Source organism: Bradyrhizobium sp. (assembly GCF_004799445.1).
Lineage (GTDB): Bacteria > Pseudomonadota > Alphaproteobacteria > Rhizobiales > Xanthobacteraceae > Bradyrhizobium.
Window position 1 is genome coordinate 1 of sequence record NZ_SSNA01000058.1, and the last position, 47,078, is coordinate 47,078.

The 47,078-nt window shown below is 62.5% G+C and carries 47 protein-coding genes and 1 pseudogene; 26 read left to right on the top strand and 22 right to left on the bottom strand.

Going from position 1 to position 47,078, the window contains the following annotated elements:
* The 4 genes and pseudogenes from glyA to E8A46_RS07095 form a co-directional block, all read right to left on the bottom strand.
* Positions 1 to 226 (bottom strand): annotated as a pseudogene (glyA, locus tag E8A46_RS07080) (serine hydroxymethyltransferase); the annotation flags it as partial.
* 333 nt (positions 227 to 559) lie between these two features.
* A complete protein-coding gene (locus tag E8A46_RS07085; protein WP_291559080.1) occupies positions 560 to 1,816 on the bottom strand; it encodes a L,D-transpeptidase family protein in 1,257 nt (418 codons plus the stop codon).
* A 216-nt stretch (positions 1,817 to 2,032) separates the two neighbouring features.
* The gene (locus E8A46_RS07090; RefSeq protein WP_291559081.1) at positions 2,033 to 2,593 is read right to left on the bottom strand and encodes a hypothetical protein; all 561 of its coding nucleotides are present in this window, start codon (positions 2,591 to 2,593) and stop codon (positions 2,033 to 2,035) included.
* A 29-nt stretch (positions 2,594 to 2,622) separates the two neighbouring features.
* Positions 2,623 to 3,261 carry a glutathione S-transferase gene (locus E8A46_RS07095; RefSeq protein ID WP_291559082.1) on the bottom strand — a complete coding sequence of 213 codons (639 nt, stop codon included), beginning with the start codon at positions 3,259 to 3,261 and terminating at the stop codon, positions 2,623 to 2,625.
* A gap of 842 nt (positions 3,262 to 4,103) precedes the next feature.
* On the opposite strand from E8A46_RS07095, the gene E8A46_RS07100 reads away from it, so the two are divergent.
* The 9 genes from E8A46_RS07100 to E8A46_RS07140 all read left to right on the top strand — a co-directional run bounded on the left by E8A46_RS07100 (position 4,104) and on the right by E8A46_RS07140 (position 16,124).
* Entirely contained in the window at positions 4,104 to 4,943 is an 840-nt protein-coding gene (locus E8A46_RS07100; protein ID WP_291559083.1) for a universal stress protein, read from the top strand.
* Positions 4,944 to 5,280: 337 nt separating this feature from the next.
* The gene (locus tag E8A46_RS07105; protein ID WP_291559084.1) at positions 5,281 to 7,563 is read left to right on the top strand and encodes a hypothetical protein; all 2,283 of its coding nucleotides are present in this window, start codon (positions 5,281 to 5,283) and stop codon (positions 7,561 to 7,563) included.
* Between the two features lie 456 nt (positions 7,564 to 8,019).
* On the top strand, positions 8,020 to 8,712 hold the full coding sequence (minC, locus tag E8A46_RS07110; RefSeq protein ID WP_291559085.1) for a septum site-determining protein MinC: 693 nt from the start codon (positions 8,020 to 8,022) through the stop codon (positions 8,710 to 8,712).
* Between the two features lie 18 nt (positions 8,713 to 8,730).
* Entirely contained in the window at positions 8,731 to 9,546 is an 816-nt protein-coding gene (gene minD / locus E8A46_RS07115) for a septum site-determining protein MinD (RefSeq protein WP_291559086.1), read from the top strand.
* Positions 9,546 to 9,824 carry a cell division topological specificity factor MinE gene (minE, locus tag E8A46_RS07120; RefSeq protein ID WP_291559124.1) on the top strand — a complete coding sequence of 93 codons (279 nt, stop codon included), beginning with the start codon at positions 9,546 to 9,548 and terminating at the stop codon, positions 9,822 to 9,824. The genes minD and minE overlap by 1 nt, the downstream gene beginning before the upstream one ends.
* A complete protein-coding gene (locus E8A46_RS07125) occupies positions 9,821 to 10,108 on the top strand; it encodes a hypothetical protein (protein WP_291559087.1) in 288 nt (95 codons plus the stop codon). The genes minE and E8A46_RS07125 overlap by 4 nt, the downstream gene beginning before the upstream one ends.
* A gap of 250 nt (positions 10,109 to 10,358) precedes the next feature.
* Positions 10,359 to 10,988 carry a hypothetical protein gene (locus E8A46_RS07130; protein ID WP_291559088.1) on the top strand — a complete coding sequence of 210 codons (630 nt, stop codon included), beginning with the start codon at positions 10,359 to 10,361 and terminating at the stop codon, positions 10,986 to 10,988.
* Positions 10,989 to 11,198: 210 nt separating this feature from the next.
* Positions 11,199 to 12,623 (top strand): L,D-transpeptidase family protein, encoded by a 1,425-nt coding sequence (locus E8A46_RS07135; RefSeq protein WP_291559089.1) that lies wholly within the window; start codon positions 11,199 to 11,201, stop codon positions 12,621 to 12,623.
* Between the two features lie 234 nt (positions 12,624 to 12,857).
* Positions 12,858 to 16,124 carry an efflux RND transporter permease subunit gene (locus E8A46_RS07140; RefSeq protein ID WP_291559090.1) on the top strand — a complete coding sequence of 1,089 codons (3,267 nt, stop codon included), beginning with the start codon at positions 12,858 to 12,860 and terminating at the stop codon, positions 16,122 to 16,124.
* Between the two features lie 82 nt (positions 16,125 to 16,206).
* On the opposite strand, the gene E8A46_RS07145 is transcribed toward E8A46_RS07140, so the two are convergent.
* Positions 16,207 to 17,001, bottom strand: a complete 795-nt coding sequence (locus tag E8A46_RS07145) for an outer membrane beta-barrel protein (RefSeq protein ID WP_291559091.1) — start codon at positions 16,999 to 17,001, stop codon at positions 16,207 to 16,209.
* A gap of 1,232 nt (positions 17,002 to 18,233) precedes the next feature.
* Here E8A46_RS07145 and E8A46_RS07150 point away from each other — a divergent pair.
* Entirely contained in the window at positions 18,234 to 19,775 is a 1,542-nt protein-coding gene (locus E8A46_RS07150; protein ID WP_291559092.1) for a sensor domain-containing diguanylate cyclase, read from the top strand.
* 43 nt (positions 19,776 to 19,818) lie between these two features.
* Here the strand turns inward: E8A46_RS07150 and E8A46_RS07155 are convergent, their stop codons facing one another.
* Positions 19,819 to 19,953: a hypothetical protein gene (locus E8A46_RS07155; protein ID WP_291559093.1), complete on the bottom strand. Its 135-nt coding sequence runs from the start codon at positions 19,951 to 19,953 to the stop codon at positions 19,819 to 19,821.
* Here E8A46_RS07155 and E8A46_RS07160 point away from each other — a divergent pair.
* The 3 genes from E8A46_RS07160 to E8A46_RS07170 all read left to right on the top strand — a co-directional run bounded on the left by E8A46_RS07160 (position 19,952) and on the right by E8A46_RS07170 (position 21,417).
* Positions 19,952 to 20,368, top strand: coding sequence for a hypothetical protein (locus E8A46_RS07160; RefSeq protein WP_291559094.1), 417 nt, complete (start codon positions 19,952 to 19,954; stop codon positions 20,366 to 20,368). The two genes, E8A46_RS07155 and E8A46_RS07160, sit on opposite strands and share 2 nt — an antisense overlap.
* A gap of 29 nt (positions 20,369 to 20,397) precedes the next feature.
* Entirely contained in the window at positions 20,398 to 20,967 is a 570-nt protein-coding gene (locus tag E8A46_RS07165) for an OmpA family protein (RefSeq protein WP_291559095.1), read from the top strand.
* A 228-nt stretch (positions 20,968 to 21,195) separates the two neighbouring features.
* Positions 21,196 to 21,417, top strand: a complete 222-nt coding sequence (locus tag E8A46_RS07170) for a hypothetical protein (protein WP_291559096.1) — start codon at positions 21,196 to 21,198, stop codon at positions 21,415 to 21,417.
* A gap of 22 nt (positions 21,418 to 21,439) precedes the next feature.
* Here E8A46_RS07170 and E8A46_RS07175 read toward each other — a convergent pair whose 3' ends face one another.
* From E8A46_RS07175 to E8A46_RS07190, 4 genes are all read right to left on the bottom strand, one after another.
* Entirely contained in the window at positions 21,440 to 21,661 is a 222-nt protein-coding gene (locus E8A46_RS07175) for a hypothetical protein (RefSeq protein WP_291559097.1), read from the bottom strand.
* A gap of 14 nt (positions 21,662 to 21,675) precedes the next feature.
* Positions 21,676 to 21,900 (bottom strand): hypothetical protein, encoded by a 225-nt coding sequence (locus E8A46_RS07180; protein WP_291559098.1) that lies wholly within the window; start codon positions 21,898 to 21,900, stop codon positions 21,676 to 21,678.
* Positions 21,901 to 22,096: 196 nt separating this feature from the next.
* On the bottom strand, positions 22,097 to 22,612 hold the full coding sequence (locus E8A46_RS07185; RefSeq protein ID WP_291559099.1) for a MarR family winged helix-turn-helix transcriptional regulator: 516 nt from the start codon (positions 22,610 to 22,612) through the stop codon (positions 22,097 to 22,099).
* A gap of 436 nt (positions 22,613 to 23,048) precedes the next feature.
* The gene (locus E8A46_RS07190) at positions 23,049 to 23,510 is read right to left on the bottom strand and encodes a DUF6163 family protein (RefSeq protein ID WP_291559125.1); all 462 of its coding nucleotides are present in this window, start codon (positions 23,508 to 23,510) and stop codon (positions 23,049 to 23,051) included.
* A gap of 192 nt (positions 23,511 to 23,702) precedes the next feature.
* Here E8A46_RS07190 and hemB point away from each other — a divergent pair, with 192 nt between their 5' ends.
* Positions 23,703 to 24,764, top strand: a complete 1,062-nt coding sequence (hemB, locus tag E8A46_RS07195) for a porphobilinogen synthase (RefSeq protein ID WP_291559100.1) — start codon at positions 23,703 to 23,705, stop codon at positions 24,762 to 24,764.
* Positions 24,765 to 24,784: 20 nt separating this feature from the next.
* On the opposite strand, the gene E8A46_RS07200 is transcribed toward hemB, so the two are convergent.
* Entirely contained in the window at positions 24,785 to 25,120 is a 336-nt protein-coding gene (locus tag E8A46_RS07200; RefSeq protein ID WP_291559101.1) for a hypothetical protein, read from the bottom strand.
* 218 nt (positions 25,121 to 25,338) lie between these two features.
* Here E8A46_RS07200 and E8A46_RS07205 point away from each other — a divergent pair, with 218 nt between their 5' ends.
* Both E8A46_RS07205 and E8A46_RS07210 read left to right on the top strand, forming a co-directional pair.
* Positions 25,339 to 25,890, top strand: coding sequence for an RDD family protein (locus E8A46_RS07205; protein ID WP_291559102.1), 552 nt, complete (start codon positions 25,339 to 25,341; stop codon positions 25,888 to 25,890).
* A gap of 102 nt (positions 25,891 to 25,992) precedes the next feature.
* Positions 25,993 to 26,769, top strand: a complete 777-nt coding sequence (locus E8A46_RS07210; protein WP_291559103.1) for an arginyltransferase — start codon at positions 25,993 to 25,995, stop codon at positions 26,767 to 26,769.
* Between the two features lie 138 nt (positions 26,770 to 26,907).
* Here the strand turns inward: E8A46_RS07210 and E8A46_RS07215 are convergent, their stop codons facing one another.
* Positions 26,908 to 28,293 (bottom strand): Nramp family divalent metal transporter, encoded by a 1,386-nt coding sequence (locus tag E8A46_RS07215; RefSeq protein WP_291559104.1) that lies wholly within the window; start codon positions 28,291 to 28,293, stop codon positions 26,908 to 26,910.
* Positions 28,294 to 28,517: 224 nt separating this feature from the next.
* On the opposite strand from E8A46_RS07215, the gene E8A46_RS07220 reads away from it, so the two are divergent.
* Together E8A46_RS07220 and E8A46_RS07225 are read left to right on the top strand one after the other, a co-directional pair.
* Complete coding sequence (locus E8A46_RS07220) at positions 28,518 to 29,294, top strand: class I SAM-dependent methyltransferase (protein ID WP_291559105.1); 777 nt, start codon at positions 28,518 to 28,520, stop codon at positions 29,292 to 29,294.
* 226 nt (positions 29,295 to 29,520) lie between these two features.
* Positions 29,521 to 30,777, top strand: coding sequence for an MFS transporter (locus E8A46_RS07225; RefSeq protein WP_291559106.1), 1,257 nt, complete (start codon positions 29,521 to 29,523; stop codon positions 30,775 to 30,777).
* A 147-nt stretch (positions 30,778 to 30,924) separates the two neighbouring features.
* Here the strand turns inward: E8A46_RS07225 and E8A46_RS07230 are convergent, their stop codons facing one another.
* From E8A46_RS07230 to E8A46_RS07260, 7 genes are all read right to left on the bottom strand, one after another.
* A complete protein-coding gene (locus E8A46_RS07230; protein ID WP_291559107.1) occupies positions 30,925 to 31,290 on the bottom strand; it encodes a cupin domain-containing protein in 366 nt (121 codons plus the stop codon).
* A 72-nt stretch (positions 31,291 to 31,362) separates the two neighbouring features.
* Positions 31,363 to 32,622, bottom strand: coding sequence for an adenylate/guanylate cyclase domain-containing protein (locus tag E8A46_RS07235; RefSeq protein ID WP_291559108.1), 1,260 nt, complete (start codon positions 32,620 to 32,622; stop codon positions 31,363 to 31,365).
* 143 nt (positions 32,623 to 32,765) lie between these two features.
* Positions 32,766 to 34,220 carry a tetratricopeptide repeat protein gene (locus tag E8A46_RS07240; protein ID WP_291559109.1) on the bottom strand — a complete coding sequence of 485 codons (1,455 nt, stop codon included), beginning with the start codon at positions 34,218 to 34,220 and terminating at the stop codon, positions 32,766 to 32,768.
* A gap of 207 nt (positions 34,221 to 34,427) precedes the next feature.
* A complete protein-coding gene (arsC, locus tag E8A46_RS07245) occupies positions 34,428 to 34,835 on the bottom strand; it encodes an arsenate reductase (glutaredoxin) (protein ID WP_291559110.1) in 408 nt (135 codons plus the stop codon).
* Positions 34,832 to 35,890, bottom strand: coding sequence for an ACR3 family arsenite efflux transporter (gene arsB / locus E8A46_RS07250; RefSeq protein WP_291559111.1), 1,059 nt, complete (start codon positions 35,888 to 35,890; stop codon positions 34,832 to 34,834). Before arsB ends, arsC begins: the two co-directional genes overlap by 4 nt.
* A 5-nt stretch (positions 35,891 to 35,895) precedes the next feature.
* The gene (locus E8A46_RS07255; protein WP_291559112.1) at positions 35,896 to 36,435 is read right to left on the bottom strand and encodes an arsenate reductase ArsC; all 540 of its coding nucleotides are present in this window, start codon (positions 36,433 to 36,435) and stop codon (positions 35,896 to 35,898) included.
* Positions 36,428 to 36,796: a metalloregulator ArsR/SmtB family transcription factor gene (locus E8A46_RS07260; RefSeq protein WP_291559113.1), complete on the bottom strand. Its 369-nt coding sequence runs from the start codon at positions 36,794 to 36,796 to the stop codon at positions 36,428 to 36,430. The genes E8A46_RS07255 and E8A46_RS07260 overlap by 8 nt, the downstream gene beginning before the upstream one ends.
* 90 nt (positions 36,797 to 36,886) lie before the next feature.
* Between E8A46_RS07260 and E8A46_RS07265 the strand changes: the two genes are divergently transcribed.
* From E8A46_RS07265 to E8A46_RS07295, 7 genes are all read left to right on the top strand, one after another.
* A complete protein-coding gene (locus tag E8A46_RS07265; protein WP_291559114.1) occupies positions 36,887 to 37,198 on the top strand; it encodes a hypothetical protein in 312 nt (103 codons plus the stop codon).
* A gap of 68 nt (positions 37,199 to 37,266) precedes the next feature.
* On the top strand, positions 37,267 to 37,854 hold the full coding sequence (locus tag E8A46_RS07270) for a hypothetical protein (RefSeq protein ID WP_291559115.1): 588 nt from the start codon (positions 37,267 to 37,269) through the stop codon (positions 37,852 to 37,854).
* A 13-nt stretch (positions 37,855 to 37,867) separates the two neighbouring features.
* Entirely contained in the window at positions 37,868 to 38,182 is a 315-nt protein-coding gene (locus E8A46_RS07275) for a metalloregulator ArsR/SmtB family transcription factor (RefSeq protein WP_291559116.1), read from the top strand.
* Positions 38,183 to 38,231: 49 nt separating this feature from the next.
* The gene (locus E8A46_RS07280; protein ID WP_291559117.1) at positions 38,232 to 39,593 is read left to right on the top strand and encodes an NAD(P)-binding domain-containing protein; all 1,362 of its coding nucleotides are present in this window, start codon (positions 38,232 to 38,234) and stop codon (positions 39,591 to 39,593) included.
* A gap of 18 nt (positions 39,594 to 39,611) precedes the next feature.
* A complete protein-coding gene (locus E8A46_RS07285) occupies positions 39,612 to 40,781 on the top strand; it encodes an MFS transporter (protein WP_291559118.1) in 1,170 nt (389 codons plus the stop codon).
* A 59-nt stretch (positions 40,782 to 40,840) separates the two neighbouring features.
* Positions 40,841 to 41,074, top strand: a complete 234-nt coding sequence (locus E8A46_RS07290) for a hypothetical protein (protein WP_363251271.1) — start codon at positions 40,841 to 40,843, stop codon at positions 41,072 to 41,074.
* Between the two features lie 137 nt (positions 41,075 to 41,211).
* Positions 41,212 to 41,694 carry a hypothetical protein gene (locus tag E8A46_RS07295; protein ID WP_291559119.1) on the top strand — a complete coding sequence of 161 codons (483 nt, stop codon included), beginning with the start codon at positions 41,212 to 41,214 and terminating at the stop codon, positions 41,692 to 41,694.
* 30 nt (positions 41,695 to 41,724) lie between these two features.
* On the opposite strand, the gene E8A46_RS07300 is transcribed toward E8A46_RS07295, so the two are convergent.
* The 3 genes from E8A46_RS07300 to E8A46_RS07310 all read right to left on the bottom strand — a co-directional run bounded on the left by E8A46_RS07300 (position 41,725) and on the right by E8A46_RS07310 (position 45,444).
* Complete coding sequence (locus E8A46_RS07300) at positions 41,725 to 42,552, bottom strand: N-acyl homoserine lactonase family protein (RefSeq protein ID WP_291559120.1); 828 nt, start codon at positions 42,550 to 42,552, stop codon at positions 41,725 to 41,727.
* A gap of 220 nt (positions 42,553 to 42,772) precedes the next feature.
* Positions 42,773 to 45,025 carry a DNA topoisomerase IV subunit A gene (gene parC, locus E8A46_RS07305; protein ID WP_291559121.1) on the bottom strand — a complete coding sequence of 751 codons (2,253 nt, stop codon included), beginning with the start codon at positions 45,023 to 45,025 and terminating at the stop codon, positions 42,773 to 42,775.
* Positions 45,026 to 45,219: 194 nt separating this feature from the next.
* Complete coding sequence (locus E8A46_RS07310) at positions 45,220 to 45,444, bottom strand: hypothetical protein (RefSeq protein WP_291559122.1); 225 nt, start codon at positions 45,442 to 45,444, stop codon at positions 45,220 to 45,222.
* Between the two features lie 534 nt (positions 45,445 to 45,978).
* Here E8A46_RS07310 and E8A46_RS07315 point away from each other — a divergent pair.
* Positions 45,979 to 47,078: YbfB/YjiJ family MFS transporter (locus E8A46_RS07315; RefSeq protein WP_291559123.1), on the top strand; the 1,100-nt coding region annotated here is incomplete at its 3' end.

Genomic DNA, 47,078 nt, shown 5'->3' on the forward strand with positions numbered 1-47,078 from the left:
TGCCTGGATAGCCTTCGGCATATTTGTTGGTCAGGACCGAGCCCTGCGCTTCCAATACCGCGCGGCTGACGATGTTTTCCGACGCGATCAGCTCGATCTCGTGACGTTGGCGGCCGAGTTCGCCGCGAATGGCGGCGGCGATGTCGGGATCGGCCTCGGTCAACCCTGCGGTAAAGAACGAGTCGGGGGCGGAGGTGGTCTTGGCGCTGCTGGAAGAAGAGCTCATGGGCGAAATATCTCCACCGCCGCAACCAGATAGAGGCATTGCGGTCGGTCACTTATGGCGGTCGAAAGAGTATTGCGGGATACCACATCGCCCCGGAATGGCCAAGCGGTTGCGGTAGGAGCCTGATATTTATGCAAGATATGGTGTGGGATACCATCCCGCCTCGTGTTCCGGACCCGGTGCAGCGTTCACGCTGCTCCGCAGAGCCGGGACCCAATAACGTCGCAAAAAGTGTGGGTCCCGGGTCAGCAGCGCACCATTTCGCTTTGCGCTCATGCTGCGCTGCGCCCGGGACACCAGAACCAGCCTCCCACGCCATCTCCGCCCCGGGGCTCAGCCAGCGACCCCGTCGCGGTTGTAGATATCGTCGCGGAACTGGACCACGCCGTCGGGCGTCGCCCAGGCCGTCACATAGACCCAGTATAGCGGCAACGGCTTGGCGACCTTGGCGTCCTTGCGCTCGCCGGATTTGATCACCTCGTCGATCTCCGCCTTCGACCAGCCCGGGGTCTCGGCCAGGATCCAGTACACCAGTTCGCGGACGTTCTGCACGCGCATGCAGCCGGAGGAGGCAAAGCGGAAATCCTCGCCGAACAGGTTCTTCGACGGCGTGTCATGCATGTAGACGCCGTCGGGGCTCGGGAAATTGATCCGGATCGACCCCAGCGAATTGAAATCGCCGGCATCCTGCTTGAACTTGTAATTGACGGCCTCCGCCGAATACCAGTCGATCTGCGACGGCGCCTGCTCGTTGTTCTTGGCGTCGAAGATGCGGATGTGGTTCTTGGTGAGATAATCCGGCTCGGCCTGCATCTTCGGAATCAGATCCTTGCGGATGATCGACACCGGCACGGTCCAGAACGGGTTGAAGTTGATCTGCACGATCTTGCTGCGGATGTCCGGCGAGGGCCGGTCCGGCTTGCCGGCGACCGCGGTGTGGCGGGTCACCGCGACGCCGTTTTCGATCGCCTCGATCTGGGCGGCCGGAATGTTGGCGACGACGATCCGGTTGCCGAGATTGCCGGAAAGGCCTTTCAGCCTGACCGCATTGGTCCGCAGTTGCGCCAGCCGCTTGTCGGCCGGAACATTCAGCGCGCGCAGCGTCGCCTCGTGTACCACGCCGTCGCCGTGCAGCCCGTGGCGCACCTGAAAGCGGCGCAGCGCGGCATCGACATAAGAATCGAAGACCTGGCGGTCGCCGGAATTGAGCTCGAGATCGCCCGCGATCGCCAGCCGCTCGCGCAAGGCGGGCACCACCGGGCTCTTGACGCCGACCCGCAACCCCTCGGCCGGAGCCACTTCCGGCCAGCCGCCCTTGGCGACGATGGCCTCGTATTGCGCGATCGAGGTTTGCGTGGTCTCGGCCGTCGAGGGCGACAGCGTCGGCAGCGATTTCTTCGGCAGTTTGACGTTGCGCGAGGCGTTGTCGAAGCCGCTGCCGACGCCGCTTTCCTGATTTTCCCTGATCAGTTCGTCGAGCGTCTGATCGGGCGTCTGGTCCCCGGCCGCGCGCGCGCGGCGTACCAACGCGGCGGCGGCGAGCCCGGCGCTGGCGGTGGCGAGGAAGGATCGGCGGGTGAGCGAGTTCATAGGATGGCGATCGGGTCCTTGTTCGTCATTCCGGGATGGTCCGAAGGACCAGACCCCCAATCTCGAGATTCCGGGTTCGCGCTTCGCGCGCCCCGGAATGACCTCGTCATAGCAAACCCAGTCGGTGCGGATAACCCGGCAAATTCCAGCTTCGCAAACACGTGAAGGCCCTTTTGCAAAGCGGCAGGCCCCGGCCGTTCATTCGACGTTCGCAGCTCAGGCGCCGCTGCAGCTCTTGATGTCGTTGGGCAGGCTCCAGCTCTCTCCCGTCCGCAAATTCGTGGTCTTGTAGAGGCGCCCGCGATTGTCCCCGGCCGGGCAGCCCTTGGGAATTTCGACCAGGCACATGTTGACCTTGTCAAAGACCTGGGAGCGAACGATCGAGCGCTCCTTCACCAGCGAAACCTGGACGCCGGAGTTGCTGAATCGGATGAAGGTGCCCTTTTCGGATCCCTTTTTGGCGGGCGTCAAATCCGCGCCGAACCGGTCGGTGATCGAAGTGATGGTCGTGTCGGCGCACTCACCGACCTTGCTCGGCAGAATAGAAGAAGGCGCCACGGATTCATCGACGAATACGGGATCAGGCGGCGGCTGCCACTGGTCGGCCGAGGTGGTGGCAATCGGCTGCCTGGCGGTTGCGCGCTCGGCCGGCGAATTCAAACCGCCCGGCGGTGTGCCGGTGGGCGAATTCAAAACGCCTGAACTCAAAAAACTGGGCTGCGTGCAGGCCGCCAGCAAAAGCAGCGGCAGCAAACCGAACCCGGACACACGTTTCATCTTTTCCCGCCTGAACATCAACGCAAAACCTATTTCGCAAAGCGGTAGGCGCCGCCCTTCTCGATCGCGCGCTGGAACGCCGGGCGCGCATGCATGCGGGCGAGCCAGGCGGCGAGCGCCGGATACGGCCCAAGCTTGTTGAACGCCTTGGCCATGTCGCCGACGAAGCTCATCTGGATATCGGCGCCGGTCAGCGCGTTGCCGATAAAGAACTCCCTGCCCGTCAGCGCGCCATCGACATAGCCGAGATGGTTGGCGATCTCGCTGTCGATCCGCGGATGCAACGGCGCGCCGGCTTCCTTCAGCCTGGAGACATAGAGATTGAGCATCAGCGGCAGCATCGCCGAGCCCTCGGCATAATGCAGCCACTCATTGTAGGTCTCGTAATCCGGCGTACCGATGGCGGGCATCATCGCCGGCTTGCCGTTTCCCTGGCCGTAGGTGCGGGTCAGGTAATCGACGATCGCGCCGGATTCGGCGATCCGCACGCTGCCGTCGACGATCACGGGCGCCTTGCCGAGCGGGTGCACCGTGATCAGTTCCGGCGGCGCCAGCCGCGTCGCGGCGTCACGCTGATAGCGCTGCATCTCATAAGGCGTCCCGAGTTCCTCCAGCAGCCACAAGATCCGCTGCGAGCGGGAGTCATTGAGATGATGCAAGGTGAGCATGGAGTTCCCCGGGCGTCGTGATCCGCCGACGTTTACCAGAGGCCCCTGAAAAAGGGCAGCAGCAAGATGGACAGCCATACTCGGTCCCGCGGCGCAAGTACGCCCGGGTTGTGCCTTAAATCCTTCGCCCCCCAAAAGAGGGCGTGGGGAATGCCGGGTGCCAGCGCACCCGCAGCCGCGCGTGTAGTGTAGTAAACACGCGCGTTAGTCACCACGAGTACGCCGAAACACCCGGCATTCCCGCACGCGAGTGGTTTTAACGGTTTCCTTCGCGCTCTCCCCGGTGACCGGGCTTTTTTGCCACCGTCGCCGGCGGAATCGCTTCCGCCAACTTGACGCCAGCGTCGGGGCGTCAGGACCACACGACTTCGCCGTCCGCGGAAGCCTTCCGCAAAAGCCGCTCGACGGTCCTGGTACCGGTCCCGCCGAAGCTTTGGGGAAGGCCGATCAGCGCCGCTCGTCTTGCGCCGCCGCCGCGTCCACCGCATCCCGCCCCACGTCCGTGACGATCGCGAAACGCCCCTCATGTTGGGCGGGATGGCGGAAATATATGACTGATTTGGGTCAGGTGAAAAGCGATTTTTCGGAAATTCCGAAATAAATTTGCCGAAAGCGAGCGGCCAGGCTTGGGCTTTTGGACGCAGACTTCGGCTTTTTGGGCTCGAACCGGCCCTCAGGCGGATTTCTTCGGCACCAAGACCGGGGTGTCCGCTTCGCCCTCAACGTCGCGCCTCTTGAGCCTGATCAAAGTGCGGACCGGCCGGGAGGCTATGATGTAACATCGCGACGCCGATCGGTGCGAGACCACGGCAGGCGCCAGTGGATCGTGAGGGATTTTTTCAATGCCATTTAAAAGCATCGCCGTGTTTGTCGATCCCACGCCGGCCAGCGAAATACGCACTACTTATGCGGCCGCGATGGCGGCGCGTCATGAAGCCCATTTGATCGGGATTTTCGCGGTGCCTTCGAGCTGTGCTGGCAGTACCGCGGAGTCCTTTGTGCAGGGGCGGCAGGCTGTCCGGCAGGTCATCGCCAGCCACCGTTCAAAGGAAGCCGCCGCGATCGACGCTGCGAAACAAAGCTTCTCGGCGATCTGCGCCCGGGAAGACATCCGTTCCGAATTCCGCTTCCTCCATGAGGACGACTTCAATGACGGCGCCGCGCTGAATTCCCTGCATGCCGATCTCGTGATCGTCGGAGGCCTGCGACCTGGAGGACTGCCGCGCGACCGGTCGGCCGAATCGCTGCTTCTCGCCACCGGCGTGCCATTCCTGCTATTGCCGGAGCCCTGGACGGCCGGCGCTGCCGAACATGTCATGGTCGCCTGGAATGCCAGCCGCGAGGCGCGACGCGCGATCACCGATGCGCTGCCGTTTCTGATCGGCGCACGGTCTGTCACCATCCTCGTGGTCGACCCCCAGAAGAATCCCCGTCACGGCGAGGAGCCTGGCGCGGACGTTGCCCAATATCTCATTCGTCACGGCGCCAGGGTGGTGGTCGAACAGGTGCAGTCGCATGGCGAGCCGATCGCAAAGATCATCCTGGCCCATGCGCAACACCACCATTCCGATCTCATCGTGGTCGGCGCTTATAGCCATGCCCGGACCACCGAAATGATCTTCGGCGGCGTGACCCGATCGCTGCTGCGAGACGCCACCGTTCCGCTGCTGATTGCGCACTGAGATGGCCATTGTCCCGCGGACGGGAGCAATCGGCTGCTAAGGCCGTTTGCCGCCGGCGCGGTCATGCCGACGAACACCAAATAGACCTGCCTGAGCCGGAAAGAGCCGAAGCTTTTGGTGCACGGTCCAAATGACGCGAATGACCCAAACCGCAAGTCGGGGACCGGACGCCAGGGGCCGCTCGGGAAAGTCGTTTCGAATTGTTGCTGTTTAGGCAAATTTCCAAAGCTTCGCGACGGTTCGGCGGTTTTGGGACAATTTACGCTGGCGATTCGGCGTTAGGCGTGGTGTCGTGAGAGATATTGATTTTCTTTTTTGAAAAAAATGGGTGGCCCGTATGTCCGTTGCAATGCAGGCTGGATCGGGCATAGGCGCGACGCCGTTGGGCAGGTTGTTTCTCGCCGGCACCTCGCTGATAGTGCTGGCTGGCCCGGCGCTCGCCGCCGACCTTCCGGTGGCAAAAGCGCCACCCCCCGCGGTCGCCTCGTGGGCTGGTTTCTATCTCGGCGTTCATGGCGGCTATGGCTGGAAGCAGGACAATTTTTCCACGCCTGCGAATTTCGAATTTACGACCGATGCTCAGATCAATGGCGTCCGGTCGAAGGGCGCGGTTTATGGGGCCCAAGCCGGCTACAACTGGCAGTTCGGCCGCGTTGTCACCGGGCTTGAGATCGACTTCAGCGCCGCGGATATCAACGGCACCAACGGTGTTAGCGGGACTTTTGTTGTGCCGGGCGCCGCAACGATCTTGTCCAGCGACACGCTCGGCGAAAACGTCCGATACCTCAGCAGTGCCCGAGCCCGCCTCGGCTGGCTGCCCACCGACAACGTCCTGCTCTATGGCACCGCCGGCCTCGCGTGGGAGCGGCTCGATCGAACCGAAGGCGAAACCATAAGCATCACGCAAGCTGGCGGAACGAGTTCAGAGGTCTTCTTCAGCCGGACTCCGACTGACAAATTCGGCTGGGTCGCGGGCGTCGGCGCGGAAGTGATGCTCGGCAGCCCGAACTGGATCGGGCGTCTCGAGTATCTGCACTACGATCTCGGACAGGTCGCGACCGCATCGAGCCCTATCGCAACCGGAAGCCCAACCGTCATCACGACCGCCGGCTCGCAGACCATCGACGTGGTACGCGCCGGGCTCTCCTACAAGTTCGGCGAGCCTGTAGCGATGGCAAGCGTGGCCTATGCCAAGGCGCCGGTTGCGCCGTCGTCGTCGCCCTGGGCGGGCTTCTATCTTGGCGGCCATGGCGGCTATGGCTGGGCAAACGATCCGACCTCGCTTCCGCTATCGGTGGTGCTGTTCGGTTCGGCCACTACGCCAGGCTCGGTCGATGGGACAAAATCGCAAGGCTGGGCCATCGGCGGGCAGTTCGGTCACAACTGGCAGTATAATCGCGTCGTGACGGGCCTCGAAATCGACCTCAGCGCGGCTGACATCAAGGGCAATACCAACACCGGAGTTGTCGCCGGCACTCCAGGCAGCACATTCACGGTAAGCCTCGATGAAAAGGTGAAATATCTCGGAACCATGCGAGGGCGCCTCGGCTGGCTGCCGACGGACAACGTGCTGCTGTACGGAACCGCGGGTCTTGCCTGGGAACGCCTGGAGCGCGGCGAGAATGATTTAACCGTACAACCGGCCGGGACGACGAACAGCAGGTTTGTCGAACCGTTCGACCGGTTTGGCTGGGTCGCGGGTGTCGGCGGCGAAATGAAGCTTGGCAGTTCGAACTGGATCGGCCGCCTCGAATATCTGCATTACGATTTTGGCCGCATCAATACCGACGCCAGCCTAACCGTCGTTCAGCCCGGCACACCAACCTTCACCGCGGCGTTTACAGCGGGTCGCCAGACCATCGACCTGGTGCGCGCCGGCGTTTCCTACAAGTTCGGTCCGGAATTTGCCGCAGCGGCCGCGCCCGTGATGGTTACCAAAGCGCCTCGCATGGCGCCTCCGCTGCAGAGCTGGGCCGGATTCTATATCGGCGCCCACGGCGGCTACGGCTGGAAAGACAACGATTTCTCGACGAACTTCACCTCCTTCGGTCCGGTGGCGGCTTTCGATGGCGGCATCAAATCCGAAGGCTGGCTTGTCGGCGGCCACGCCGGTTACAATTGGCAGTACACCAGCGTCGTCGCGGGTCTCGAAATCGATAGCAGCGCCACCGGCATCAAAGGCAGTTCCGTCCCGGCCACCAGCCAAAACAGCCTGACCGAAACACTTTCGGACAATGTGAAATATCTGGGCACCGCCCGCGGCCGTCTCGGCTGGACGCCGGCCGGCAACTGGCTGCTCTATGGCACCGGCGGCCTCGGATGGGAGCGCGTGCACCGATCCTCTGCTGACGTCACAGCTTTGCCAGGGAATACGACCATAGCTACCAGCGAAACGCCGCTTGATCATTTCGGCTGGGTAGCCGGCTTCGGTGTCGAAAGCTTTATCGGCAGCTCGAACTGGATCGCACGGCTTGAATACCTGCACTATGATTTCGGCACCGTTGAGTCCACAACGACCCAAGCATCGAACGTGGTGGGGACCGCGTCATTCAGTGACAAGGGCGGCCGCCAGACCATCGATACCGTCCGCGCCGGCGTGTCTTACAAATTCACGCCGTAGCGTTTACGCCAGCGATCATGGCGCCCCAAACATGCGGAACGTGTGCGGGGAATAGCGGAAGTGGGCGCCGTGCGGTCAAAGTGAAGCGATTGGGCGCGCACTCGGTTTAAGCCTGAACTCACGCCGGCTTCTTCGGTGTGCCAGTCGCTGCGAGACGCCACCGTTCCGCTGCTGATTGCGCACTGAGATAGCAAACATCCGGCCGATGCGGTGATCGGCGGCGAGCGCTGGTTGCCGCTGGCACGGCCATGCCGACGAACACTCAAAACTCTGCGTTAGCCGGAAGAGCGGAAGTTTTTCGCGCACGATAAAAATGCCGCGACTAACCGGAAAACCGACGTTGCGCCATCCAAAACGCGTGACACCGGCTCTTAGCCGAAAGTCGGCACCATTAACCAGTCGTTAACCATGACCGCGCATCGTTAACCATTCGAAAAGAAAGCTGAGTCGACCACCATGGACGCAATTCCGCAGCCATCACGCCAACTGGTTCGCATGCGAGGCCGGTCTTACGTTGCGTTTGTGTTTTGCCCGGTCGTGCCGATCGTAAGTTGGCTCGAGGAAATAGACGCAACGCTCGCCCGCTCGCCCGGGTTCTTTGTCGGGAAGCCAGTGGTGCTTGACCTGTCCGCCGTGGACCTTAGCCGAACCGGTATCGCGCACCTCGTCACAAGCCTCGAACAACGGAATATTCGTGTCCTTGGCATTGAGGGTGTGGACGCCGCTCACCTCAGTACGAGCATGCCGCCTTTACTCACAGGGGGACGCCAATGTGTGCTTATGCAGAACGAACCGAAAAAGCCTGAGCCCAAACCGAAACCCATGTCCCTATTGCTCGAAAGCCCGGTGCGATCCGGTCAGTCGGTTGTTTTTACCGAAGGCGACGTGACAGTGCTGGGCTCGGTCGGCTCCGGCGCGGAAATTGTCGCCGGGGGCTCTATCCATATCTACGGAGCGCTTCGCGGCCGTGCGATGGCGGGTGTCAACGGCAATTCAGCCGCCCGGATTTATTGTCAGAAGATCGAGGCAGAGCTGCTGGCCATCGACGGTTACTATCAGACTGCTGAAGAAATAGACGCTGCTTTGCGCAATCGACCGGCTCAGGCGTGGCTCGAAGGCGACATCATGAAAGTTACACCGCTGAATTAATCGGCTAGGGAGGTAAGAATGGCCAAAGTCTTGGTCGTGACGTCTGGCAAAGGCGGCGTCGGTAAGACAACTTCTACAGCCGCGCTCGGCGCGGCGCTCGCGCAAATGGGAGAAAAAGTTGTAGTCGTCGACTTCGACGTCGGTCTGCGCAACCTCGATCTTGTTTTGGGGGCGGAACGACGGGTTGTGTTCGACCTCATCAATGTGGTGCAAGGCGTTGCAAAACTCTCGCAAGCCCTCATTCGCGATAAACGCCTCGATAATTTGTGGTTGCTTCCCGCTTCCCAAACCAGGGACAAGGACGCCCTGACGGACGAAGGCGTTAGAAGCGTTATCGCGGACCTGCGAACGAAATTTGACTGGATCCTCTGCGATAGTCCGGCGGGCATAGAGCGCGGCGCGACGCTTGCAATGCGCTATGCGGACGAGGCAGTCATCGTCACCAACCCTGAAGTCTCGTCGGTGCGCGACTCCGACCGCATCATTGGAATGCTCGATTCAAAGACGGTGAAGGCCGAGAGGGGTGAGAGGGTAGAGAAGCACGTGCTGATAACCCGATATGACTCGGCGCGCGCGGCACGGGGAGAAATGCTCAGCATCGAGGATATTCTCGAAATCCTCGCGACGCCGCTGCTGGGAATCATTCCCGAGAGCCAGGACGTCTTGCGTGCGTCGAACGTCGGATCGCCGGTTACTCTGAACAACGCCGCCAGCGCGCCGGCCCGGGCCTACGTCGACGCCGCGCGTCGTCTGTTGGGCGAAGCTGTCACCATGACGGTGCCGGTAGAACGAAAAGGCCTGATGAACCGATTGCTGGGACGGAGGGCGGCATGATGAATCTGCTGCGGCTCCTCGGTGGCCGTACTGCTTCCGCGCCTGTTGCACGGGAACGGTTGCAGATTCTCCTGGCGCACGAACGCGGTTTGCGCGGCCAGCCTGACTTGTTGGGACTGTTGCGGGCCGAGATCCTTGCCGTGGTCTCGCGGCACGTCGTGCTTGATCCGGAAAAGGTCATCGTCAGGATGGATAGGGGCAAACATGTATCGACGCTTGAAGTCGATATTGAAGTGCCCAACGGCTTCGAAAGATCGATCGCGGCGGCTGCGACATGATTGCTGACAGCAATAGCGACATTGCCTGGCACAGGGTTCAGCTCAAGAAGAACCGTGACGCCGTGAAGGCCCTGGAAACGGCTCGGTTCAGGACTGGCGATATCGCCAGTTCGAGCGGCCGAACGCAAAAAGCCATAGCCAGCCTGAAGCGGAAGATCGAGGAATCCGAGCGATGCATCGCGGCCCATGAGAGGCGGACCAAGCGGCCTGTCGCAACGGACCTTCAAAGTCTGGCCAGCGTGAGCTGGTGCAGTTGGAACGCTCGCAGCATTGGCCGGCGCTGACCGGCCCGCAAGGTGGGCTGCGGTTGAGTGGAGCAACCCAGCTCAATTGCTGTTGGAGTCCACTTTGAAACGGGCAAGATCGCCCCACCCTGCCCGCTGGATTGTTCCGGCGCCGGCCCGAGCGCGCCCACGGCATGATGTCGGGGCTTCTGGTGACGCGGCGGCCGGCGACGACGCACTGGCGTTCCCGATCCCTGCGGCGTATATTTTCACGATACTTGCAGTTTGAGGAGACATGGCGGTAGCGCGGATGTCCGGTTTCGCAGGCAGGTTGGGTCTTGCATTGGTGGTGGCCGCGCTCTGTCTCGGCAGCCCAACGGCCCATGCCCAAACCGGCCCTGTGACCTACTGGATTCCGGGCTGGCCCGCCGGCTTCGCCGGCAATCCGTCCGACGGCCAGAGCCCGAACACTTACGGCAACTTTCCGAGCTTTGACGGCGGTGACGTCCGCGGCGACCGCTTTTCCACCATGCGCTACAATTTTTCCAACGGCTGGTTTGTCGGCCGCGAAGGCGGCGGCATCGGGTTGGGCATGAACGGCATCAACCGCGACGGAGCGTTCGGCAATATCCCTTCACTTTATTACGAAGGCCTGCAGTTCGGCTATACCTTCCAGAACGCGGGCATGCCGCTGAAGATCTATGCCGGCTTCGACACCTTGAAATATAATGTCGGCAGCGGTGGCCCTCTGGCCCCGCTCGACGCCATGTCCGGCACCCTGCCCGGCTACGGCGCGCATGCCGGCGTCGAATTCCAGCCGGCGCCGAATCTCAGCCTGTCACTCGGAGTAGGCTTCACCCAGCAGTCGGGGCGCCTCGACAGCGACATCAATTCGCCCTTGCTGCCCGGTGCTTCTCCGTTTGCCTTCGGTCGCCGCTAACGCACGCGCTTGCTTTCCGCTCGTGCGGCGCTTGCTCTCGTCGCTGTCTCCTGCAGCGTGACGATGAGCCCGAACCTATCCCTCAAGCAAAACCAGCCCATTCTGGCCGCCACGACATTCGGCAAGTTCGGTCTTGGCAGGTTCGACCGAATGGCCCTATGAATCTTCCAACGTGCAAGCTGGCGTAGCCCCATTGTGAGGTCCCTTTTTGTGAACTCGACATGCGAGCAGTCAAGGCTACGCTCGGTTCATCTAGCCATTGCGGTTCTGGCCGCGCTGACCGCGGCCGGAAGTCATGCCAGCGCCACGGAGCGCCGCGGCGAACGCGCCGTCGAGTCGATCGAATCGCGGACCGCCGGCGAACCGGTCATGGCGATCGTTTCGCTGCAGAGCCAGCGGGTCACCGTCTATGACGCGAATGGCTGGATCCTCCGGGCACCGGTGTCGAGCGGCCAGCGGGGACGCGAGACGCCCGCCGGAATCTTCAGCGTCATCCAGAAGGATGCCGATCACCACTCCAACCTGTACGACGATGCCTTCATGCCCCACATGCAGCGCCTCACCTGGTCGGGCATTGCGCTCCACGGCGGCCCGCTGCCGGGATATCCGGCGTCTCATGGCTGCGTCCGGATGCCGTTCGACTTCGCCGAACGCCTGTTTGACGTGACCCAAATGGGCTTGCGGGTGATCGTGGCACCGACCGATGTAGCGCCCGTCGAGATCGCCCATCCGGTTCTGTTTCAGCCGAAGCCGGGTGCCGGCGCCCTCGCCGCCGCCCGTATGGCGGAGGCGGATGAGGCGGCCAAGAAGGCCGAACAAGCCAGACGCGCCGTCGGGGCCGCTGTCCGGGAATCGACGCAGCTCATGGTGCCGGTGCGAATGGCGGAAAACCAGAAGCGGAGGGCCGAGGCGCTGCTGGCGACCGCCGAGACGGCGCTTGGCTCCGCCATCCCGGGCGAGGCCAAGGAACGGGCTGAAAGCGACAAGGCACAGGCGTTGGCCAGGGTTGCCGAGTTGCAAACGCCATTGGACGCCGCAAAGGCGTTGCTGCAGCCGAAGCTCGACGCCGTCGCGGCCGCGGAGACCGCGCGGTCGGCCGCGGCCGAGGCGGCGCGTCAGGTGATGCGCGAGCTCGAGCCGGTATCGGTGCTGATCAGCCGCAAGACCCAGCGGCTCTATGTCCGGCAGGGCTTTGAGCCCGTGCTGGATGTTCCCGTGACGATCCTGGATCCCGATCGTCCGATCGGCACGCATATCTTTACCGCCATGGAACGGACCGGCGGCGAGGCAGGCTTGCGATGGAGCGTGGTCTCCCTGCAAGCCGGGCGTTCGCATGGCAGCGTGTCCGAGCAGCAAGGCCCGGGGCCAGCCAGCGCCAGGAGCGCGCTCGACCGGATTGTCATTCCACAGGACGCATTGGATCGTATCGCCGCGATAACGCCGCGATCTTCCCTGATCGTCACCGACGAGGCATTGAGCTCCGAGACCGGCAAAGGCACGGATTTCGTGGTGCTGCTGAGCGGAGAGCCGCAAGGCGGCATCAAGAGCCGGCGCCGCGAGCCCGCGGCCGAATTCAGCTTCGCGCGCCCACGCGATGGGCGATCGCCATTCGGGGGCTCCTTTTCCACCTGGTGAGCCCGTTGTTTTCCGCCATTGACGCGCCTGAGAAACGGATCGTTGAACGCATGAGCCTGTTGCTGTGGCCGGAATGACTCGAATCTGAGAACCGGCAAAATCAGCGGCAGGATACGATCCGCCGCCTTGATGCAACAATCGCATATCCAGCGAAGCACGGTCCGGATGCGGCAATCCTGATCGTTGAACGGATCACGTTACGGCGTATATGGTGAACGAGGATCAAGTTCACGCATGAGTCTTTCAGCACCGTTCATCCGTCGGCCTGTCGCCACAACGCTGCTGACGTTCGGGTTGGTTGCCGCCGGCACTATCGCCTTTTTCAAGCTCCCGGTCTCGCCGCTGCCGGATGTCGATATCCCGACCATTTCCGTGCAGGCGACACTGCCGGGCGCCAGTCCCGCGGACGTGGCGACCACGGTAGCAAGCCCGCTGGAGCGCCATCTCGGCCAGATCGCGGATGTCAACGAAATGACGTCGGCGAGTGCGCTCGGCTCGGCGCGCGTCAATCTGCAATTTGGCATCCATCGCGACATCAACGGCGCGGCGCGCGACGTCGAGGCCGCGATCAATGCCTCGCGCGCCGATCTGCCGACCGCGCTGCGGAGCAACCCCGGCTATCGCAAGTTCAACCCGGCCTCCGCGCCGATTCTGATCTACACGTTGACGTCAGATACGCTGGTGCCCGCTGAACTGTACGACGCGGCCTCGACCGTGCTGGCGCAGAAGCTGTCGCAGGTCGAGGGCGTCGGCGAGGTCAGCGTCAGCGGCGGCTCGTTGCCCGCCGTGCGCGTCGAACTCGCGCCACAGGCGCTCTACAAGTTCGGCATCGGCCTGGAAGACGTCCGCGCCGCGCTCGCCAGCGCCAACGCCCACAGTCCGAAGGGAGGCATCGACGTCGAAGGCCAGCGCTTTCAGATCTATTCCAATGATCAAGCCATCCGGGCGGCGGACTACAAATCGCTGGTGGTCGCCTATCGCAACGGCGCGGCGGTGCGTCTGGCCGATGTGGGCGAGGTGCTTGATTCGGTAGAGAACCTGCGCAACCTCGGCCTTGCCAATGGCAAGCGGGCGGTCATGATGATCGTCTACCGGCAGCCCGGCGCCAACATCATCGGGATGGTCAACCGGGTGAAGGCGGTGATGCCGCAATTGCGCGCATCGGTCTCACCCGCGATCGACGTTAATCTCGCAGTCGACCGCTCGATCACGATCCGGACCTCGTTGTGGGACGTGGAAATCACCCTCATCATTGCGGTGGTTCTAGTCATCCTCGTAGTGTTCGCGTTCCTGCGCAGCGCGCGCGCGACGCTGGTGCCGGTGGTGGCGGTGTCGGTCTCCGTGGTCGCGACGTTTGCCGTGATGTACCTGCTCGGCTACAGCCTCAATTTGTTCTCGCTGATGGCGCTCACGGTCGCGACCGGCTTCGTGGTCGACGACGCCATTGTCGTGCTGGAAAATATTTCCCGTCATCTGGATGCCGGAACGCCGCCGCTGCAGGCTGCGGTGCAGGGATCGAGAGAGGTCGGCTTCACGGTGCTGTCGATGAGCATATCGCTGATCGCGGTGTTCGTCCCGATCCTGCTGATGGGTGGCCTGGTGGGCCGGCTGTTTCGCGAATTCGCCATGACGATCACCGTTGCCATCGTGATCTCGCTGGTGGTTTCGCTGACGACGACGCCGATGATGTGCGCGGTGCTGCTGCGCAGCGAGCGCGACCGGCCGCACGGACGGATTTATCGGGCGAGCGAACGCCTGTTCGACGCGCTGCTGGGCGGATATCGGCGGACGCTCAACATTGCGCTGCGTCATCCGCGCTCGGTCATGCTGGTTCTGGCTGCGGTCCTCGGCCTGAATTTCTATCTCTACGGGGCCGTGCCAAAGGGTTTCGTGCCGCAGCAGGATACCGGGCTGCTGGTCGGATCGATCCAGGCCGATCAAAGCATCTCGTTTCAGTTGATGCAGCAGAAGCTGACGCAGTTCGTCAACATCGTCAAAGACGATCCCTCGGTCGATACGGCTGTCGGCTTCACCGGTGGCGGCCTCGGTCCGGGCGCGGGCTCGACCAATTCCGGCACCGTTTTCGCGTCACTCAAGCCGCTTCGCGACCGCAAATTGTCGGCCGAGCAGGTGATCGGCCAATTGCGGAACGAGCTAGCCGCCGTGTCCGGTGCCACGCTGTTCCTGCAGGCGGTAGGCGATCTCGGCACCGGCGGCCGCTCCGGCAACGCGCAGTATCAGTACACGCTGCAGGGATCGACTTCCGAGGAACTGAATGAATGGACACCGAAGATCGTCGCCGCGCTTCAGCCCATACCCACTCTCACTGACGTCAGCAGCGACCAGCAAAACAAGGGCCTTCAGGCCGGTGTGGTCATCGACCGCGATACCGCCTCACGCCTCGGGATCACGGTCAGCCAGATCGACAACACGCTGTACGATGCCTTCGGTCAGCGGCAGGTCTCCACCATCTACGTGGCGCGCAACCAGTACCACGTGATCATGGAGGTGGCGCCCGAATACTGGCAAAATCCGGAGACGCTGAAGGATGTCTATGTCTCTACCCTCGGCGGACCGGCCAGCGGATCGCAAACGACCAATGCCGTGGCCGGGACGGTCGTTTCGCCGACCCAGGCGGCCTCGGTCAATTCCGTCGCGGCGAGCGCGGCCCGGAATCTTGCAACCAACTCCATCGGCGCCACCGGCAAAGGCGTATCGTCGACCGGCACCGCGGTCTCAACCAGCCAGGAGACGATGATTCCGCTCTCCAGCGTCGCCCGGTTCGGACAGGGCGAGACGGCGCTTGTCGTCAACCATCAGGGGCTTCTGGTCGCCAACACGATCTCGTTCAACCTCCCGCCAGGCGTCTCGCTGAGCGGAGCCGTGGCGACGATCGAGGCGACCATGCGCCAGGTCGGAGTTCCGGCGACGATCCACGGCTCGTTCCAGGGCGCCGCCAAGATTTTCCAGGAGTCACTCGCCAGCGAACCCTATCTCGTGCTTGCGGCCCTTGCGACGATCTACATCTCGCTTGGGATGCTCTATGAGAGCTTCGTCCATCCGCTGACGATCCTGTCTACGCTGCCGTCGGCCGGCGTCGGGGCGGTATTGGCGCTGATGTTGTTTCACACCCAGTTCGACATCATCGGGATGATCGGCGTGATCCTGCTGATCGGCATCGTGAAGAAGAACGCCATCATGATGATCGATTTCGCGGTCGATGCCGAGCGCGTGCGTGGCCTGCCGGCGGCCGACGCGATCTACGAAGCCTGCCTGCTGCGCTTCCGGCCGATCATGATGACCACCATGGCGTCCCTGCTCGGCGCCGTGCCGCTGATCGTGGGCCTCGGTGAAGGCAGCGAGTTCCGCCAGCCGCTCGGCATCACGATCATCGGCGGACTGGTCCTAAGTCAGATCCTTACCCTCTACACCACACCTGTCGTCTATCTGTATCTCGATCGCTTCCGGCATTGGAGCAGGCTGATGTGGCGGGGCAACTGATCGCTCGGGCACCCGTCCGTCGAAGCGGGTACAGAAAAGCCCCGGACAATGCCGGGGCTTAATTTGCTGGAGATAGATCAGATCAGTACTTCGCGACCACCGGACCACCAAAGCGGTAGTTGACTCGCACGGTCGCCAAGTCGACGTCCTGATGGACGTCAGCACTTCCCGTAAAACCGCCCAGCGGCGCCGTCGCGAAGTTTCCGAGTCCATGGCCCCGTTGGTTGTGCGTGCCCATGAACAAGTGGTCGTACTCGAAAGCAACCGACCAATTTGGAGCAAAACCGTATTCGAGACCAACGCCGACGGCACCGCCCCAGCGGGTTTCACTGCTTTGGTCGAAAGGCAGGCCGGTGGGAGTATTGAACGTCATGTACTTGTCATCAGCCACCGCAGCGCCACCCTTCAAATAGAGCAGCACATTGTTCCAAGCATAGCCAACCTGAGCCGTGAACAGACCAAACGCATCCACTTTTGATTGGTCGGTGAGCGGGAATGCCGGAAAAACCACGTTGTTGTTGGAGCCCTTGAAGCCGGCCCAGTTGCCCTGTGCTTCCACGCCGAATACCCAACTGGTCATCTGCCAACGATAGCCGACCTGACCGCCTACAGTGCCTCCGGTAGCATCATGGCAACCCATGGAAACGGGCGGAGCAAAGACAATAGTACCTTGAGAGCCCTCGGTTATGTCCCAGCACTTGTGGGCGGAGCCCCAGCCGCCGTTGATACCGGCATAGAATCCACTCCAGTCATAAACGGGAACAGCCACCGGGGACGGCGCCTTGGTGTATGGCCGGGCCGCCAAATCGGCGGCGCTCGCCGGAGCCGAGAGGCCCAACATGACCAGACCGACCGCACCCAATAAAGCTTTCTTCATCGTATTTCTCCAGCCCAGTTGCCGTGTTCGACTGAGCGCCATGAGCCCGGCGACCCCAGCGGCGAGAGATTCCTGAAATCAGTCTACGCGCTTCAAGGGGAAACACCGTCAACCCCTCCGCCACACCTGCCTTAAAGTAGCGGGTTCCCTGAAACTACCGGTATCCGGATAGCTGCGACGTCGCCTTTTTTGGTACCTTCGGCATGAAAATACGAATGCCATGTGAGACGTAAAATTCCAGACTAACTGAGTCGGCCGAATGCGCCGGCTTTGAAATCATGCTGCTAAATCGGATGAGTGACCGCGTTCCCTCGACTGGCTTGGATGGCACGTTGAAGCCACACGACCGCTTGGTCGATCCAATAGTCGTGATGCGCCGGATCGGCTCTGGCCTTCTCACGACAGATCGAAGCTTGGACCAGACACTCTTCGCGCCGATACATCACTTCACCGATCGCCTCGGCTTTAGCCAAATCTCAGTCACGGCGCTCTCGATGATGTGGCGCTGAACTCTTTTGCATTCTGGACAAGTAAACGTTCTCAAATCCTGGCCAGTGCAGCTCGGTTCAATCGCGGAGAGCTTCATGGGTGAACCGCAAGCCGTGCACTGTGGGCCCTGATTTTGTTTGTCGAGCATGGCATTTGCCTCAGTTCGGCGCTCTGAGTTCTCCGGAAAGCCATCCGATCGCCTTCGATTTGAAGGGATCCGATGCAACGACGATTATCTCAACGTGATCGCATTTGGGGCATTCGAACAATTGCTGTTCGAAACCAATTGGTCCTGGTGAAATGCGCTCCAGCATCATCCGCGTTTGGCAACGAGAACAGCGAGGACGCTCAATAGCGGTCAATGATTGTTGTAATCGGGGCATACTCCCCACCTTGGATCAGGCGGGAGCACAAAGCTCTCAGTCACCGGTAGATGCCGATGAGAGTCGGTGATCGAGCCATCATGCTCTCCCGAGTTCCGGCGCGGCTGGTCAATATCGCTCACTATCGAAGATTTAATGAATTGAAGAACCCGGGAATTCACGGCCGAAACAAGAAGCGGCCCAGCCTGGGGAAGCTGAGGCCGCCAATTAGATCGCGCGGATTAAAATGCCTTCGATCAAGCATGAGCTTTATTGGTTGAACAGCAGGTACCGCGAACGTTAAAATAAGAGACATTATGGATTCAGCTTGTTAGCAATAGGCCGAATTTTATCCGGTCGCGTTAGTGCTGCTTGAGCATATTGCCCGTAGCGTCCGCGCGTTATGACAAGACAGATCACCCCCCGCCCGTTTCGCCCAAAATCACACCAGCGTTCCTGCGTTCGTCCTGGCTGAGCTGGACCATTGCTTTTGCCCTCTGCCTGTCCGCGGCCCTGGTCGGGATCGAGGCCTGGCAGATGTGGCATGTGCGCGAAGCCAGCCTGCGCAGCGCCGGGATCGTGACGGCGAGTCTGGCCGAATCGCTCTCCCAGCAGATCGAGAGCACGCTCAAGACAGCCGACACCGTCGTCGCCACGCTGGCGCAACGGGTCGAGGTCGAAGGCGCCAACCCCGAAACCCTGCAACGCCTCTACGGCCTGATGACGTCGCTCGCCTCGGCTCTGCCGGCGATCCATGAGATGGGCCTGACCGACAAGGACGGCAACGCCATCGTCAAATCGCTGGTTCTGCATCCGGTCGGCCTGAATTACCGGGAACGCGACTATTTCCGCTTTCTCAGCAGCCATGACACCCGCGACGCCTTCGTCGGGCAGCCGGTCAGGAGCAAGGTCGACGGCTCGATCAACATCACGGTATCGCGCCGGATCAATGCCATAGATGGCAGCTTCGCCGGGATCGTGGTGACGAGCGTGTCGATGAACTCCTTCCGCAAGCTGTTCGAAACGGTCCAGCTCAAATCCGGCGGTTTCATCAGCCTGGTCGCGGACAACGGCATGCTGCTCGCCAGCAGTCCGGATTCCTTCGGCGACGGCGAACTCGCAGCACTGGCCGCAGCCCCCGCCGGCGCGCTCGAATATCTGTCGCCCAAGGACGGCGTCAACCGGGTCGGAGCGTCCAGCCATCTGCCGCATTATCCCATGACCGCCATGGTCGCCGAGAACAGCTCGACGGTGTTGAGCGAATGGTACGGCCAGTTGCGGGTGCATGGCGCGATCGTGCTGAGCATCCTGATGGTGATCGGCGTGCTGGGCTATCGGGTCGATCAGGCCAATCGGGCCACGCGGCTGCAGGCCCTGAGCGACGGGCTGACGGGGCTGGCCAACCGCCGCTGCTTCGACGAGACCATCGCGCGCGAGTTCCAGCGCGCGGCGCGCAACGGGCAGCCGCTGTCGCTGATCATGGTGGATATCGACCTCTTCAAGACCTTCAACGACGAATATGGTCACCCGGCCGGCGACGCCTGCCTGTGCGCCATCAGCGCCGCGGTGCAGGGCGTGCTGCGCCGGCCGGGCGACATGGCCGCGCGCTACGGCGGCGAGGAATTTGCGATCCTGCTCCCGGAAACCGACCTTGCCGGCGCCGTCCAGATCGCCGGCGACATGCAGGCCGCCATCCGTGCGCTGGCGATCCGGCACGAGGCCGGCCCGCTCGGCGTCGTGACGCTGAGCGCGGGTGTGGCGTCCTGTAATCCGGGACGTTTGGCCGCAACGCCGGCGTGGCTGGTCGAGGCGGCCGATGCGGCCCTCTACCAGGCCAAGGCGCTGGGCCGCAACACCGTCACGGTCCGTGCGAACGTCGAGATCGCCGCGCCCGCCGCCATCGCGCGCAAAAACGCCGCGTAAGCCCGTCGCGAGCCGGCCAATTGCGCGGTACCAGCCGGTCGGTTCATCCGGCAATACCCTGAATACCCACTATTGGCTTGCCAGGACCCATTTGCACGGCATCGGCTCCATCATAACCCGGCTTGCGCCTATTTCGGGCCTTGACGGTGGAGGGCTTCGCCAGTTCAGTTGAAGCCATGATCCAGCTCCGACCCATCGCGCTTGTTCTCCTGATGGCCACGACGTCGCCGGCGTTCGCCGAGACGATGAGCTTTGAAAGCGCCGCGGCGATGCTGGGCGAAAGCTGTGGCAAGGATATCGACGCCAATTGCTTCGGCGTTAACTTCGATGCGCCTCGCCTGAAGGAGTGCCTCACCCGCAACCAGGATACGGTTTCGCCGCAGTGCAGGGCCGACTACGGCAGAGCCTTCGATGCGATCCAGAAGCGCGTGGCGGCGCGCGCGGCGTTCGCCAAGATGTGCGAGCGCGATCAAAAAAAATACTGCGCTGACGCGCAGAACGTCTTCGTCGACGTTCTCGCATGCCTGTTGAAAGGTCCGCGCGGGATGACCTTGAACTGCAACAAGGCGATCAGCGAGGCGGGGTATCGCTGATGCAACCAGGCAAGAAAGCCCGGCGCGACATGGCTCTGTTGACGGTCTGCCTGATGGTCGCGATGCCGGTGGCTGCAGCGTTGGCGCAGGCGGTTGTCACGACGGAAAACATGGTCAGTCAACTCGCCGATCTGGAAACCACGGCAGAGTTGGATGCCGCGGTGCTGCGCCAGCAGGCTTCCGATCGCGTCAAGTCGAAGGTCGATGCCGTCGCATTGAAGCGGCCGCCGGTCGCCGCTCAACTGCGCAAGCTGCCGCATCTCAATCTGGATATCCAGTTCAACCCCGATTCTCCGGTCATCAGGCCTGATTCCTACCGAATGCTCGGGCGCATTGCCGACGCCTTCGCCGATCCCAGGATGCTGCCCTATGGCTTCCTGATCGTCGGCCATACCGAGTCGACGGGTAAGCGTGAATACAATCTGACCTTGAGCCAAAGACGCGCCGATTCGATCCGTGACGTATTGGTGACGACCTTCAAAATCTCGCCAAAACGCATTCAGGCGGTCGGTCTGGGCGAAGAGCAATTGCTGGATCCCGAGCATCCGAAAGCGCCGGTCAACCAGCAGATCCAGATTGTGACCGCCAGGAAGCTGTAGCGGCGGGCGCGGGAAGCGGCACGCGCCCACAGCGATGGCTCCCTGTCGCTCGCAAAGCCGCCCCGCAAGCAACCCGAACTCTGCTCCATGGGACCGCATTTTTGTCAGGCGATGTGAGCTGGTTCACAGCCCCCAAGCACGGGGTGGGCTACCAATGCCAGACGGCCCGATTCTAAAGGGTTGTGATCGGGAGCCCGCCATGGCGGCCCTCACCTCAACGCAAACCCGGTGGCGGCGATGCATCGCGACTTCAGCAAATATATCTCGACAAATGACGACAGGCTGACCTTTCGCAAATGGAGAAACAGCTATGGGCTTTTCTACGGGTTGGCTTTGCTGCTTCTGGTCAGCTTCGTAGCCGTTCAAAGCCGATCAACGGGTATGCCGCACCAGGCGACGGCGTCTGCCGCAAATACGACGGCCGCCATCGACAAGGGCCGTTTCCACTAATGTCCCGTGCGCCTTGCCGCGCTCAAAGCCCGGTGAACCCGGCCTTCACTGGATCGCTTGAACCGTCAAGTTCGCGCAAATATGTCAGCCCGCACACCGTGAGCCGATGCATGTCCCTCTCGCCGGCCTCGAACAGCGTGGTGACGTAATCCGTCACCTTGGCGCGCGCGTCGGCGCTGGCCGCAGCGGAGCGGTTCAACAACAGATCGTAGGTCATCATGATACGGTCGATGGCGGCTTCCATGAAATCCTCTTTGGCTAAACCAGTTCTGCGGCTTCAAACTTCGCGATCGCCTTGTTGGCGAGCCTGATCTTGTTGTATTCACCGCGATCGAACATCCACACGATGCTTTCGAGAAGCGCCTCGTTGGTGGCGAGGCTGTCGGGGATGACGCCGGTGCGGCGCAGATAATTCGCGGCGATGGCATAGGCATCGCCCACCACTTCGACGCTCATTACCCGCAATCCGCGCTCGATCAGCATGGCCTGTCCTCCAACTTGGGAAGATAAGCCTGCCGCAGCGCAAAAGTTCCATTTCGGGAAACCGGTTTTTGCAGCGCCGAAAAGACAAAACGCACCGGCCCGGGAAAGCCGGACCAATGCGCTGGGGGAAGTCTCTGTTGTTGTTATTGATTGGCTGCCGGTCTTTTTCAGATCGCCGGCTTGGCCGAAAGAAATCTCAGAGCCGGTAGAGGATCTGGTCGGTCCAGAACCGCTCGAGCCGGTGCAGCGACTTGTTGAGGGTCGCGAACTCCTCGTTGGAGATGCCGCCGACCTGTTCGACGGTCTTGACGTGCTTCTGGTAGAGCGCATCCACGATGCGGCGGATTTCCTGGCCCTGCGCGGTAAGGCGAATGCGGACCGAGCGGCGATCGACGCGCGAACGCTGATGGTCGAGGAAGCCGAGTTCAACCAGCTTCTTCAGATTGTAGGAAACGTTGGAGCCGAGATAATAGCCGCGGGTGCGCAGCTCGCCGGCTGTCAGTTCCTTGTCGCCGATGTTATAGAGCAGCAGCGCCTGCACCGAATTGATGTCGGCGCGGCCGCGGCGATCGAATTCGTCCTTGATGACGTCGAGCAAACGGCGATGCAGCCGTTCCACCAAAGTCAACGCTTCGAGATAGAGCGGCTGTACCGGAGTCTGACCCGGAGCGCGCTCGGCGGTTTCCACCGCCGTTGCAACGGCTTTCATCATGACACTTCCCCTGTTGTCGTTTTTATCGACTTATTCGACGAAACTTTGGTCCCGCCTGATAGCTTCAACTTAAGGGGCGCGTTTGAAGATCAGCTTAAATAAGACAATAAAGAGATCATGAATTTAAGACAGTGAATCGCGGATTAAGCCCACCGGACAAGGACTTTTCGCAACCTTTCATTGACGGTGCGCCCTCCCTGTTCACGCTTCGTTGGCGGTCGCTGTCGCATATGGGAACAGCTTCGTTCAAATTTGAAACGCCTGCGTAACAGGTGTGGCGGGACGTTAGGGTGACCGAAAAGTTACCGCGAAAATTCCAGAAATAATTTGTATAGGCTACCCCCGGCTTTTCGGAGATCGCATACATCTTTTTCCAATCGGCGGCGTGCTACCGGTCGACAGGTTGCTGGCGAACGAGAGCACCCTGGCGCGATCGCTATGGCGGTCGTTCCCGCGCCGCCATCCAGGCCAGAGCCAGATAGGCCGCCAGCATCACGGCTTCAAATCCAACCACCACCAGGCTGCCGCCGTAGATGCCCGGAAACATCAGCTCGATCACCGCCATCGACACCACGGTCGTCAGCCACACCACCGCCCCCCACGGCGTCGCCAGCCAAAGTCCGACGGCGGCGACCAGTTCGATCACGGCGAAATACACGGTGGCGGTCTGCCAGGCCATCGGCTGGTTTTCGAAGGCTTCCTCTTCGCCGCCGATGAAGCCCGTCACCTGGGCCCAGTGGTAGAGCCCCTTGGCGACGGAGACGACCGCCATGATGCGCAGGAACAGCACGAGCCTGCGGGTCCACACATTATCGTCGGATTCGATGCGTTCGGACGAAATCGCCGCCACCGACATGGCATGGTCCCGTGACGGGTCGCGCGTTGGGGTTTCGGACATCAGGGGAGTGCTGCTCATGACCTCAAGGATTAAGCCGTTGGGGACACTCATGGCCCCTCGGCGCGGCAAAATCAATCGGGCTTGCGGCAAGTTCAATTGAACTTGCGACAGGTCAAGGCCGCGGTGACGAAAGCCCCGCAAAGTGCTAGGAACGGATCGAAATCAGCCTGCCGCGCGAGGAGAGAACATCAAATGGCAATCAAATTCGGGCGTCCGATCGAAATGCGCGACGCGCCGCGCGGCAAGACCGCCCTCTCCGCCCCCAGCCTCGACCTGGTGGTCCGGCCGCGCCGCAACCGCAAGGCGGAGTGGGCGCGCCGCCTGGTGCGCGAAAACGTTCTCACCACCGACGACCTGATCTGGCCGCTGTTCGTGGCCGATGGCCACAACAAGCGCAGCGCCGTCGCCTCGATGCCCGGCGTGGAACGGCTTTCGGTCGACCAGGCGGTGCGCGATGCCGAGCGCGCGGTGAAACTCAACATCCCCTGCATCGCGCTGTTTCCCTATACCGAGCCGGGCTTGCGCGACGAGCTCGGCTCCGAGGCGGTCAACCCCAACAATCTCGTGTGCAAATCGGTGCGCGCCATCAAGCAGGAATTTCCCGGCCTGGGCGTGCTCTGCGATGTGGCGCTCGATCCCTTCACCAGCCACGGCCATGACGGGCTGATCGAGGACGGCAGGATCCTCAACGACGAGACGGTGGCGGTACTGGTGCGGCAGGCCCTGGTGCAGGCGGAAGCCGGCTGCGACATCATCGCGCCGTCGGACATGATGGACGGCCGCGTCGGCGCGATCCGCGAAGGGCTGGACGCCGCCGGATTTCTCGACGTCCAGATCATGGCCTATGCCGCGAAATATGCCTCCGCCTTCTACGGCCCGTTCCGTGACGCCGTCGGCTCGGCCAAGACGCTGAGCGGCGACAAGCGCACCTACCAGATGGACAGCGCCAATTCCGACGAGGCGCTGCGCGAGGTCGAACTCGACATCGCCGAGGGCGCCGACATGGTGATGGTGAAGCCGGGCATGCCCTATCTCGACATCGTGCGGCGGGTCAAAGACACCTTTGGGATGCCGACCTTCGCCTATCAGGTGTCCGGCGAGTACGCGATGATCATGGCCGCCAGCGGCAATGGCTGGATCGACGGCGAGCGGGCGATGATGGAAAGCCTGCTGGCGTTCAAGCGCGCCGGCGCCGACGGGGTTCTTACCTATTTTGCGCCGCAGGCGGCGGAGAAGCTGAAGGCGGAATCCTAGCTGGACTGCTTGCGTTCGGGCTAGCCGGCGAGTGCGCTCACATAGGCGCGCGCTTCTTCCGCAAGCGCCAGCCATTCGCGCGCGCTGTTCGGCCCGACCGTCACCCACTCCTTCTTGGCGCGACCGGCGCCGGTTGAAAACCGCGTGCCCTTTTTCGACTTCACCAGGACATCGACGCGGGCTTCAGGCAATTTCAGAAGCAGCCGGCCCTTGGTCAGGGAGGCAAAGATCTTGCCGTTGACCTTCAGCGCGTTCGAACCAAAGCCCTTCGACCGGCCGGCGTCGGATTTGCCGGCGTAGCGGGCGGCGACCGCGCGGTAAAAGTCCTCAGCGGAGGCGTTGGCTTGTTTCGGCATGCACCGGGCCCCTGAGGTTTGCCGGGATCTCGATTGTTCTCGAACAATACCGCCAAGCCCGATGACGGCAACGCGCATCCTTTCGGCCAAACCATGCGGCCCAGGCGCCCCGGCCGCGGAATCGCCGGAATATTGCTGCCTGTTAATGATCCCGGGACTTGCGGCATGGCGGCGGGTTCCCATGTCCTGCGCAGGGCACCCTTCTTGGAGGACGGACCATGTCAGACAGCGGTTCTGGAAATACCGGCGGCGGCTACTACGGCGGCGGGACAAATTTTCAGGCGCATGCCTTCGATCCGCTGTCGCAGCCCGAACTGTTTCGCGGCGTGCTGACGCGGCGGGTGTTCGCGTTCCTGATCGACCTCGTGGTGCTGTCGGTCCCCGTGATCGTGGGCTACCTGTTTATCGCCGTGTTCGGGCTGATCACGCTGGGGCTCGGCTGGGCCCTGTTCTGGCTGGCATGGCCGGCCTCGATCATCTGGGCCATCCTTTACTACGGCGCCTCGATTGGCGGGCCCTATTCGGCGACGCTCGGCATGCGCGTGATGGATCTGGAACTGCGTACCTGGTACGGGGCGCCCGGTTATTTTGTTCTGGGCGCCACGCATGCGGTGCTGTTCTGGATTTCGATATCGTTTCTGTCGCCGCTGGTGCTGCTGGTCGGGCTGTTTAACGGCCGGCGGCGCCTGCTGCACGACATCGTGCTGGGAACCGTTGTCATCAACAGCTCGGTCCGCAACCCGGTGGCGCAGCCGGCGCGAACATTTTGACCCCACGGCCATGCCAGCAAACGGTTTGCAAACCAATTGACCGTTAGCCTCCATGGCGCGATGCTGGCTTGGCTTTGCCCTTTCGGAGACTGACGACATCCCGTGACCCAGCACTCGCGTGACACCCCGCAATTCTACCTGACGGCGCCCTCGCCCTGCCCGTATTTGCCGGGCCGCCACGAGCGCAAGGTGTTCACGCATCTGGTGGGCGAAAAGGCCGGCGACCTCAACGACCTCCTGACCCATGGCGGCTTCCGGCGAAGCCAGTCGATTGCCTATCGGCCGGCCTGCGACCAGTGCCGTGCCTGTGTCTCCATTCGCGTGATCGCCAACGAGTTCCGGCCGTCGCGCGGCTTTCGGAAGGTGCTGGCCCGCAATGCCGACATCATCGGCGAGCAGCGCAGCGCGGTGCCGACCTCGGAGCAATATTCGGTATTTCGTGCCTATCTCGACCAGCGGCACCGCCACGGCGGCATGGCCGACATGACCGTGCTCGATTACGCGATGATGGTGGAGGACAGCCACGTCGAAACCCGCATCATCGAATACCGCCGCCGCGGCACCGACAGCGGCATCACCGGGCGCGGCAATGGTCTGGTGGCGGTTGCGCTGACCGACGTGCTCAGCGACGGCCTGTCGATGGTGTATTCGTTCTTCGAACCGTCGGAGGAAGGCCGTTCGCTCGGCACCTTCATGATCCTCGACCACATCACCCGCGCCCGCAGGCTGGGACTGCCCTATGTCTATCTCGGCTACTGGATCGAAGGCTCGAAGAAGATGGACTACAAGGGCCGCTTCCTGCCGCAGCAGCGCCTCGCGCCTTCCGGCTGGCTGCGGATCGACGCGTCAGGCGAAGTGACGAGCGAGCCGCAGGATTGACTCAGGCCGTCATACCCCGCGCATGCGGGTATCCAGTACGCTGCGGCTTCTCGATTTATCACCACCGTCTCTGGAATACTGGGTCGCCCGGTCAAGCCGGGCGATGATACCGGTTTGTATTGCTGCATCCCGCAACCCTCACCCCCTCACATAATCCCACACCAGTTTCGCGTTCAGCGCGATGATCACAACCGCCGTCACCGTCGCCAGCACGGTCAGCCAGCGCGGCGCCACGAACGCTCCCATCTTGCGGCGGCTTGCGGTGAACGCCACCAGCGGCACCACCGCGAACGGCAGTTGCAGGCTGAGTACCACCTGGCTCAGGATCAAGAGCTGACCCGTCGCCTTCTCGCCGGCCCAGATCGTCACCACCGCCGCCGGCACGATCGCGATGCCCCGCGTCACCAGCCGCCGCAGCCATGGCGCGATGCGCAAATTGAGAAACCCCTCCATCACGATCTGACCCGATAGCGTCGCGGTGATGGTCGAGTTCAGCCCGCAGCATAGCAGCGCGATCGCAAACAGCGTCGGCGCCAGGGTCGAGCCGAGCAATGGCGCCAGGAACGCATGGGCCTGGTCGAGCTCGGCGACATCGATCCTGCCGACCCGATGAAACGTCGCCGCCGCCAGGATCAGGATCGAAGCGTTGATGGTCAAGGCCAGGCAGAGCGCGATGGCGGAATCGATGTTCGCCAGATTGATCGCCTCGCGCTTGTCCTCGATCGTATCGCCATAGCCGCGGGTCTGCACCAGCCCGGAATGCAGATAGAGATTATGCGGCATCACGGTGGCGCCGAGAATCCCGAGCGCCAGATACAGCATCTCGCGGTTGGCCAGAATGTCCGACGTCGGCGCAAACCCCCGGAGCACCGCGCCCCAGTCCGGATCGGCCATCGCAATCTGCACGGCAAAACACGCCGCGATCACGCCCAGCATCGCCACGACGAACGCCTCGATCCAGCGAAAGCCGAACGCCTGCAGTGCGAGGATCAGGAATACGTCGGCCGCGGTGATGATGACGCCGATCTCGAGCGGAATATGAAACAGCAGGTTGAGGCCGATCGCGGTGCCGATCACCTCGGCCAGATCGGTCGCGGTGATGGCGACCTCCGCCGACAGCCACAGAGGCAACGACACCCAGCGCGGAAAGGCATCCCGGCAGGCCTGGGCGAGGTCGCGTCCGGCGCCGACGCCGAGCCGCGTGCACAGCGACTGCAGCACGATCGCCATCACATTGGACAACAGCGCGATGAACAACAGCGCGTAGCCGAATTTGGACCCGCCGGCGAGGGAGGTCGCCCAGTTGCCGGGATCCATATAGCCAACGGCGACCAGATAGCCCGGGCCGAGAAACGCCAGCAGCTTGCGCCAGAACGGCCCCTGCTTCGCTGTCCTGACCGACGCGAACATGCCCGCCAGGGACGGCACCCCCCGTTCCCCGCGCCAGCCGGAGGCTTCCACGGGGGCACCAGTAGCCCCCTTGGGAAGGGAATCGGGGCCCAAATCAGAGGATCGTGCGTCCATTTCGTCAGGATGGCCGATATTTTCTTTTATTGCAACTCATTTGCAACTGCATCTAGGAAGCCTGCCCCGGAACCCGAGCATACCGCCAATTAACGAAAAATTAGCCATGGCTAATCCTTGATGGGGCGCGGTGCGCCACTGACTCGCCGTCGCGATCCGTGTGCAACGGAGACCGCGTCCAGGTGCCTGAAGGCGCGTGGCGATGCGGGCTTGGAGGTGTCGCCATGAATTCTCACCAGCTCGGCCTCAGGCCGGCATCGGCGACGGTATCATCGTGCAAGATTTGTCAGGGCCCCGCAGAACTTTACGGCGTCGTCGATCTGCATCGCCCCTGTGAAATTCCCGGCGGCATCCGCCCTCCCCTGTCAGGGGTGCCGGTCTATTACCGCCGCTGCTCGGCGTGCGGCTTTCTCTTCACCGATGCGTTCGATGACTGGAGCGAGGATCAGTTCAAGACCCACATCTACAACGATGACTACCACCTGTTCGATCCGGAATACAAAACCGTGCGGCCGAACTCCAATGCAGGCATGGTCGCCAACCTCTGGGCCGGCCACAAGGCCCAAATGCGGGTGCTGGATTACGGCGGCGGCAACGACGTGTTCTGTTCAGCGCTTCGCGCCAGCGGTTTTATGGAGGCCGTGACCTACGATCCGATGGTGCCGGAACATGCCTGCCCGCCAAACGGGAAATTCGATCTGGTGACGTGCTTCGAGACGATGGAACACCTGCCCGACCCTCTCGCCGGCATTGCCCGGATCGCCGATTATGTCGCCGAGCCCGGCGCGGTGTTTTATTCGACGCTCACGCAGCCCGCGGACTTCGACAATCACGGCCTGTCGTGGTGGTATGTCGGGCCGCGCAACGGCCATGTCTCGATCTTCACCAAGTACGCGCTGAACCTGGCCTGGGCCCGCCACGGGTTCAAGACCGCCGCGCTTAGCGACGGCATGCATCTGGCGTTTCGTACGTTGCCGGAGGCTTGGGGCCTGGCGCTATAGCAGGGGAACCTCGGCGTCTCCAGATCATGATCCGATCAGGTTGAATCGGATCACGATCTTATCTCTTTGTTTGAGCACGATCTCCGCGCAAACGCTTTCGCGTTTGTCGCGAGGGAAAACCGGTTCCCACTTTTCCGGATCATGCTCCAGCTGATCGGAAAGCGGGTGGCTTCCGTGCTCGCGCGGCGCGAGTGTAACGGTCAAATCGACAATTCAGGAATTTGTCATGACCGCCACCGAAACTCTGCATTTGCCGCCGACCTTCAACCGGCTCGCCTGGTCCAATCTCGCCGCCCAATCGGCCGAACAGGTCGCGCTCGCCGCAGCTCCGATCGTCGCGGTGCTGATGCTTGGCGTCGGCGAAGGCCAGACCGGCCTGTTGCAGACCGCGCTGACGCTGCCGTTCATCCTGTTCGCCATTCCCGCCGGCCTGCTCGCCGACCGCATCTCGCGGCGCTGGTTGATGGCGGGCGCCGAAGCCCTGCGCGCCATCGCGCTGCTCGCAATCCTGCTGCTGATTGGTCTCGACCGGCTGACGCTTCCGCTGCTCGCTTTCGCAGGCTTCGTCGCTGTGTGCGGAACGGTGGTCTACAGCGTGGCGGCGCCGGCGCTGGTGCCCTCGCTGGTGACGCCGCAGCTCTTGCCCACCGCCAACGCGCGGATCGAACTGGCGCGCACCGTCGCGTTTGCCTCCGGACCGGCGCTCGGCGGCGTTCTGGTGGGATGGCTGGGCGCGGCACCAGCGTTTGGATTTGCCGCGGCACTCTCGGTGATGGCCGTGGTGCTGTTATCCGGGATTTACGAGCCGGCCCGCGCCCCCGTGCCACGGCGCCATCCGCTGCAGGAAATCCGGGAAGGCGCGGTCTTCGTCCTGCATCATTCGTTGCTGCGGCCGGTGTTCGTCACGCAGTTCATCTTCAACACCGGGTCGTTCCTGTTGCTGGCCGTGTTCGTGCCCTATGCGGTGCGCCGTCTCGGACTGACGGCGACAGGCGTCGGCACGACCCTTGCGATGTACGGCGTCGGCATGGTGGTCGGCGCGCTGCTGGCGACGCGGATCATGCGGCGGTTCGCCTTCGGCACCGTGATCGGGCTTGGACCGGTCACCGGCTTCGTCGCGGCCGGCGTGATGGCGCTGACGACACTCATTCCTTCGCCTGCGCTGGCGGGCCTGAGCTTCTTCCTGCTCGGGGTCGGCCCGATCCTGTGGGTGATCTCCACCACGACGCTGCGGCAATCGGTGACGCCGCCGCGGCTGTTGGGCCGGGTGTCCGCGATCAACATCATGAGCTACGGCGCGCGGCCGGTCGGCGCCGCCCTCGGCGCGGTTGTCGGCGGCTTGTACGGCGCGGAAGCATGCCTCTATCTCGCCGTCGCGATCTTCGCGGCACAGGCCCTGGTGATCCTGATGTCGCCGGCGGTCTCGCTGCCACGGCAGCCGGACATGGTGGGCGACGCGGCGACGGCGTCGCGGGCCTGCTGAGGAACACACAGGTTTCCGTTCATCATGGCCAGGCACAGCCGTCCGAAGGACGGCGTCGCTTCCGCTTGCCTATGCCCGACCATCGACGTCTTTTGGACTCGACGCCATGCGCAAAAGCGATTTAGCCGCTCGATGAATCAAATCCACTCAAATCCAGACATCGTTCGCGGCCGTGCGATCTCCGCCCTGATGGCCGGTATTGAGCACACCCCGCGGTTCGATCAGCAATAATTTGACCTCGTGTTCGGCATAGGGCTTGTGTTCGACACCTTTCGGGACGACGAACATTTCGCCGGCCGACAGCTGCACCGCGCCGTCGCGAAAATCGATCCTAAGAACTCCCTCCAGCACGATGAATGCCTCGTCGGTATCCTCATGATCGTGCCAAATGAAGTCGCCCCGCAGCTTCACGATCTTGAACTGGTAGTCGTTCATCTCGGCAATGACCTTCGGCTGCCACTGCTCGTCGAACAATCCGAACTTTTTGCCGAAGTTGATCGCCTGGTAGTTCATGCCGCTTCTCCACCGAATGATGGTGTGATTATGCCGCCCGCAACGACCGCCGTAGAGTCAACTTTCGGCGATTCATGTCGCCAGATAATTTGCGTAGCCACCGGCCGTGGCCTCATCGGCGGCGATGTCGGGATCGAGGGTGTAAAGATCCTGCGCGCGGCCGATGCCGCGCAGCGCAAACCGGCCGGTGGAGACCAGATAACCGCGCCCGGCTGCGTCGAGGCCAGTGCAAAAGGCTGATGAGACCAGGAGTTCGCGATCGACCGAGCGGCACATCGAGGCGATGCGGCTGACCTCATTGACCGCCGGCCCCACCACCGTGAAATCGAGCCGGTCCTCGCTGCCGATATTGCCGTAAAACACCTCGCCGACATGCAGCCCGACATAGGCCGACGTCGTTTGTCGGTCCTCCTCGGCGCGGCGGGCGTTGAGCGAGGTCACGTTGTGCCGGAAACGATGCTCGGCCCGCAGCGCCGCGCGTCTGGCGGCCGCGAGGTCCTCGCCAGTGAACATCGCCAGCACGCCGTCGCCGATCAGCTTGAGCACGTCGCCGCCGGCTTCATGGATGGCATCGATCGCGGCTTGCGCGTAATCGTTGAGAAATGGGATGATTTCGTCGGGCGTGACGCTTTCGCTGATCGCGGTTGACCCCCGCAGGTCGGAAAACCACAGCACGGAATTGATCCGCTCGGTGACGCCGCGCGATATCCGCCCGCGCAAGACCTGCTCGGAGGCGTCGCGCCCGAGATAGACCCGGCCCAGCGTTCGCGCGATATCCACCTGGGCCGCCGACTTGATCGCCAGCCCCAGCACCGGCACCAGATCGCGCAGCGCCGACAGGCCCTGCGCGCCAAAACCGTCAGCGCGCCGGGTCACCCAATAGGAATAGACGCAGTCCATCTGGCCGATGGTGCCGGCTTCGCCGAACCGATGCACAAAGGCCACGAAATGCCGGTGGCCCTTTTCCGCCAGCTCGGAAACCATCGAGAAGTCGAGCGAGGCACAGTCGGCGAGATCGATCCGCAGCTCGTCATGGCCGTGTTCGAGCATGTGGAAGAAGGTGGAGCGTCGCCAGTTTTTCGCCGCATCGCCCTCGCCGGTCGGACCGTATTCGAACGTGTCGCTCTCGTTGGTTTCGGTATCGTTCCAGCGGAATCCGCGCCCCTCAAAAATCGGGTGCAGGGTGTCGATGAAAACCAGGCCGCGCGACAGCTCGAGGCCGGACGCCCGGCAGCGCTCGCAAAAGCCGCGGATCAGGTCGTTTTCCGGCAAACCGGTGAGCCCCTGGCTGACCAGCCAGTTCACCAGATCGAGGCGCGGCTTAAGTTCCATACGATATTATGCCGCGCTATCGCGCCCGGCGAAAGCCTGGCCGCAATGCTCAGGGTTTCTTCCGCGCAACGGCCTCGCCATCCTCCTTCACGAAATGCGGCGCCAAGACTTTTAACGGCCGTGCCGCTTACTTAGTGAATAAGTCACGATTTTTCCGCAACGACCACAAGGCCCGGCACGGGCACGCCTCTCTCGTGACGGGCCGAGTGCAGTTCAAGCTGTAACACCACAAGACCGACTGCCTCGATCGACGCGCGCACATAAGAGGCACTATGAGCGTAGCGCCTGCCCTCGCCCATAATAAAGCCGTCGCCGTCGTGCCTTTCCAAGGTGACAGCCAAAAGGCCGCCGGAAGCCAGAACACGGCTCGCTTCCTTCAGAACCGGAAAGAGATCGGCGACATAGATCATCGCGTCGGCGGAGAGGACGAGGTCTACGCCGCAGTCAGGCGTTGTGCGCAGACCCTCCAGCATATCGGTCACTTTAAGCTCGGCGTAGAGACCCCTGGCGCGTGCCTTTTCGATCATACCCGGCGAAAGGTCGATGCCGACGAATTGATCGACCATTTCAGCAAAGGCGATCGCCACCAGTCCTGTACCGCAACCGAGATCGATCGCGTGTTTGAAATTGGCCGGCTTCTGATGCGCTTGGCACGCGGACAGCACCGCCTCGAACAACACAGAGGGTCCGCGATATCCAAGAGCCTCCACCAGCACGGAGTCGAATGTAGCTGCATATTGATCGAACAGCACACGCACATAGGCGGGTGGCATTTCCGACAATTCGTCAGCACCCAGCCGCATCAATTCGACGCTCGCACCGAGCGGATCGGAAGGATCTATTTCACGCGCTCGGCGTAGGGCCTTGATCGCGCCGTCACGATCCCCGAGTTGCTCGTGCACTTTTCCAAGCAACCGCCAGACAGACGCACGGTCCGGCGCCAACTCGGAGGCCCGCCGATAGATAGCCGCGGCCTCTGCAGCCCTACCGAGATTGCGCAGGCAATCACCTTTGACACAGAGAACTTCAACCTGATCCGGGGAAATGGCCAGCGAAAGATCGCACTTGGCGAGCGCCTCCTCATACCGGCGTAATTCGAGCAAGACGCCGCCGCTCAGAGCTGCTGCCTCCGCATTGTCGGGATCGAGCGTAAAAGCATGCTCATAGGTTAGCAACCCTTCGTCGTATCGCCGCTGTATTCGCAGAAGGTTTCCCAATCTGATCCAGCCCACGGCCAGATTCGGAGCCAGCTTGATCGCGAGGTCGAAGCTTTTTCTGGCCTCATCCAACTTGTTCTGGTGTTGAAGCAGATCCCCGAGATGCAAGAAATATTCGTGATTATTCGGATTGCATCTGATCGCCGAGGCGATCAGATCGACGGCCAAATCCAGCCTGTTGGTCTCCCCGTGGACCAAACCAAGAAGATGGAGCGAATTCGCGTGCCTCGGATCAAGCGCTAATGCCTGCCGACAGCGGTCTTCGGCCGGTCCATATCGTTTGGACAAAAAGTGGCGCGAGGCTGCGTCGTACAGATCGGTCAGCGAGCGCTTTGTTCTGCTCTGCTCATCGGTTTTGGCACGAGGCCGAGGCCGGCTCATTGCATACGTCCTTTGGAATTGAGATCGACCAACGTATCGTTGCCTGGACGACGCGAATCAATTCAATGATAAGCCCAACTCCTAACGAAGAGATAGCTGACAATATCTGAAGCTCTGCCCAGAGGCAGAGGCGGCGCCGGCGTGGATTCCACGCGACCTCATGCAATCCGACCGACGAAGGCCATGGCTCTCAAGGCGTGCTCCACCTCAAGGCGTCGCTCGCGCGACGACCTCGCCATCCTCCTTCACGAAACTTTCCGCGGGATGATCGAGCAGATCGAGCACCTTCTCCGACGGCCGGCACAATCTTGTCCCCTTCGCCGTCACCACGATCGGCCGGTTGATCAGGATCGGATGCGCCAGCATGAAATCGATCAACTCGTCGTCGCTCCATTTGGGATCGGCAAGCCCCAACTCCGCATAGGGCGTACCCTTCTCCCGCAGCAGCGCGCGAACGGAAATTCCCATCGCCTTGATCAGTTCGATCAGCCGCGCGCGATCCGGCGGGTTTTTCAGATACTCGATCACCTCTGGCTCTTCGCCGCTCTGGCGGATCATCGCCAGCGTGTTGCGCGAGGTGCCGCAAGCGGGGTTATGATAGATCGTCACGCTCATGTCGGCGCTTCCTTGTTGACGGCAACGGCGGCCCCGCTACCGGCCTCATACCAGCCGCGCGACGCCTTCACCAGATAGACCACCGAGAGCATCACGGGCACCTCGACCAGCACCCCGACCACGGTGGCCAGCGCCGCCCCGGAATTGAGGCCGAACAGGCTGATGGCGGCTGCGACCGCGAGTTCGAAAAAGTTGCTGGCGCCGATCAACGCCGCCGGCGCGGCCACGCACCAGGCCACGCCGAAGCGCCGGCTCAGCCAATAGGCAAGTCCCGCATTGAGATAGACCTGGATCAGGATCGGCACCGCCAGCAGCACGATCACCAGCGGCTGGGCGATGATCTGCTCGCCTTGAAAACCAAACAGCATCACCAGCGTCGTCAGCAGCGCGACCAGCGAAACCGGCTGCAGCACATGCAGCGTTCGTGGCAGCGCTATCGGCCCGGCATTGATCAAGGCACGCCGCCATAGCTGCGCGACGATGACGGGCACCACGATATAAAGCACCACCGAGATCAGCAGCGTTGCCCAGGGCACGGTGATCGAGGCGACGCCGAGCAGCAGGCCGACCAGCGGCGCAAACGCAAACACCATGATCACGTCGTTGAGCGCGACCTGGCTCAAGGTGTAATGCGGCTCGCCCTCGCACAGGTTGGACCACACGAACACCATGGCCGTGCAGGGTGCCGCCGCCAGCAGAATAAGGCCGGCGATATAGGACGGAATTTGCGCCGATGGCAGCCACGGCGCGAACAGGTGGCCGATGAACAGCGAGCCCAGCAAGGCCATCGAGAACGGCTTTACCGCCCAGTTGATGAACAGCGTGACGCCGACGCCGCGCCAGTGCTCGCGGACCTGGCCGAGCGCGCCGAAGTCGATCTTCAGCAGCATCGGAATGATCATCAGCCAGACCAGCCCGGCCACCGGCAGATTGACCCGGGCGATTTCCGCGCTGGCAATCGCGGCGAACAGCCCGGGCAAGAGATGCCCGAGCGCGACGCCCGCCACGATACAGAGCGCCACCCAGAGCGAGAGATACCGTTCGAACAGGTTCATGGCGGTTACGCCACGTCCGGGCGCGACACGCTGGCGCCCTCGCCGCGGCCGATATCGCGCAGCCGCGTCCCCAGTGACAGTCGATCGATGCTGCCGAGCGGCAAGCTCGTGAAGACGGCTATTCTGTTCTTGAGGTAGCGCAGCGCCGCCACGAACGCGGCCTCCTTCTGAATATCCGTGCCCTCGACTTCGGCCGGATCTTCAATGCCCCAATGCGCCGTCATCGGCTGGCCGGGCCACACCGGGCATGACTCGCCGGCGGCGTTGTCGCAAACCGTGAAAACGAAATCCATCACCGGCGCATCGGGGCCTGCGAATTCCTCCCAACTCTTCGAGCGCAGATCTGCCGTTGGATAATCGAGGCTCTTGAGCACCTTGATCGCAAGCGGGTTCACCTTCCCCTTCGGCTGGCTGCCTGCGGAAAACGCGCGGAAATGGCCGCGGCCATGCTTGCGCAGGATCGCTTCCGCCAGAATCGAGCGTGCGCTGTTGCCGGTGCACAGGAACAGAACGTTGAAGATGCGCGCAGGGGCTGTCTCAGACATGGGTTGGGGCCTTCCTCTTCGGCTTCGGCTGACAACAGGGCGTGAGGTCCTCGATCAGCGGCGCGCAGATTTCAGGCCGGCCGTCGCAACAATCCCGGAGCAGGAACAGCATGACGGCCTGAAGGTGGGCGAGATCGGCGCGATAGACGATCGAGCGGCCAAAGCGCTGCGCCGAAACCAGTCCGGCGCGCGACAGGATCGAAAGATGCGACGACATGGTGTTTTGCGGCACCGCCAGCGCCCGCGCGACGTCGCCGGCCGCAAGCCCCTCCGGCTCGTGTTTCACCAATAGCCGGAACACGTCCAGCCGGGTCGATTGCGCCAGCGCGGCCAGCGCCAGGATGGCATTTTCGGATTCCATATATCCAGAGTTATGGATATGATTCCCTCTGTCAAGCCCGCCGGCCGGTTTTCAGGCGGCCGAACCTGATCCAGAAGGAGAAACAGCAATATGGCATGGACCCTTGCCAACCTGGTCATCCAGATCATTGCCGGCCTGATCGGCGCCCATATCGCCGCCGCAGCGGCCCATGAGCATCGATTCGGCTTTTGGGGCCACAGTCTGGTGGGCCTGGCTGGTGGCGGGTTGAGCGGGCTGCTTCTGCAAACCTATGCCGTCACGGTGGTAACGGGCAGCGGCAGTTTGAACGTACCCACGACCGCCGAGGTATTCACGATCGAATCGTTGACGGGTGCCGTCGCAGGCGGCATCGCGATGCTCGCTGTCGGATTGACCATCAGCGAGAGAGCCAAAGGCAATTGATTGGCGTACTCCCTCGGCGCGGCTAAAGTCTCGCGCCGCGCGACCCATAGCGCGGAGCGGGAAACTGCATGGGCGATGCAATCACTGAAATCGCAGGGATCGAGATTCCCTCTACCAATCCGGTGTTCCTGACCGTCGTCGGCGTTCATATCCTGCTCGGACTCGCCTGCGTGATCAGCGGCGCGATTGCGATGCTGAGTGAGAAACGTGCCGGCCGCCATCCCCGCAGCGGCACGATCTATTTCTGGTGTTTGGCCGCTGTGTTCCTGACCACGACCAGCCTCGTCGCGGTGCGCTGGGCGCACGACTACCATTTGTTTGTCCTTGGTGCGTTGTCGTTTTCCGCGGCCTGTTTGGGCCGACAGGCCAGACGGCAGCGCTGGCGCCATTGGCCCAGGCTGCACATCACTGGAATGGGCGCATCCTACGTTCTGCTTCTGATTGCGTTCTACGTGGACAATGGCAAGAGCCTGCCGCTCTGGAAGCAGCTTCCTCCGATGGCGTATTGGCTGCTGCCGCTGGTCGTCGGGATTCCCCTGATCGTCCGCGCGCTATTATGGCATCCACTGGTACGTCAGCCGGACCGATCTACCGGCCAGCTTCCTCATATTTCTGTTATTCTAGAATTATCAATTGACAGAATTGCCGGGACGTGAAAATCTTGCCGTCATGAAACTGGATGACGCCGCCGCACATCTCGAAGCGCTGGGCAATCCCACCCGGCTCAAAATCTACCGCACGCTGATTCGCGCGGGCGCCGCCGGGCTGCCCGTCGGCCGCCTGCAGGACAAACTGAAAATCGCGCCCTCGACGCTGTCCCATCACATCAAGGCGTTGGTGGTGGTGGGCCTTGTCACACAGATCCGCGATGCAACCACGCTCGTGTGTCACGCCAACTACGCGGTGATGCAGGGGCTGGTGGATTTCCTGGTTGCCGAGTGCTGCGCGGACGCCGAAGGCAAGGACAGCAAGACCGCGGCGTAGTTTTCTCGCGCCCCTCATTTCGATGATTCTAGTTTCATAGGAGGATGCCATGAACGAAGCCAAGACGGTGGCAATCATCGGCGCCGGCCCGGTCGGTCTGGCCGCCGCCGCGCATGTTCTTGAGCGGGGCCTTCGGCCGATCGTGCTGGAGGCCGGCGACGGCGCCGGGCATGCGGTGCGCAAATGGGGGCACGTCCAGCTGTTCTCGCCCTGGGAATACAACATCGACCGCGCGGCATCTCGCCTGCTGGCGCCAACCGGCTGGAATTCTCCCGAACCCGACCAGTACCCGACCGGCGCCGAGTTGCTCGAGCGTTATCTTGAACCGCTCGCCAACAAGACCACTCTGGCGAGCCACATTCGCACTTCCAGCCGCGTCACCGATATCAGCCGCGTCGGCTTCGACAAGCTCAAGACCAAAGGCCGCGAAGCCGCGCCGTTCGAAATTAGCTACCAGAACGGGCAAGGCCCAAGAGTTTTGCGGGCAGATGCCGTCATCGACGCTTCCGGCACCTGGCATTCGCCCAATCCGGCCGGCGCCAACGGTCTCCGCGCCATCGGCGAGCAACAGGCCGCGGCCAAGATCGCTTACGGCATGCCGGATGTGCTGGGCAAAGACCGCGCGCGCTATGCCGGCAAATCGGTCGCCGTGCTCGGCGCGGGACATTCGGCGATCGGAACGCTCACCGATCTCGCGCGGCTCGCCCAACAGGCGCCGCAAACCAGGCCGATCTGGCTGCTGCGGGGCGACGATCCGGCAAAGGCCTTCGGCGGCGGCGCCAACGACAAGCTCGCCGCCCGTGGCGAGCTTGGCGCCGCATTCGCCGCGCTGGTTGCCGCCGGTCAAATAAAGCTGGAAAGCGGATTTCGCGTCACGCATGTGACCGCCGACGGCCCTCGCCTCATCGTCGGCGCCGGCGCGGCCTGCTGCGGTCGTCACGTCACCGTCGACAAACTCATTGTCGCGACGGGTTTCCGGCCGGATCTGGATTTCGTGCGCGAACTTCGCATCGCGCTGGATCCCGCGATCGAATGCCCGGTGGCGCTGGCGCCGCTGATCGATCCGAACGAACACAGTTGCGGCACGGTGCGGCCCCACGGCGCGCGGGAATTGGCGCAGGCCGAACCCGGTTTCTATTTCGCCGGCATGAAATCCTACGGACGCGCGCCGACCTTCCTGATGATCACCGGATACGAACAGGTTCGCTCGATTGCCGCCGACATCGCCGGCGATCGCAATGCGGCGGAACGCGTCGAACTGGTGCTGCCGGAAACCGGCATTTGCAACCGATCGGCCGCGCCCGATGCGAATAATTGCTGTGGTGGACCGGCATTATCGGATGTTGACGCCTGCAGCGTTGACGATGCAAATGCCGGGCAGCAAGGCAAGACAGGGTGCGGATGCGGATGACGCCGGCAAGGGATTTTGATGGCGCCTGAGGCAACCGCTCGCCAGCTTCCGATCATCCTGGCGCTCGGCACCACGCAGACGCTGGCGTGGGCCTCGAGCTATTATCTGCCGGCGATCCTCGCCGATCCCATTGCGCGCGACCTCGGCGTCTCCTCGAACTGGATCTTCGCCGCGTTCTCAGGCTCGCTGGTGATCTCGGCGGTGCTCGGCCCGCGCGTCGGCCGGCAGATCGATCTGTTTGGCGGCCGGCCGGTACTGTCGATGTCCAATCTGACGCTGGCCGCCGGACTGGGGCTGCTTGGTGTTACCACCTCGATCCCGGTGCTGATCGCCGCCTGGCTGTTGCTCGGCATCGGCATGGGATTTGGCCTCTACGACGCCGCGTTCGGCGCGCTGGGGCGGATCTATGGCGACACCGCGCGCCGGGCCATCACCGGCATCACGCTGATCGCGGGGTTCGCCAGCACGGTCGGGTGGCCGCTGACCGCGTGGGGGCTGGAGGCGATCGGGTGGCGCAACACCTGCTTTGCCTGGGCGCTGGCCCATATCCTGATCGGCCTGCCGATCAATTTCTTCATGTTGCCGGCGGTGAAGGGCGCCAGGGCGGCCGCAGCCGTTTCGATCAAACCGCACATCCCGATCGATCGAACCATGATCCTGCTCGCCTTTGCCTTCGCCGCGGCCTGGAGCGTCACCGGCGCGATGGCGGCGCACCTGCCGCGCATTCTTGAAGCCGCGGGCGCGACGACCTTGCAGGCGGTATCGGCCGGCGCGCTGATCGGCCCGGCGCAGGTGGCGGCCCGCATCGTGGAAGCGAGTTTTCTCAGCCGCTATCACCCGCTGGTGTCGACCCGGCTTGCCTGCCTGACGCATCCCATTGGCGCCGCCATCGTCGCGCTGGCGGGCGGAGCGGCAGCAAGCGCATTCGCCATCTTCCACGGCGCCGGCAACGGCATCCTGACGATCGCGCGCGGCACGCTGCCGCTGGCGATCTTCGGTCCGCAGAATTACGGCTATCGCCTCGGCCTTGTCGGCGCGCCGGCGCGGATGGCACAGGCCGCCGCGCCGCTGGCATTCGGTCTGTTGATCGACGTGATGGGGAGCCGCATCCTGATCGTCTCCTCCGCGCTCAGCCTTTCCGCGCTGCTGGCGCTCTGCCTGCTGCGGCAGCAACCGACACCGCCGTGAACACGAAGACCGGGCGGCACGATGCGGCCTCGCCCGATTGACACTCCTCCTCCAACCACTTGCCTCTTCCCATCGCGCACCATTTCGAGCAATACCGCCGCATGGAAAACCAGACCGGCCCTGCCGCCACGATCCGAAGTTTTGCGCGCTGGGCGACCACGCCGCCGCAAGCCTATGCGGCCTATTTCATCGCACTCGTGCTGGTGGCCGGGCTGTCGTTCTACGTCGGCACGTTGCGGCCCAAGAAGCCGATCGGCCTCGGTCCCCCGCCCGTCACCGTGCCTCGGAATTGAGGTATCGAAACTATACGGCGCGGATTTCATGATCGTGATCGAGGCCATCGCGGCGAAGTGATCGCTCTCCCGCCGTTGCGCAGAGCAACCGCTTTGCCTTACGCTCGCGGCGGACATGCGAAGCGAGCATCGCAATCATGCGTCTCCTCTTGATCCTCTCGACCTTCGTGTCCGGTCTGCTGGCGGGCGGAAATATCGACCGCGCGTTCGTAGCCATGCCGGCGTGGCAGCAGATCGGCGCTACCTCATGGGCCGAATTTAGCCGGCATGCCGATCTCGGCAACGGCCTCATCCTGTATCCGGCCGAAGCCTTTGGCGGGGCGCTGCTGACGCTGGCCGCGGCGATCATGTTTCATTTCGATCGAAGCGTCCCACGCGCGGCTGTGTTTCCACTCTATGCCGCTGTCCTGTTCGCGGCAGGCGGCTTGGTCTTGACGGTGAAGGCAGCACCCATAATGCTTGGCATTCGAGCCTTGGGCGATCCAGCTACTCTGCAGCGGGCGTTCGAGGGATTCTGGTATTGGGGCAATCTGCGCGCCGTGAACCAGGTGATGGCTTTCGTCGCCCAACTCGCGGCGTTGACAATTCTCTTGCGCCGCAGCAAGCCTGCGCGCCGCTGATCCCCATGGCATTCTGTGCGGCCGGCTCGCTCAGTCGTAGAACTCAGGCGACATTTTGAGGGTGTCGCGCTGCGCCCGGTCGTGGTTGATCCACAGCTGCGCCTTATCCTTCGTCAGCGTGTCCGAGATCTTCTGCATCGAGGCCAGCGTCTGTTCCTTGCTGAAATTGTTGGTCGGCACGCCGCGGTTGTCCCAGTTGCTCTTGAAGTGGACGGCATCGCCGGTCAGCACCACCTCGCCGGTCCTGGGCAGCTTCACCAGCAGCGACTGGTGACCCGGCGTGTGGCCGGGCGTCGAGATAATGACGATGCTGCCGTCGCCGAACACGTCGCGATCGCCTTCGAGCTTGGTCACGGGATGCTCCGGCTTGAACCGGGGCGCGTTGTTGGCGCCGGGCCATTCATACTCGGCCTTCTGCACATAGAGCATGGTGGTCGGGAACATCTCGATATTGCCGATATGGTCAGGATGGGTATGCGAGACCGCCATCGCCTTGACGTCAGATGGCTTGACCCCAAGCTGCTCGAGCTGCGCGGCCAGGGTTTTCGGGCGGTGCCAGGTGACGGCCTTCGGGTCGGCGGGCGCCAGGCCATTGGGCATCGCCGCGACCGAGTCCATCACGCCGGTGTCCCACAGGAACCAGCCCTGGGCATGCTTGATGAGATAGCAATTGTCGACGAAGTCCATCGATTTGCCTTCGTTGAGCCCGGGCGACCATCGCGAAATATCGCCGGCGACGCCCTCGCCGCAATTGAGGATGTAAAGCTTCTCGACGCCCGGTTTTTCCGATTGCGCCTGGGCGACATCGACCAGCGCAACCGACAAGAGCGCGGCCACCAAACCAACTGCTCGATACATTCTGTTCCTCCCCGGACGTCCGCGTTTCGGCGTATTGGATACCACCTTATCGCGTCCGCAGCCTTGCAAACAATGGTGAATGCGAAACCGTTGAGCCCCCGGATTGGGGGCATGCCGGCTGCGGCCGTCAGGCATGATTTCCAGGTCGAGCCACGAAAACGGACTTCGTCATCCCGGGGTACGAAGGAATTCCCGCGACGCGATGCGCTGGAATGCGCCCCTACTCTACCCCGCGCCCGAACTTGTTCGACTTCGGCAAACCATGCGCCAGCCGGCCGGCATCGGCCCGGTTGCCGCGCCAGTCGGACAGTTCCTTCCAGGTCAGGCTCTGGTCGCGCCCCGCTGAATCCTTCCAGGTCAGGCCGCTTTTGGAATCGAAGGTGGTGACGTCGGACAATCCCGCGCTGGTGTATTTCTGCAAGCGCACGCCGCGACCGCGCGCCATTTCCGGCACCTGATCGATCGGGAAGATCACCATCTTGTGGTTGGTGCCGATCACGGCGACCATATCGCCCGCGACGGTCGTGACCACACGGGCCTCGTTCGGCATCTCGACGTTCAGCACCTGCTTGCCCTTGCGGGTATTGCCGACGCAGTCGTCCTCGTTGACGATAAATCCCTGGCCCTCATGGCTCGCGATCAGGAACTTGCGGCCGCCCTTGTTGACGAACAGCGACACGATCGCCGCGTCCTGTTCCATGTCGATGAACATCCGGATCGGCTCGCCATGGCCGCGCCCACCCGGCAGTTTTGCGACATCGAGCGAGTAGAATTTTCCGTTGGTGGCGAACACCAGGAGTTTCGAAGTGCTCTCGGCGAAGAACGCATGGTCGAGCTTGTCGTCGGTCTTGAAGGCAAGGCCGGACAGATCGGCGACGTGGCCCTTCAGCGTGCGCGCCCAGCCCTTTTCGGAAATCACCACCGTGACCGGCTCGCGCTCGACGAAAGCCTCCTCGATGGCGGCGAGATCGTGCTCGGGCGCGTCGGCGAATTGGGTGCGGCGCTTGCCGAGCGGCGTCTTCGGCCCGAACAGGTCGCGGACCTTGCGCACCTGCTCGCCGACCTTCGACCATTGCTCGGATTCGGAACCGAGAATGCCCTTGATGCCTTTGAGTTCGGCCCGAAGATTCTTGTCTTCGGTGCGGATCTCGAATTCCTCGAGCTTGCGCAACGAGCGCAGGCGCATGTTGAGGATGGCGTCGGCCTGGATTTCCGTCAGCTTGAACGCCTTGATCAGGGCCGGCTTCGGCTCATCCTCGGTGCGGATGATCTTGATCACCTTGTCGATGTTGAGATAGGCGATCAGATAGCCGCCGAGCACCTCGAGCCGGTGCTCGATCTGCTCCTTGCGGTAGTTGGAGCGGCGCAGCAGCACGTCGCGCAGATGGTCGAGCCACTCTCTCAGGCATTCGGCCAAGCCGAGCACCTTCGGGATGCGGCCCTTGACCAGCACGTTGAGATTCAACGGAATCCGGCTTTCCAGCTCGGTCAGCCGGAACAGCGATTCCATCAGCAGTTCCGGATCGACCGCGCGCGACTTCGGTTCGATCACAAGGCGGATGTCTTCGGCCGATTCATCGCGGACGTCGCCGACCAGCGGCAGCTTCTTTTCATTGAGCAGTTCGGCGATCTTTTCCACCAGCCGGGATTTCTGCACCAACCATGGAATTTCGGTGATGACGACGACCCAGCTGCCGCGGGCGCCCTCTTCCTGCACCCATCTGGCGCGGGTACGGAACGAGCCGCGCCCGGTCATATAGGCTTCGGCGATGCTCTCCTTGGAATCGACGATGATGCCGCCGGTCGGGAAATCCGGGCCCTTCACCCACTTCAGCAGCGTCTTCGACTTCGCCTCGGGCTTGTCGATCAGATGCAGCGCGGCGTCGCAGAGTTCGGCGGCGTTGTGCGGCGGGATCGAGGTTGCCATGCCGACCGCGATGCCCTGCGCGCCGTTGGCGAGCAGGTTCGGAAAGCCGCCGGGCAGCACGATCGGCTCTTTCGACTGGCCGTCATAATTGGCGCGGAATTCGACGCCGTCCTCGTCGATGCCTTCGAGCAGAAGCCGCGCGACCTCGGTCATGCGCGCTTCGGTGTAGCGGTAGGCGGCGGGGTTATCGCCGTCGATATTGCCGAAATTGCCCTGGCCGTCGACCAGCGGATAGCGCGAGGAAAAATCCTGGGCGAGGCGCACCAGCGCGTCGTAGATCGACTGATCGCCATGCGGATGGAACGAGCCCATCACGTCGCCGACGATCTTGGCGGATTTCTTGAACGGCGTGCCGGGGTCGAGCCGCAACAGCCGCATGCCGTAGAGGATGCGCCGGTGCACCGGCTTCAGCCCGTCGCGGGCATCAGGCAGCGCGCGGTGCATGATGGTCGAGAGCGCGTAGGCGAGGTAGCGCTCTTCAAGCGCATCGCGCAGTCCGACCTCGTGGATTTCGGCCGGCTCTGGCGGAATCAGTGTCTTTCCCATGGTCTATAGTGCTTTCAATGACTTAGGCCGGGCTTTCCAGTACGGTTTTCCAGTGAGGTTCAGCGTCCGTTCGCGGTTTATCTGCGTCGGTCGCTACCAGTCAACGCCTCAGACCAGTTATCCGACCGCAAGGACAGTCGCGCGCAGACTTAGCTTTTTGACCGCGCCGGGTGATTGCGTGCCCTGCCCGCACTTCAATAGCGGCATAAGCCTATGCCGGATGCCCGCAGCAAATCGCAGCCATCTTGGGTCACAAGGACAAAAGGCAAACCTAGCGCTATTGCGAACAGGCCAAGCAGATCAAGCTGGCCGAGACGGCGATGGAAAAGCGCGAAGCCTATGACGATCGCTAACAGATCGGCAACAACGCGCAGCGGGTGACAGAGAAGCGGAAACGGGTTGCCTGATGCCCTGCTCAACGCACCACGGGCCGTCCGAAAGCCCTTCCAAAAACCCTCCAATTGGCGGGTTTTCTTGCACCAAAAAGTTTTCCAGTATTTCAGAAGTGCCGATGTTATGCGGGTTTTTGGGATACGAAAGTTTTCCAGTCGCTGCCGTAAGTGGTTGATTTATCAAGCATGCTCTGGGTTCAGTCGCTTTCCCATGGAGACGGGTTAAACTTTTGGGGTGAATCAGGCAAGCCGCGAATCGGGTGATCGGGCGTTTGGGCAGCGCCAGGGCTGGGCCATGGCCCTGTCAATGGTATTGATGAAACTCTCTCAATAGTTGTGAGAACGACAGGATGCTGATGCGGCGTCGCAATTGCTGCTTCGGCCGAAAGTCAACGTGGAATGACCATCATGCACTTAGAGTTAGGGAAGAGCGACAAGGGGGACATTGCGGGGTCGACCGGGAGTCTTCGTGCTTTGCTCGTCACAGCGACTAGTCTTGCGGTCGCGCCTTTGGTCGTGAACGGCTTGGCCCGTTTTGCGTACGCACTTCTTCTCCCAGCCATGCAGGCCGATCTGCGCTGGTCGTATTCGCAAGCTGGCGCCATGAACACGGCCAATGCCGCGGGATATTTGATCGGCGCTCTGCTGACGGCGCGCATCAGTGCGCACCTGGGCGAGCGGCAACTCTTTGCGATCGGTGTGTTCGGCACAGCAGCATCGCTGTTCGCCTGCGGCCTGACCGACGGTATGGGCGCTCTGTTGCTTCTTCGCTTCACAGCTGGGCTTTTCGGGGCACCGGCCTTCGTAAGCGGCGCAGCGATCGCGGCCAGGGAGGCCTCGGGAATGTCGCGGGAGCGTCAGTCGCTGCTGATCGGGATTTATTTTGGGGGCGCAGGACTCGGGATCGCATTATCGAGCGCGATTGTTCCAATCGTCCTTTCAGACGGTCCTCAGGGATGGCGTGTGGGCTGGGAAATGCTGGGAACGGCCTCGGCGCTTGCAGCGCTTCTTGCGCTACCAGCCGTTCGCGGGCGGGGTAAGTTCGCCGAATCAGGGGAGCAGCACCGGCAGGCCGACGAGCAGGGACCGCCGCTGATCTGGATTTCGATCTCATATCTTCTCTTCGGGGCGGGCTACATCGCTTACATGACGTTCATCGTAGCCTACCTCCGAGGAGAGGGATTTGGCGGCGATGTCATTTCGGCGTTCTGGACACTGCTCGGCCTCAGCTGCCTTGCAGCGGGATTTGGTTGGGAACGGTTGTTGGCCCGTTTGCGCGGGGGCCGGCAATTGGCTGTGGTGCTCTCGATGTGCGCGGTGGGCGCCGCGGCTCCTGTGATGATCGGAGGGCTACTTCCTGTCTTCGTGTCCGCCGTCCTGTTCGGTGCATCGTTGACGGCTGGACCCGCGGCAGTCACGGCTTTCGTGCGCCGAGCGCGTGCTCCGCGACTGTGGACGGCGAACATCGGGCGTCTGACGGTCTTGTTCGGTATCGGGCAATGTGCCGGTCCGCTGATGGCCGGAATTGCCGCTGATGGCCGAACAGGGATTCGGTTTCCGCTACAAGCGGTTGAGCGAGACGGACTGAATGCAGGCGGGCATCCCTTTCTTGCACGTTCGCAGCAGAAGGTTTCGAAAACAGTTACTAGTCTAGACCCTCC

Bases quoted from the DNA above. Each gene is read 5' to 3' on its own strand.
- E8A46_RS07205 (WP_291559102.1), top strand. From the start codon at position 25,339: ATGTCAGACAGCGGTTCTGGAAATACCGGCGGCGGCTACTACGGCGGC.
- E8A46_RS07235 (WP_291559108.1), bottom strand. From the start codon at position 32,622: ATGGAACTTAAGCCGCGCCTCGATCTGGTGAACTGGCTGGTCAGCCAG.
- E8A46_RS07260 (WP_291559113.1), bottom strand. From the start codon at position 36,796: ATGGAATCCGAAAATGCCATCCTGGCGCTGGCCGCGCTGGCGCAATCG.
- E8A46_RS07100 (WP_291559083.1), top strand. From the start codon at position 4,104: ATGCCATTTAAAAGCATCGCCGTGTTTGTCGATCCCACGCCGGCCAGC.
- E8A46_RS07285 (WP_291559118.1), top strand. From the start codon at position 39,612: ATGGCGCCTGAGGCAACCGCTCGCCAGCTTCCGATCATCCTGGCGCTC.
- E8A46_RS07085 (WP_291559080.1), bottom strand. From the start codon at position 1,816: ATGAACTCGCTCACCCGCCGATCCTTCCTCGCCACCGCCAGCGCCGGG.
- parC (WP_291559121.1), bottom strand. From the start codon at position 45,025: ATGGGAAAGACACTGATTCCGCCAGAGCCGGCCGAAATCCACGAGGTC.
- E8A46_RS07225 (WP_291559106.1), top strand. From the start codon at position 29,521: ATGACCGCCACCGAAACTCTGCATTTGCCGCCGACCTTCAACCGGCTC.
- E8A46_RS07230 (WP_291559107.1), bottom strand. From the start codon at position 31,290: ATGAACTACCAGGCGATCAACTTCGGCAAAAAGTTCGGATTGTTCGAC.
- E8A46_RS07220 (WP_291559105.1), top strand. From the start codon at position 28,518: ATGAATTCTCACCAGCTCGGCCTCAGGCCGGCATCGGCGACGGTATCA.
- E8A46_RS07180 (WP_291559098.1), bottom strand. From the start codon at position 21,900: ATGCTGATCGAGCGCGGATTGCGGGTAATGAGCGTCGAAGTGGTGGGC.
- arsB (WP_291559111.1), bottom strand. From the start codon at position 35,890: ATGAACCTGTTCGAACGGTATCTCTCGCTCTGGGTGGCGCTCTGTATC.
- hemB (WP_291559100.1), top strand. From the start codon at position 23,703: ATGGCAATCAAATTCGGGCGTCCGATCGAAATGCGCGACGCGCCGCGC.
- arsC (WP_291559110.1), bottom strand. From the start codon at position 34,835: ATGAGCGTGACGATCTATCATAACCCCGCTTGCGGCACCTCGCGCAAC.
- E8A46_RS07265 (WP_291559114.1), top strand. From the start codon at position 36,887: ATGGCATGGACCCTTGCCAACCTGGTCATCCAGATCATTGCCGGCCTG.
- E8A46_RS07160 (WP_291559094.1), top strand. From the start codon at position 19,952: ATGATCCAGCTCCGACCCATCGCGCTTGTTCTCCTGATGGCCACGACG.
- E8A46_RS07145 (WP_291559091.1), bottom strand. From the start codon at position 17,001: ATGAAGAAAGCTTTATTGGGTGCGGTCGGTCTGGTCATGTTGGGCCTC.
- E8A46_RS07095 (WP_291559082.1), bottom strand. From the start codon at position 3,261: ATGCTCACCTTGCATCATCTCAATGACTCCCGCTCGCAGCGGATCTTG.
- E8A46_RS07140 (WP_291559090.1), top strand. From the start codon at position 12,858: ATGAGTCTTTCAGCACCGTTCATCCGTCGGCCTGTCGCCACAACGCTG.
- E8A46_RS07130 (WP_291559088.1), top strand. From the start codon at position 10,359: ATGTCCGGTTTCGCAGGCAGGTTGGGTCTTGCATTGGTGGTGGCCGCG.
- E8A46_RS07155 (WP_291559093.1), bottom strand. From the start codon at position 19,953: ATGGCTTCAACTGAACTGGCGAAGCCCTCCACCGTCAAGGCCCGAAAT.
- E8A46_RS07295 (WP_291559119.1), top strand. From the start codon at position 41,212: ATGCGTCTCCTCTTGATCCTCTCGACCTTCGTGTCCGGTCTGCTGGCG.
- E8A46_RS07215 (WP_291559104.1), bottom strand. From the start codon at position 28,293: ATGGACGCACGATCCTCTGATTTGGGCCCCGATTCCCTTCCCAAGGGG.
- E8A46_RS07240 (WP_291559109.1), bottom strand. From the start codon at position 34,220: ATGAGCCGGCCTCGGCCTCGTGCCAAAACCGATGAGCAGAGCAGAACA.
- minC (WP_291559085.1), top strand. From the start codon at position 8,020: ATGGACGCAATTCCGCAGCCATCACGCCAACTGGTTCGCATGCGAGGC.
- minE (WP_291559124.1), top strand. From the start codon at position 9,546: ATGAATCTGCTGCGGCTCCTCGGTGGCCGTACTGCTTCCGCGCCTGTT.
- minD (WP_291559086.1), top strand. From the start codon at position 8,731: ATGGCCAAAGTCTTGGTCGTGACGTCTGGCAAAGGCGGCGTCGGTAAG.
- E8A46_RS07300 (WP_291559120.1), bottom strand. From the start codon at position 42,552: ATGTATCGAGCAGTTGGTTTGGTGGCCGCGCTCTTGTCGGTTGCGCTG.
- E8A46_RS07200 (WP_291559101.1), bottom strand. From the start codon at position 25,120: ATGCCGAAACAAGCCAACGCCTCCGCTGAGGACTTTTACCGCGCGGTC.
- E8A46_RS07105 (WP_291559084.1), top strand. From the start codon at position 5,281: ATGTCCGTTGCAATGCAGGCTGGATCGGGCATAGGCGCGACGCCGTTG.
- E8A46_RS07280 (WP_291559117.1), top strand. From the start codon at position 38,232: ATGAACGAAGCCAAGACGGTGGCAATCATCGGCGCCGGCCCGGTCGGT.
- E8A46_RS07255 (WP_291559112.1), bottom strand. From the start codon at position 36,435: ATGTCTGAGACAGCCCCTGCGCGCATCTTCAACGTTCTGTTCCTGTGC.
- E8A46_RS07270 (WP_291559115.1), top strand. From the start codon at position 37,267: ATGGGCGATGCAATCACTGAAATCGCAGGGATCGAGATTCCCTCTACC.
- E8A46_RS07175 (WP_291559097.1), bottom strand. From the start codon at position 21,661: ATGGAAGCCGCCATCGACCGTATCATGATGACCTACGATCTGTTGTTG.
- E8A46_RS07190 (WP_291559125.1), bottom strand. From the start codon at position 23,510: ATGTCCGAAACCCCAACGCGCGACCCGTCACGGGACCATGCCATGTCG.
- E8A46_RS07165 (WP_291559095.1), top strand. From the start codon at position 20,398: ATGGCTCTGTTGACGGTCTGCCTGATGGTCGCGATGCCGGTGGCTGCA.
- E8A46_RS07125 (WP_291559087.1), top strand. From the start codon at position 9,821: ATGATTGCTGACAGCAATAGCGACATTGCCTGGCACAGGGTTCAGCTC.
- E8A46_RS07185 (WP_291559099.1), bottom strand. From the start codon at position 22,612: ATGATGAAAGCCGTTGCAACGGCGGTGGAAACCGCCGAGCGCGCTCCG.
- E8A46_RS07090 (WP_291559081.1), bottom strand. From the start codon at position 2,593: ATGAAACGTGTGTCCGGGTTCGGTTTGCTGCCGCTGCTTTTGCTGGCG.
- E8A46_RS07275 (WP_291559116.1), top strand. From the start codon at position 37,868: ATGAAACTGGATGACGCCGCCGCACATCTCGAAGCGCTGGGCAATCCC.